The sequence below is a fragment of the Pseudomonas sp. EU05-FHT14B02 genome, assembly GCF_058791055.1.
The window spans coordinates 114,782-156,121 of sequence record NZ_JBYTDD010000013.1; the positions used below are offsets into that span (position 1 = coordinate 114,782).

At 60.9% G+C, this 41,340-nt stretch carries 38 protein-coding genes and 1 pseudogene (1 of these 39 running past the window's edge); 15 read left to right on the plus strand and 24 right to left on the minus strand.

Features of this window, described 5'->3' with window-relative positions; translation table 11 throughout:
• On the plus strand, positions 1 to 522 hold the 3' portion of the coding sequence (locus tag AC3WTM_RS14335) for a DUF4123 domain-containing protein (RefSeq protein WP_102669193.1). The gene continues 279 nt to the left of window position 1, outside the view; only the last 522 of its 801 coding nucleotides appear in the window; the start codon falls outside the window, past its left edge; the stop codon is at positions 520 to 522.
• A 28-nt stretch (positions 523 to 550) separates the two neighbouring features.
• Here AC3WTM_RS14335 and AC3WTM_RS14340 read toward each other — a convergent pair whose 3' ends face one another.
• Positions 551 to 1,900, minus strand: a complete 1,350-nt coding sequence (locus AC3WTM_RS14340; protein ID WP_102669192.1) for an MATE family efflux transporter — start codon at positions 1,898 to 1,900, stop codon at positions 551 to 553.
• Positions 1,901 to 1,974: 74 nt separating this feature from the next.
• The gene (locus AC3WTM_RS14345; RefSeq protein WP_102669191.1) at positions 1,975 to 2,268 is read right to left on the minus strand and encodes a hypothetical protein; all 294 of its coding nucleotides are present in this window, start codon (positions 2,266 to 2,268) and stop codon (positions 1,975 to 1,977) included.
• A gap of 156 nt (positions 2,269 to 2,424) precedes the next feature.
• On the opposite strand from AC3WTM_RS14345, the gene AC3WTM_RS14350 reads away from it, so the two are divergent.
• The 4 genes from AC3WTM_RS14350 to AC3WTM_RS14365 are packed head-to-tail and all read left to right on the plus strand — an operon-like array spanning position 2,425 to position 4,716.
• Positions 2,425 to 2,727 carry a MazG-like family protein gene (locus AC3WTM_RS14350; protein WP_102669190.1) on the plus strand — a complete coding sequence of 101 codons (303 nt, stop codon included), beginning with the start codon at positions 2,425 to 2,427 and terminating at the stop codon, positions 2,725 to 2,727.
• A complete protein-coding gene (locus AC3WTM_RS14355; RefSeq protein ID WP_102669189.1) occupies positions 2,727 to 3,476 on the plus strand; it encodes a methyltransferase in 750 nt (249 codons plus the stop codon). Before AC3WTM_RS14350 ends, AC3WTM_RS14355 begins: the two co-directional genes overlap by 1 nt.
• A gap of 12 nt (positions 3,477 to 3,488) precedes the next feature.
• Positions 3,489 to 4,097: a DUF4136 domain-containing protein gene (locus tag AC3WTM_RS14360; RefSeq protein ID WP_102669188.1), complete on the plus strand. Its 609-nt coding sequence runs from the start codon at positions 3,489 to 3,491 to the stop codon at positions 4,095 to 4,097.
• A gap of 55 nt (positions 4,098 to 4,152) precedes the next feature.
• Positions 4,153 to 4,716: a DUF4136 domain-containing protein gene (locus AC3WTM_RS14365; RefSeq protein WP_102669187.1), complete on the plus strand. Its 564-nt coding sequence runs from the start codon at positions 4,153 to 4,155 to the stop codon at positions 4,714 to 4,716.
• A 108-nt stretch (positions 4,717 to 4,824) separates the two neighbouring features.
• On the opposite strand, the gene AC3WTM_RS14370 is transcribed toward AC3WTM_RS14365, so the two are convergent.
• Positions 4,825 to 7,593, minus strand: coding sequence for an ATP-binding protein (locus AC3WTM_RS14370; RefSeq protein WP_102669186.1), 2,769 nt, complete (start codon positions 7,591 to 7,593; stop codon positions 4,825 to 4,827).
• Positions 7,590 to 7,718 (minus strand): hypothetical protein, encoded by a 129-nt coding sequence (locus tag AC3WTM_RS14375; protein ID WP_256586029.1) that lies wholly within the window; start codon positions 7,716 to 7,718, stop codon positions 7,590 to 7,592. The genes AC3WTM_RS14370 and AC3WTM_RS14375 overlap by 4 nt, the downstream gene beginning before the upstream one ends.
• 826 nt (positions 7,719 to 8,544) lie before the next feature.
• Between AC3WTM_RS14375 and AC3WTM_RS14380 the strand changes: the two genes are divergently transcribed.
• Complete coding sequence (locus AC3WTM_RS14380) at positions 8,545 to 8,901, plus strand: DUF6124 family protein (RefSeq protein ID WP_492587616.1); 357 nt, start codon at positions 8,545 to 8,547, stop codon at positions 8,899 to 8,901.
• Positions 8,902 to 8,959: 58 nt separating this feature from the next.
• Here AC3WTM_RS14380 and AC3WTM_RS14385 read toward each other — a convergent pair whose 3' ends face one another.
• Together AC3WTM_RS14385 and AC3WTM_RS14390 are read right to left on the minus strand one after the other, a co-directional pair.
• Positions 8,960 to 9,814 carry a MaoC family dehydratase gene (locus tag AC3WTM_RS14385; RefSeq protein WP_102672904.1) on the minus strand — a complete coding sequence of 285 codons (855 nt, stop codon included), beginning with the start codon at positions 9,812 to 9,814 and terminating at the stop codon, positions 8,960 to 8,962.
• A gap of 2 nt (positions 9,815 to 9,816) precedes the next feature.
• A complete protein-coding gene (locus AC3WTM_RS14390; RefSeq protein WP_102672905.1) occupies positions 9,817 to 11,169 on the minus strand; it encodes a 3-oxoacyl-ACP reductase in 1,353 nt (450 codons plus the stop codon).
• A gap of 219 nt (positions 11,170 to 11,388) precedes the next feature.
• Here AC3WTM_RS14390 and AC3WTM_RS14395 point away from each other — a divergent pair, with 219 nt between their 5' ends.
• A complete protein-coding gene (locus tag AC3WTM_RS14395) occupies positions 11,389 to 12,666 on the plus strand; it encodes an acetyl-CoA C-acetyltransferase (RefSeq protein WP_102695619.1) in 1,278 nt (425 codons plus the stop codon).
• Positions 12,667 to 12,724: 58 nt separating this feature from the next.
• Here AC3WTM_RS14395 and AC3WTM_RS14400 read toward each other — a convergent pair whose 3' ends face one another.
• Positions 12,725 to 13,492: a methyl-accepting chemotaxis protein gene (locus AC3WTM_RS14400; RefSeq protein WP_371319548.1), complete on the minus strand. Its 768-nt coding sequence runs from the start codon at positions 13,490 to 13,492 to the stop codon at positions 12,725 to 12,727.
• A gap of 90 nt (positions 13,493 to 13,582) precedes the next feature.
• Positions 13,583 to 15,013 (minus strand): annotated as a pseudogene (locus AC3WTM_RS14405) (cache domain-containing protein); the annotation flags it as partial.
• Between the two features lie 103 nt (positions 15,014 to 15,116).
• Between AC3WTM_RS14405 and AC3WTM_RS14410 the strand changes: the two are divergent.
• On the plus strand, positions 15,117 to 16,010 hold the full coding sequence (locus AC3WTM_RS14410; RefSeq protein WP_090452950.1) for a PA4780 family RIO1-like protein kinase: 894 nt from the start codon (positions 15,117 to 15,119) through the stop codon (positions 16,008 to 16,010).
• A gap of 166 nt (positions 16,011 to 16,176) precedes the next feature.
• Here the strand turns inward: AC3WTM_RS14410 and cueR are convergent, their stop codons facing one another.
• The 3 genes from cueR to AC3WTM_RS14425 form a co-directional block, all read right to left on the minus strand.
• The gene (gene cueR, locus AC3WTM_RS14415) at positions 16,177 to 16,590 is read right to left on the minus strand and encodes a Cu(I)-responsive transcriptional regulator (RefSeq protein WP_102672585.1); all 414 of its coding nucleotides are present in this window, start codon (positions 16,588 to 16,590) and stop codon (positions 16,177 to 16,179) included.
• A complete protein-coding gene (locus AC3WTM_RS14420) occupies positions 16,587 to 18,980 on the minus strand; it encodes a heavy metal translocating P-type ATPase (protein WP_102672584.1) in 2,394 nt (797 codons plus the stop codon). The genes cueR and AC3WTM_RS14420 overlap by 4 nt, the downstream gene beginning before the upstream one ends.
• A gap of 102 nt (positions 18,981 to 19,082) precedes the next feature.
• Positions 19,083 to 19,466 carry a hypothetical protein gene (locus AC3WTM_RS14425; protein WP_102672583.1) on the minus strand — a complete coding sequence of 128 codons (384 nt, stop codon included), beginning with the start codon at positions 19,464 to 19,466 and terminating at the stop codon, positions 19,083 to 19,085.
• Between the two features lie 149 nt (positions 19,467 to 19,615).
• On the opposite strand from AC3WTM_RS14425, the gene AC3WTM_RS14430 reads away from it, so the two are divergent.
• Both AC3WTM_RS14430 and AC3WTM_RS14435 read left to right on the plus strand, forming a co-directional pair.
• Entirely contained in the window at positions 19,616 to 19,813 is a 198-nt protein-coding gene (locus AC3WTM_RS14430; protein ID WP_102672582.1) for a heavy-metal-associated domain-containing protein, read from the plus strand.
• Between the two features lie 90 nt (positions 19,814 to 19,903).
• Entirely contained in the window at positions 19,904 to 21,100 is a 1,197-nt protein-coding gene (locus tag AC3WTM_RS14435; RefSeq protein ID WP_102672581.1) for a multidrug effflux MFS transporter, read from the plus strand.
• 418 nt (positions 21,101 to 21,518) lie between these two features.
• On the opposite strand, the gene AC3WTM_RS14440 is transcribed toward AC3WTM_RS14435, so the two are convergent.
• Entirely contained in the window at positions 21,519 to 22,532 is a 1,014-nt protein-coding gene (locus tag AC3WTM_RS14440; protein WP_057712133.1) for a zinc-binding alcohol dehydrogenase family protein, read from the minus strand.
• Between the two features lie 125 nt (positions 22,533 to 22,657).
• On the opposite strand from AC3WTM_RS14440, the gene vimR reads away from it, so the two are divergent.
• Together vimR and AC3WTM_RS14450 are read left to right on the plus strand one after the other, a co-directional pair.
• Complete coding sequence (gene vimR, locus AC3WTM_RS14445) at positions 22,658 to 23,587, plus strand: transcription regulator VimR (RefSeq protein ID WP_057716524.1); 930 nt, start codon at positions 22,658 to 22,660, stop codon at positions 23,585 to 23,587.
• A 315-nt stretch (positions 23,588 to 23,902) separates the two neighbouring features.
• Positions 23,903 to 24,637, plus strand: a complete 735-nt coding sequence (locus AC3WTM_RS14450) for a helix-turn-helix domain-containing protein (protein WP_057712132.1) — start codon at positions 23,903 to 23,905, stop codon at positions 24,635 to 24,637.
• 101 nt (positions 24,638 to 24,738) lie between these two features.
• Here AC3WTM_RS14450 and AC3WTM_RS14455 read toward each other — a convergent pair whose 3' ends face one another.
• From AC3WTM_RS14455 to AC3WTM_RS14480, 6 genes are all read right to left on the minus strand, one after another.
• Positions 24,739 to 25,692, minus strand: coding sequence for an adenosine deaminase (locus tag AC3WTM_RS14455; protein WP_102672580.1), 954 nt, complete (start codon positions 25,690 to 25,692; stop codon positions 24,739 to 24,741).
• An 82-nt stretch (positions 25,693 to 25,774) separates the two neighbouring features.
• Positions 25,775 to 26,740: an isopenicillin N synthase family dioxygenase gene (locus AC3WTM_RS14460; RefSeq protein WP_102672579.1), complete on the minus strand. Its 966-nt coding sequence runs from the start codon at positions 26,738 to 26,740 to the stop codon at positions 25,775 to 25,777.
• A gap of 144 nt (positions 26,741 to 26,884) precedes the next feature.
• Positions 26,885 to 27,967 carry a BMP family ABC transporter substrate-binding protein gene (locus AC3WTM_RS14465; RefSeq protein ID WP_102672578.1) on the minus strand — a complete coding sequence of 361 codons (1,083 nt, stop codon included), beginning with the start codon at positions 27,965 to 27,967 and terminating at the stop codon, positions 26,885 to 26,887.
• Positions 27,968 to 28,216: 249 nt separating this feature from the next.
• Entirely contained in the window at positions 28,217 to 29,575 is a 1,359-nt protein-coding gene (locus AC3WTM_RS14470) for an 8-oxoguanine deaminase (protein WP_008050330.1), read from the minus strand.
• 155 nt (positions 29,576 to 29,730) lie between these two features.
• Positions 29,731 to 30,420: an SDR family oxidoreductase gene (locus AC3WTM_RS14475; RefSeq protein WP_102672577.1), complete on the minus strand. Its 690-nt coding sequence runs from the start codon at positions 30,418 to 30,420 to the stop codon at positions 29,731 to 29,733.
• 19 nt (positions 30,421 to 30,439) lie between these two features.
• Positions 30,440 to 30,796: a MerR family transcriptional regulator gene (locus AC3WTM_RS14480; protein WP_102672588.1), complete on the minus strand. Its 357-nt coding sequence runs from the start codon at positions 30,794 to 30,796 to the stop codon at positions 30,440 to 30,442.
• A gap of 82 nt (positions 30,797 to 30,878) precedes the next feature.
• Here AC3WTM_RS14480 and AC3WTM_RS14485 point away from each other — a divergent pair, with 82 nt between their 5' ends.
• Positions 30,879 to 31,370: a hypothetical protein gene (locus tag AC3WTM_RS14485; protein WP_102672576.1), complete on the plus strand. Its 492-nt coding sequence runs from the start codon at positions 30,879 to 30,881 to the stop codon at positions 31,368 to 31,370.
• Here the strand turns inward: AC3WTM_RS14485 and AC3WTM_RS14490 are convergent.
• The 6 genes from AC3WTM_RS14490 to AC3WTM_RS14515 form a co-directional block, all read right to left on the minus strand.
• A complete protein-coding gene (locus AC3WTM_RS14490; RefSeq protein ID WP_102672575.1) occupies positions 31,367 to 32,293 on the minus strand; it encodes an ABC transporter permease in 927 nt (308 codons plus the stop codon). The genes AC3WTM_RS14485 and AC3WTM_RS14490 overlap by 4 nt on opposite strands.
• Positions 32,293 to 33,399, minus strand: coding sequence for an ABC transporter permease (locus AC3WTM_RS14495; RefSeq protein ID WP_102672574.1), 1,107 nt, complete (start codon positions 33,397 to 33,399; stop codon positions 32,293 to 32,295). Before AC3WTM_RS14495 ends, AC3WTM_RS14490 begins: the two co-directional genes overlap by 1 nt.
• A gap of 11 nt (positions 33,400 to 33,410) precedes the next feature.
• Positions 33,411 to 34,976 (minus strand): ABC transporter ATP-binding protein, encoded by a 1,566-nt coding sequence (locus AC3WTM_RS14500; protein ID WP_102672573.1) that lies wholly within the window; start codon positions 34,974 to 34,976, stop codon positions 33,411 to 33,413.
• 546 nt (positions 34,977 to 35,522) lie between these two features.
• Positions 35,523 to 36,104, minus strand: coding sequence for an IMPACT family protein (locus AC3WTM_RS14505; RefSeq protein ID WP_102672572.1), 582 nt, complete (start codon positions 36,102 to 36,104; stop codon positions 35,523 to 35,525).
• 6 nt (positions 36,105 to 36,110) lie between these two features.
• Entirely contained in the window at positions 36,111 to 36,761 is a 651-nt protein-coding gene (locus AC3WTM_RS14510; protein ID WP_102672587.1) for a TetR/AcrR family transcriptional regulator, read from the minus strand.
• Positions 36,762 to 36,850: 89 nt separating this feature from the next.
• On the minus strand, positions 36,851 to 37,771 hold the full coding sequence (locus AC3WTM_RS14515) for a LysR family transcriptional regulator (protein WP_102672571.1): 921 nt from the start codon (positions 37,769 to 37,771) through the stop codon (positions 36,851 to 36,853).
• A gap of 138 nt (positions 37,772 to 37,909) precedes the next feature.
• Between AC3WTM_RS14515 and aptA the strand changes: the two genes are divergently transcribed.
• Together aptA and AC3WTM_RS14525 are read left to right on the plus strand one after the other, a co-directional pair.
• Positions 37,910 to 39,259, plus strand: a complete 1,350-nt coding sequence (aptA, locus tag AC3WTM_RS14520; RefSeq protein WP_102672570.1) for an omega-aminotransferase AptA — start codon at positions 37,910 to 37,912, stop codon at positions 39,257 to 39,259.
• A 177-nt stretch (positions 39,260 to 39,436) separates the two neighbouring features.
• Positions 39,437 to 40,930: a CoA-acylating methylmalonate-semialdehyde dehydrogenase gene (locus AC3WTM_RS14525; RefSeq protein ID WP_090452969.1), complete on the plus strand. Its 1,494-nt coding sequence runs from the start codon at positions 39,437 to 39,439 to the stop codon at positions 40,928 to 40,930.
• Positions 40,931 to 41,340 lie beyond the last annotated feature (410 nt).

Sequence of the window (41,340 nt, forward strand, 5' to 3'; positions counted from 1 at the left end):
TTGCGGCGCATGCTCACGGTCACGCTTGGCCTGCACCGGGCCCTTTTGAGTTACTACAACCCAACCACGGCCAGTTATTTTTTCGATGCCTGCGATGCGGTTGAACTGAGTCGCTGGCTAGGGCCTGTCCACCAGTTACGCTGGTTCGGCGGTAGTTGGGCCGACCGCGCGATGGGGTGTGAGGGCTGGCAGCGCTTGTCCAACCCGGGGTTGGCGGTCAGCCCGTTGGCAGTCGAGGAAAGCCTCAGCGTTGGGCAGCAGGGAAAATTGCAAACCTGCCTGCTCGAACAGCATGCCTGGCGCTGGAACCGATCCACCGGTGTCGATTTCCTTCGTCTGTGGACCCATGTGGAGGAAGGGCTGGCGCTGGGTTTCAGCGAGCGCCCGGTGCTCGATGGCTGGATATGGCTACGCCTGCAGTATCCCGACGCGGCGCCAGTGCAGCCGTTGCCGGGCGGGACTCAACAGGAACGACTCGATAGCTTGCGCCGCCTGTGGCAAAACGATCGCCCATGGTCATGAGGTCGAATATTGTCGGCACCACGCCCGATCAGTGAATGCCGCCGGCGAACCAGCCATCGTTACGGCGCAGGCGCCAGGCGATCGCACCGAGGGTCAGACTGCGCAGCAGCATGAACAACAGGAAGGTTATCCACAGGCCATGGTTGCCCCCGCCTTGCAGTGCCCAGCCGAAAGGCAGCACCAGCGCCACGGTCAGCAGCATGCCGTTGCGCATTTCCCGGGCACGGGTGGCGCCGATGAACAGACCGTCAAGCAGGTAACTCCAGACGGCAATCAGCGGCAGTACGGCGAGGTAGGGCAGGTAGATGAACGCGGTGTCGCGCACACTTTGAATGTCGGTCTGCATCTCGATGAACAGATGCCCGGCGAACAGAAACAGCGCGGCAAAGCCCAGGCTTGCGAGCAACGACCAGCCACCGGCCACCACTAATGAACGGCGCAGGGCATCGCGGTCTCGGGCGCCAAGAGCATGTCCGCACAGGGCTTCGACAGCGTGGGCCAGGCCATCGAGGGCGTGGGCGGTCAGCAGCAGGCCATTGAGCAAGAGAGCGTTGGCCGCGACCGTGGCGTCGCCCAGCCGTGCGCCTTGCACCGTGATCAGGAAAAACACCGATTGCAGTGCCAGACTGCGGATGAAGATATCGCGGTTGACCGCCAGCAATGGCCGCCAACTCTGCCACATCGCCAATGTCGCCCAGACGATATGCCCGGGGTAGGCGCGCAGGGCTTTGCGGGTCATCAGCAAGCCGATCAGTGCGCCGGTCCATTCGGCAATTACCGAGGCCCGGGCAGCACCAACCACGCCCCATTCCAGGCCGAGGACGAACCACAGGTTCAGGGCAATGTTGACCAGGTTGGTGCTCAGCAAAATCGCCAGGGGGGCTCGGGCATTCTGGGTGCCGAGGAACCAGCCTACCAGTGCATAACTGGCGAGCGCCGCCGGCAGGCCGAACAGGCGGGTATGGAAGAACTCGCGGGTCAGCTGATCGAGCTCAGCTGACGGTTGCATGAAATGCAACGCGACCCCGCTCAAAGGCACGCCCACCGCACCCAGGACTACGGCCAGGCCGATGGCGAGCAGCAGGCCTTGCAACAGAATCTGCCGCAAGGCAGCACCATCCTCACGCCCCGCTGCCTGGGCGGCAAACCCGGTGGAGCCCATGCGCAGAAAGCCCATGGCCCAGGCAAGGAAGGTGTACAGACTGGCCCCGACCGCGACGGCGCCGAGTTGATGGGCGTGGGGCAGGTGACCGATGACGGTGCTGTCGACCAATGCCACCAGTGGAACGGAAATGTTCGAGAGAATCATCGGCGCGGCGAGTGCCCAGACCCGGTGATGGGTAGGGCGGTCGCGCCAGTCGGCGGTCAGGTTGGACATGCAGGCTCCTTGGAGGAGCGGGCATTGTAGCGGCACATCGAGGGCGAGCCGCTCCCATAGTGATTTGTGTGGTGTCAGTGGATGATCCAGCTGAGCAACCACAGCCCCAGCACCAACCAGATGAAACCCATGATGAACGACGCATTGAGAAAGGCACGTATCGCTGACCAGAGCAGGATCAGGCCGAGTATCAAGGTCACGATGCTGATGATCGAGGTATCCATGCCCAGCGCCTGGGACAGGCCTTCGATAAAATTGCTGCTGGCGTTGCTCAACAGATTGAACAGACCACTGAGACCATCAACGATGAAACGGATGATCGAGCCGAGTACCTGCCCGAGCCATTCGGAAAAACCTTCTACCTGCATGGAGTGAACGTCCTGATTAAAGAGAATTGAGTCTTGGGCTGTCGATCGTGCTGCCGAGTTCCCACAAGCATAGAGGGTTGCACAGAGAACATGCATCTTCTGCCCCTTGCCTTCACCTGTGATCCCCCCGAAGCTATACGCCTTCAGGAGAGCCCGATGAACCTTGTTGAACTGACCGAACGCCTGCACGCCATCCGTGACCGCAATGACTGGCGGCAATTTCACAGCCCGAAAAACCTGGCCATGGCCGCGAGCGTGGAAATGTCCGAGCTGGTGGAGATTTTCCAGTGGCTGACCGAAGACCAGTCACGCCAGTTGCCGGCGGACAAACTCGCCCACGCCGGGCAGGAAGTTGGTGACATCGTGCTTTATCTATTGCTGCTGTGCAGCGAACTGGGCCTGGACATGGACACCGTGGTGCGCAGCAAGCTGGCGGACAGCGAACGGAGGTTCAGCTGATGAGCGACCGTCATTTCGATCAACTGGCGACCCGTTTCGCCGAAAAAATCTACGGCGGTGCCAAAGGTGCGATCCGTCTGGCGGTGTTGCAGGCCGATCTGGCCGAAATCTTGCCCGACCGGCCGCTGCGCGTGCTGGACATCGGCGCTGGCCTTGGCCACATGTCGTTGTGGCTGGCCGAGCGTGGCCATCAGGTGACCCTCGCCGAGCCTGCCGAGCCAATGCTGGAAGGCGCCCGCCAGCGTTTTGCCGATGCAGGGCAGAGCGCCACGTTCATTCAGGCACCCTGGCAGGAGCTGCTCGGGCAGCTCACCGAACCCTACGACCTGGTACTGTGCCACGCCGTGCTGGAATGGCTGGCCGAACCCCACGCCATCCTGCCGGTGCTGCATCAGCTGACCAAGGCTGACGGCTGGCTGTCCCTGGCGTTCTACAACCGTGACGCGCTGATATATCGCAACTTGCTCAAGGGACATTTCCGCAAGATGCGCAAGAACGACATGGCCGGCGAAAAGCAGAGCCTGACCCCGCAACAGCCCCTTGATCCACGTGAGCTGGCCGCGCAACTTGAAGGTCTGTGGCAAGTCGAAACCATGAGTGGCGTGCGGGTTTTCCACGATTACATGCCGGTGGAATTCCAGGCCCGCGCCGAGCTGGTGGACCTGCTGGAAATGGAACTGGCCCACCGTCGCCATCCGAGCTTTGCCGGGCTTGGACGTTACTTGCACTGGATCTGTCGGCCTGTCTGATCGGAGTGCGTAATGAAAAGTCATTCAGGTGTGCTGGTGTTCTGCCTGGGGTTGGCTGCCTGTCAGGGCAGCAATCCCTATGTCGCCACGTCCAACCCATTGCCACCGGCGCCGCCCCAGGCCGCCAATACCTTTGACCGCAGTGCTTACCCGGCAGCCCCCCGTGACTATGGGCGCTACCGCAGTTGGGCCTGGCTCGACGGGCATCTGCCGCCAGGCACCGCCTGGGCCGACTCGGCACAGATCGCCGAAGCGGTCAGCAATGCGCTGGATCAACGCGGCTTGCGCCCGTTGCACGATAATCGCCCGGCCGACCTGTTTGTCAGCGCCGACCTGCGCCTGGAAACCCGTTTGCGCCAGGTACAGGACGACTATTACGGCGGCGGTTATGGTGGCTACAACGGCTACGGCCCTGGATATGGCGGGTACGCCACCGTACCTGTCGTTCGTACCTATCAGGAGCAAGTCGTGGTGGTTCAGGTGGATATGTTTGACGCCAGGAGCGGCCAGCCGGTGTGGAGCTCCAGCGCTGAAACCGGCACCCGGGGCAGCGAAAGCGAGCGGGCCGATGCCATACGGGAAGCTGTGAAAAAGGCAATGTCGGCGTATCCTCCTAGTTAGCTTCTTGTAGATAAGAAGCATTCCGCAGGGTCATGCCTTCAACCGGAGATTCATCATGTTCCGCCGTTTTGTTTTACTGGCAGTGGCCGCGCTGCTCAGTGCCTGCGCCGCCAACCAGGTCAATCATGACTTCGACGCCAGCCGCGACTTTGCTGCCTATCGCAGCTGGACCTGGAAAGAACCTGCCCTGCAATACCGTCCCGACGATCCACGGATCAAGAGCGACCTGACCGAGCAGCGCATCCGTCAGGCGGTTGCCGATCAACTGGATCAGCGCGGTCTGCGCCCGGCCACTGCAGGCGCCAAGGGCGATTTGAATGTACAGACCTACCTGATTGTCGAAGAGCGGCAACAACAGGTGACCACCAATTACGGTGGCGGCTGGGGTAACCCGTGGTATGGCTACTACGGCGCCCCTATGTATAACGAAACCCGCAACGTCAGCTACAAAGTGGCGACCATCCAGATCGACCTGCTCGATGGCAAGGACGGCAAACTGGTATGGCGTGGCAGTGACGAACAGATACTCAGCCGCACGCCGAACCCGACGGATCGTCGCGATGCCATCTGGGAAACGGTCACGCGGATATTGGCCAACTACCCACCGCATGCATCCTAGAGTCAGCCAGTCTCTCAACCCCTGTGCCCTACAGGGGTTTTTATGCTTGGCTCTGGCGCACCTGGGGATCGAGCTGAACAAAGTCGAGGTGGGTGCCAACCTCAGTTGTCACTCGGGACGCCCATCCCTGGTGATTTGATCCGGCAGCACAATCGGCAGTTCTATGCAGAAACGCGCACCCTCGGTGGAGTTCCTGACGCTCAGCTTGCCGCCCATGTTCTCGACCATGCCATAGCTCACCGAGAGCCCCAGACCGGTGCCGAAGCCCACCGGTTTGGTGGTGAAGAACGGCTCGAAAATTCGTTCCAGCAAACGCGGGTCAATACCGCCGCCGTTGTCCTCGACCCACAGGCGTACCGAGTGTGTATCCCGCTCGGTGTACAGTGAAATCCACGGCTTGAACCCGGGCAGGGTTTCACGCTTGCCGAGCAACGCATCCCGAGCGTTGATCATCAGGTTGATCAGTACCTGTTCAAGTTGATCGACATAGCCGCGCACCTGCACTTCAAAACCGGTCTCGCTGATGCGCAGGTCGACGCCTTTGTCGCGTAGGTCCTCGGACAACAGAGACAGCGTGCCTTCGATAGCCTGTACCGGGTTGAACGGTTGCTGCTCGGTTTCCGAGCGGCGGCCGAACACCCGCATGTGGTCCACCACCCGCGCGGCGCGCTGCACTTGCGTGTCGATGCGCGTGAGCTTGTCGATCAGGTAATCGACCTGTACATCGCCGTTGTTCAGGCGCTTGAGTACGTTGACGATAGCCATGCGCATCACGTTCAGCGGCTGGTTGATCTCATGGGCCAGGCCGGTGGCCATTTCTCCGAGGGTGGCCATTTTCGCGCTTTGTGTGAGCTGCTGCTGCGCGCGCCTCACCTCGGTGTTGTCGCGCCCCACGGCCTGGACCTCGAGCAACCGGCCCTGTTCATCGAACACCCCACGATCGGACCAGACCCACCAGGCGTGTTCGCAGCCGGGCAGTTGCAGGTTGATCTCGGCGGTGCTGACCGGAAACTCGGGGCTCAGTCGGTTCAGCCGCTGGATGAATGCAGTGCGCTGTTCCCCGGACATCCAGTCGCCCAGATTCACCCCCGGCAATTGCTCGGGTGCCAACTCCAGACAGGTGGCCAACGGGCGGTTGCCGAAGGTCAGGGTCAAGTCCGGCTGGTAGCGGCAGATCATCGCCGGCGAGTCTTCCACCAACATCCGGTAGCGTTCTTCACTCTGCCTGACCTGTTCGGTGGCCAGGGTCGCTTCGGTGATGTCCAGCCACAGACCCACGGCTTCCACCGGCAGGCCGAGGTCGTTGCGCAACAACTTCGCTTCATCCAGCAGCCAGTGATAGTCGCCGTGACTGTCACGCAACCGATAGCGGGCGCGCACCGAGCCTTCACGCAGCAACAGCCGCGTGCGCTCGAAATACTGCGGTCGGTCGTCGGGATGCACCCGCTCCACGAGCGCCCCGGGTGCGCAGTCGGCGAGGGTCCAGCCGAGCAGTGGCAACAGGCTGTCGCTGAAAAACACCGGGTGCAACGCACCGTCGACATAGCGCTGTACGTAAATCACCGCCGGAGAGCTGGCGATCAGATTGTCCAGGCGTGCATGGGCGGCGATGGCGCTCTGTTCCTGGTTCTTGATGTCGCTGATGTCGAGCATGAACCCCACCAGACGACGGTTTTTTCCCGCGCCAAGAGCCTGGCCTTGCAGGCGATACCAGGCGGGTGCGGGCGCACCGTAGGGGCGATACAGGCGCACGCACAGCAGCAGGGGAGTGCCAGTCTCCTGCAAGTCTTGCAGGCAGATGCGCAGCTCTTCGCGGTCGGCGGGATACACCTGATCGAGCCAGTCCTGTATGGATAAACGCGACATTCCAAGGTTCAGGATCGTGGCCAGCGGAGGTGCCAACTGGACCTCGTCGCTGTCGCTGAAAACTTCCCACCAGCCTGTTCCCAACAAGGCTTGCAGCGATTCCAGGCGTTCCAGTTGCAGGTGATGCCGGTACTCGCGCAGGCGCCCGAGCAAGGGACTTGCGAGCGCGGCGGTGATTTGTAGCCAGTCGCGTTCCGTGACATCGGGGGCGCGTTTTTGCGCCGTGAAGAAACCGCACAGCAACCAGGCGACCACCCCTTGCGCATCATGATAGGGCACGGCGAAGCCATCGGTATTGCCGAACGTGCCTTGCAGGCGCGGGTGTTCGCGCGGGGTCAGGTGCTGCGGTTCCGAGCCGCTCAAACTGTCCAGCCCCGTGCCCAGGCGTTGACCGTTTTGCCACAGTTGTGGTGCATCCAGGGCCGTGTAGTGCCGGTGAATCTGCCAACCATGTTCCTGCTCATCGAGCAAGGCGAGAGCAATGCAAGGGATCTCAAAACGCTGGGCCAGGCTTTGCAGTTGCTCGGTCAGCACCTCGGGCAGGCGCGTCAGGCTGCACAGGCGCAACTGTTCGGCGATTTGCTGTGCCAGCACCTGGCATTGTTCGCGGTTGCGCGATTGCAGGCGCTCAAGCAGCAGGTCGCCGATGTCCAGCATCTGCAACAACCAGGCATCGGCCAAGGGCTGTACCCAGCCGCGCAAATGCAGCGGGGGGCCGTTGAGGCTGTAGAAGTCCAGGTCCAGGGTTTGCCCCTGCCAGTCCGCTGGCGAGCCTTCGATGACAAGGCTGCTGTGGGGCAACAGGAAATCGAACAGATGCGGTGCCTGCTCGCTGGGAGGGTGCTGGGCCAGCAAGTGCCGCAGCGGACCGCTCAGTTGAACGACACGCCCCTCGGCATTGAGCTGTATCTGCAATCCGAAACTGTGCACCCGCGGTGCCTCTTGCGGCTCCGGCGGGGGCGGCGGATGGCGATGGAGCAGGCGCCCGAAGAGTTTGTCCCCGGCACTCAAAATTGCAGTCTCGCACTGGTCGTGAGGGGCGCCGACAGCTTCAGATGAATGGCGGCGGTCAGCAACCCCAGGGCGAACTCATTCGCGGCGGCACTTTTTTGTTTGTGGGGGAGGCTGGCTTTCATGAGTGCGTCTACCTTGACCATCACTGGGTAATGTCAGCATAGAATCATTCCGCCAAAACGGAGGTTTGGGGTGTGTACATATCCATTGCTGCGGTAACGGCGGCTGGCGGTTTCGCCCTTACGGCGAGTCCCTTTTGGCAAACGCCCGGAGTGCCGGCCCAGCCAAAAGGAACCAAAAGGTCTCGCCCCTTACGTACGGCCCCTCGCTTAGGCTCGGGGTTCCTTCGCTGCGGTATTCATCCGGGGGCATTGCCCTCCGGTCGGCTTCGCTTCGACCTAGATGCAATGAGTTCGACTGCGTCGAACGGCGCTGCGCGCCTGTCCCCGGATGAACACCTCCACTCAGCCTTCCGAGGGGGCGGGTGGATCAAGATCAAGAGCTGCAGGCGAGCTAACGCTCGGCCTGATGAGTGGTGAGAAGCGTCTGTGTACGCCGAACTGTTTTTGCTCTTCTGTGGGAGCGAGCTTGCTCGCGATGACGCCCTTTCAGCCAACACATTCCTGTGTAGTTTTCCTCAGATCCCGAGGAAATCTCCGACATGTTTTTCAGGTTGTCCGTCGGAAGCGCGATCTCTAGCCTTTGTCGGTCGCTGCAAATTCAGTGACCGGGCTGTCGCGGCCTTTCAGTCTACTTGGTGCATAATCCACCGGCTTTAACCGGAGCGCTTCGGTGCTTGTCTTTTGATGTAATGGTGGCTGTGCGCGGGATACCTTCGGGTATGCCGGGTTTCCAAGTAGCTCGGTCCGCGACCCCGCGTACAGCTGCCACCCTTGATTGCTGTCGCGGCAATCAGTGGCAGCTCCATTTCATACTTGGAGCTTCACCATGTTCAAACCCACCCCAAATCCCCCCGAAACCGACGACGTTTCCCCCTACCAATCCCCTCACTCAAATAAATTCCACGAAGCCGCCGACCGCGCCCTCGATCACTACCTCAATCCGCCCAAGCCACCTGCCGTTCACAAACCCAGCACCATGTTCGTCATCGCCCCGGACATCGATACCGAGACCCTGCTGGCCCACGCCTGTGAGTCGCTGGCGTCGGCGAGTGTGATGACGAGTGATTTCGCAGGTTTTCTGGAGGGCTCGCAGCGCAACACCCTGCTGGGGATTGCGCAGGTGATCATGCTGGGTGAGCTGGCGGTGAACCGGGCGTTGGATAATCTCGATCCGCAAAACTAACCGCGGAGCTTTTGTGGCGAGGAGCCAGCGCCCTCGCCACGTCGAGGTATCAGTTTTCTCAGGCAACCGGCCGCCAATGCCCGACCATATGCTCCAGCTCCCCGACACCCACCAACTGAAAATCCCCGCTCGGCCCTGGCCCACTGGCCATTAACGTCACCTCACTGGGCAACCGTACCGGTTTCTTGAACTGCACCGCGATCTCGACATTCGCTACAGGCAGATGTCCGGCCAGCGCAGCCAGCGTGCGTGCCTTGTTCCACAGGCCATGGGCGATGGCGGTCGGGAAGCCGAAGAGTCGGGCGCTGGCCGCGCTGAGGTGGATCGGGTTGTAGTCGCCGGACACCTTGGCGTATTGCCGGCCGATGTCCGAAGGCGCTTTCCAGTGCTCAATTTCGTTCAGGGCCAGGCTGGATACCAGGCTCTCTTCGAGCGGTTCACCTTCGAGTTTGACGCCGCGACAGAGCATCCGGCTTTCTGCTTCCCACAACGGCCCCAACTGATCGTCCAGTGTGGTCAGCAGATCGAACGTCGCGCCTTTGACGTGGGGTTGCAGGTTCTGCACTTGCACGCTGACACGCACCCGATTCACTCCACCCATGGGACGCAGTACACGAACGCGATTGCTCAGGTGAATCAGGCCCAGTAGTGGGAACGGGAAGTCCCGGGTCGTGAGCAGTTGCATTTGCAAGGCAAACCCGAGAATGTGCGGGTAGGTCGGTGGCAGCAGGCCGTTGTCGGCGAAACCACAGACCTTGCGATAAGCCGCCAGGCGCTTGGGATCGACTTCGACCCAGCAACGCAAACCCGAATCGGGTAGGGTGGTGCCCGTGATTTTTCGCCGTGTCGCCGCTCGTGCGTACAACCCCGGCAGGCTGGGTTCGCGGTTAAGTGTGTGCCAGTCGGTGATCATCCTTAAGCCCCCAGAGCGCTTTGCCCACATACGCGCAACGCTTGCCCGGTGAACGCGCCGGTGCCCGGTTGCGCGAGCCAGGCCACGGCCTCGGCGACGTCCTGCGGCAGGCCGCCCTGGCCCAGCGAACTCATGCGGCGTCCGGCTTCGCGCAGGCCGAAGGGAATGTGCGCGGTCATTTGCGTTTCGATGAAGCCCGGTGCCACAGCGTTGATGCTGATGCCGCGTTCGTGGAGTAGCGGCGCCCAGACTTGCGCCAACCCGATCAACCCGGCCTTGCTCGCCGCGTAATTGGTTTGCCCGCGATTGCCGGCAATGCCGCTGATGGACGCCAGCAGGATCACCCGGCCGTTGTCGTGCAGGGCGCCGCTGTCGAGCAGGGCTTTGGTCAGCACTTGCGGCGCATTGAGGTTGACCGCCAGCACCGCGTCCCAGTATTCCGGGGTCATGTTGGCCAGGGTTTTATCCCGGGTGATACCAGCGTTGTGCACCACGATGTCGAGGCCGTCGGGAAGTTGCTCGATCAACTGTGCGGCGGCGTCTTCGGCGCAGATGTCGAGGGTGATGGTGCGCCCGCCGAGGCGCGAGGCGAGGGCTTCGAGATCGTTTTTGGCCGGCGGCACGTCGAGCAGGATGACGTCGGCACCATCGCGAGCCAGGGTTTCTGCAATGGCGGCACCGATACCGCGCGCCGCACCGGTGACCAGTGCCTTGCGCCCGGCGAGCGGGCGCGTCCAGTCGGTGACATGCGTCAAACACGGATTCAAGCGAATGACCTGCCCGGACACGAAGGCGCTTTTCGGTGAGAGGAAAAACCGCAGTGGGCCTTCCAGTTGCCCCTCGGCACCTTCACCGACGTAGATCAATTGCAGGGTGCCACCGCTGCGTAATTCCTTGGCCAGTGAACGGCTGAAACCTTCCAGGGCACGCTGGGCACTGGCGGCGAACGGGTCGTGCAAGGTTTGGGGATCTCGCCCGAGAATCACCAGGTGCGCACAGTGGTCGAGGTTTTTCATCAGCGGCTGGAAAAACTCGCGAAGTTGCTTGAGCTGATCGGTATGCAGCAGGTCACTGGCGTCGAACACCACAGCCTTGAGTTTCGGTCCATGGCCGGGAATCCAGGCCGCGGCCATCGAAGGCTCGGTGCCGTAGCTGTAGATTGCGTCGGTCAGACGGTTGGCGAAAGCGCTGACGTGTTCGGCCAACGGCCCGCCTCCAATCAGCAGAGCGCCTTCTACAGGTCGCAACCGACCCGCTTGCCAGCGCTCCAGTCTGGTCGGTGTCGGCAACCCCAGGGCGCCGACCAGGCGATGGCCGATGGACGAATTGGCGAAGTCGATATAGCGGTCAGACATGGAACACGCTCCGAAAGCTGGGGATCAAAGTGTGGACCATGAATGGCGATCAGTCGTTCGATCCACGAGATAAGGCCTACGCTTGGTTACATTGTAGGAGCGAGCTTGCTCGCGATGGCGGTGTATCAGCCAACATCGATGTCGCATGTGCTGACCTCTTCGCGAGCAGGCTCGCACAGGGGTTAGTGTTTACATCAGGTCTTTTGTCAGGAGCTCTTCATGACCCAACTGCACCGCGTCGCGATCATCGGCGGTAACCGGATTCCCTTCGCCCGCTCCAACGGCCCCTATGCCACGGCCAGTAACCAGGTCATGCTCACCGCCGCCCTCGAAGGCCTGATCGAACGTTACAACCTGCACGGCCAGCGCATTGGTGAAGTGGTCGCCGGGGCGGTGCTCAAGTTGTCGCGAGACATGAACCTCACGCGCGAGTGCGTACTGGGTTCGCGACTGTCGCCCGCCACTGCGGCCTATGACATCCAGCAGGCGTGCGGCACCGGGCTGGAAGCTGCACTGCTGGTAGCGAACAAGATTGCCCTGGGCCAGATCGATTGCGGCATCGCCGGTGGCGTGGACACCACCTCGGATGCGCCGATCAGTGTCAGCGAAGGCCTGCGCAAAATCCTCCTGCAAGCCAACCGCGCGAAAACCACCGGCGACAAACTGAAAACCTTCCTGCAATTGCGTTCCAAACATCTGATCCCCGAATTCCCGCGCAACGGCGAGCCGCGTACCGGGTTGTCCATGGGCCAGCATTGCGAGCTGATGGCCCAGACCTGGAACATCCCTCGCCAGGCACAGGATCAATTGGCGCTTGAGAGCCATCAGAAACTGGCGGCGTCCTACGCCGAGGGCTGGCACAACGACCTGATGACACCGTTCCTGGGCCTGACCCGCGACAACAACCTGCGCCCGGACTCCACGCTGGAAAAGCTCGCCGCGCTCAAGCCGGCCTATGAGAAAAGCGCCAAGGGCACCCTGACCGCTGGCAACTCCACGCCACTGACCGATGGCGCGTCACTGGTGCTGCTGGGCAGCGAGGAATGGGCCAAGGCACGCGGGTTACCGATTCTGGCCTACTGGCGTGACGGTGAGGCGGCGGCGGTAGATTTCGTCAATGGTGCCGAAGGGTTGTTGATGGCGCCGGTCTACGCCGTACCGCGCTTGCTCGCGCGCAATGGCCTGACCTTGCAGGACTTCGACTACTACGAAATCCACGAAGCCTTCGCCGCGCAAGTGCTGTGCACCTTGAAGGCCTGGGAGGATCCGGAGTACTGCAAAACCCGTCTCGGGCTCGATACGCCGCTGGGCTCGATCGACCGCAGCAAGCTCAACGTCAAGGGCAGCTCACTGGCTGCGGGGCATCCGTTTGCCGCCACGGGCGGGCGCATCGTCGCCAACCTGGCGAAGTTGCTGGATGCGGCGGGCAAGGGGCGGGGGTTGATTTCGATTTGCGCGGCGGGCGGGCAGGGCGTGACCGCCATTATTGAACGTTGAACAGAAACAACTGTGGGAGCAAGCTCGCTCCCACAGGGTAATGGGGTGTGCCGGTTGATCAGGTACGGAACCTGCGCACCAACCCGTCCAGTTCATTGGACAACCCGGCAAGGCTCTGGGAGTCCAGGCGGGCCGAGTTGGCCAATTCCGCCACCAACTGCGCATCGCCATGGATCTGGCTGATGTGCCGGTTGATGTCTTCAGCCACCTGATGCTGTTGTTCCGCCGCCGTGGCGATCTGGGTGTTCATGTCGCGGATCACGTCCACCGATTCGCGGATCTGCCCGAAGCTGTTGCGGGCCTCGCCGATGCGCGTCACCGATTGCTGGGACACTTCCAGGCTGGCGTGCATCTGTTGGGTCACCTGGCTGGTGCGTTTGGCCAGGTTGCCCAGCAGCCCGTCGATTTCCGCCGTGGAGTCGGCCGTGCGCTTGGCCAGGGCCCGCACTTCGTCAGCCACCACGGCAAAGCCGCGTCCCTGTTCACCGGCCCGGGCCGCTTCGATCGCGGCGTTCAGCGCCAGCAGGTTGGTCTGTTCAGCGATCGAGCGGATGGTCCCCAGGATCGACTGGATGTCGTTGCTGTCGCGTTCGAGCTGTTGCATCGACTGGGCCGACTGTTCGATTTCCTGGCTCAGGCGATCCACACTGTTTACCGCCGCATCGATCTGTTGCTGACCTTCGCGCGCCTGGCGCTGGCCACTGTCGGCAGACTCCGCCGCCTGACTGCAAGAGCGCGCGACTTCGTTGGCGGTGGCGACCATTTCGTGGAACGCCGTGGAGACCATGTCCACCGCTTCACGCTGGCGTCCGGCGGCTTCGGCCATGTCGCTGGAGACCTGGGTCGAGCTCTTGGAGGTGTCGAGGATTTTGCCCGCCGCGCCACCGATGTTCTGGATCAGGTTGCGAATCGCAGTCAGGAACAGGTTGAACCAGTTGGCCAGTTGCGCGGTTTCATCGTTGCCGCGGATTTGCAGGTTCTGGGTCAGGTCGCCTTCGCCCTGGGCGATGCCTTCCAGGCCGCTGGCCACGCTGCGGATCGGGCGCACGATGAGGCTGGCAAAACTGGCGCCGACGATGGCGAAGATGACGGCCAGGACGGCGGCGATGATGGCGATCAACCAGGTCAACTGGGTCGCGGAGCTCATCACGTCGTCCTGTTTGATCAGGCCGATGAAGGTCCAGCCCAGTTGCTCGGACGGCCAGACGTTGGCCATGTAGTGCTCGCCGTTCAGCTCCACCTCCACCAGGCCCTTGCCGGCCTTGGCCAGTTGCGCGTAGCCGTCGCCAAGGGTGCTCAGCGGTTTGAAGTTGTGTTCCGGTTGTTTCGGGTCCACCAGGACCATGCCGGTGTTTTCCAGCAGCATCAGGTAGCCGGTTTCACCAAGCTTGATCTGTTTGACGATTTCGGTGAGCTGCTTGAGCGTCACGTCGATGCTGACCACGCCACCGTTGGTACCCAACTTGTTATCGATGGTGCGCACGGTGCTGACATAGGTCGCGTCATCCTGGGCCCAGTAGTAGGCCTCGGTGCGAAACGGTTTGCCCGGTTTGGCCTGGGCGGCCTTGTACCAGGGGCGCTGGCGCGGGTCGTAGTTATTCAGCTTAGGATCATCCGGCCACGACACATAGCCGCCCGCCGCCGTGCCGAGGATGGCATAGGCGTAGGCAGGGTGGCTGTTGCCCAGATCCTGGAGCAGGGCGAAGACTTTCTTGTCTGCCTCCCCCTGAGGGACGCTTTCGGCGTTGGCGGCCATGTAAGTCTTGAGGCTGTCGTCGGAGTTTCGGATCAGCGGCTGCTTGGCCAGGTAATCGACGTTCTGGCTGATGCCGTCAAAGAACAATTGCATGGCGTTGCTGACCTGACGAATCTCGCGGGCACTGCCGTCGACGAATTCGTCCCTGGCATCACTGCGCAGGTTCAGCACAACGAGGGTGGCGACCAGCACCACGGGCAGGCAGGCGATGATTGCAAACGCCCAGGTCAACTTCTGTTTGATGTTCATCCGCGCTCCAGATTTTCTTGTAGGCCCACGCAGTGCAGATGACTCGCGGTTTATTGGCAGCCGTAAACGTTCTTGGTCAACCCGGGTCCTTGAGTGCGGCATCGCTATTATTGGGGGAGCGATTGTCGGACAAATCACTTTGTCACTTAGGACTTCGGCTGTTATCGGAGGAAATTGAGGCCTGTTGGGAAAAATCCTACGGAAGGTATGAACTGTGGTGTCAGCTTCTGTCGCAATTGCCCTCAATGCCTCTGCACAACAAGTGAGGCAGGCTCGGCTATGATCTGGAACGACCATGGCGGTCGTCGGTTTTACCTGATGAGAACGGTACATTGTGTGCATCTGCAATGCTCATAAGTCGGCAACCCCTCCCCCCCGTGAGTGGATTGCCGTATAACGAATGACTTTCGCGTGTTTGGTAATAAAGGACCCACAATAAAAGCTGATGAAGACTCCAAAACGCATTGAACCCCTGATCGAGGACGGTCTGGTCGACGAGGTGCTGCGCCCACTCATGAGTGGTAAAGAAGCAGCTGTTTATGTGGTGCGCTGCGGCAACGAGTTGCGTTGCGCGAAGGTTTACAAGGAGGCGAATAAACGCAGTTTCCGTCAGGCGGCCGAGTACCAGGAAGGCCGCAAGGTGCGCAACAGCCGTCAGGCCCGTGCGATGGCCAAGGGCTCCAAGTTTGGCCGCAAGGAAACCGAGGACGCCTGGCAGAACGCCGAAGTGGCGGCGCTGTTCCGTCTGGCCAGTGCCGGTGTGCGGGTGCCCAAGCCATTCGACTTCCTCGAAGGCGTGCTGCTCATGGAGCTGGTGGCCGACGAGTACGGCGATGCCGCGCCGCGCCTGAACGATGTGGTGCTGGAACCGGACCAGGCGCGCGAGTATCACGCGTTCCTGATTTCGCAGATCGTGCTGATGTTGTGTACCGGTCTGGTGCATGGCGACCTGTCGGAGTTCAACGTGCTGCTGACGCCGACTGGCCCGGTGATTATCGACCTGCCGCAAGCGGTGGATGCGGCTGGCAACAACCACGCGTTCAGCATGCTGGAGCGGGACGTGGGCAACATGGCGTCCTACTTCGGGCGGTTTGCGCCGGAGTTGAAGAAGACCAAATACGCCAAGGAAATGTGGGCCTTGTACGAGGCTGGCACCTTGCACCCGGCCAGTGTCCTGACCGGCGAGTTCGCCGACACGGAAGAGCTGGCCGACGTGGGCGGAATCATGCGCGAGATCGAGGCCGCGCGCCTGGATGAAGAGCGCAGGCAAGCCGTACGCGCAGCGGACGATGCGCCGCCGGGCAAGACCGAAGAACCGCCTCCACCGTGGATGCAGTGATCGGTTAAAGAAAAACCCGGCTTCGGCCGGGTTTTTTGTGCGCCACCCAAATCACCAGTAGGAGCGAGCCTGCTCGCGATGACGTCGGCACATCCAACATTGATGTGTCAGATACACCGCTATCGCGAGCAAGCTCACTCCCACAGGTTTTTGCGGTGACCTGCAATCACGATGGGGCCGGGGTGACACAACACCCCGACTCCAGATTCTTGAGAATCGGGCAATCCGGCCGATGATCGCCCTGACAGTGCTCAACCAGGTCCTGCAAGGTGTCACGCAACTGGCCGAGTTCACGGATCTTCTGGTTCAACTCATCGATGTGCTGGCGGGCCAACGCTTTCACATCGGCGCTGGCGCGCTGGCGGTCTTGCCAGAGGGTCAGCAACTTGCCGACTTCTTCCAGGGAAAACCCCAGATCCCGCGAGCGTTTGATGAACGCCAGCGTGTGCAGGTCGTCTTCGCCGTATACCCGATAGCCGCTGTCGGTGCGATGGGCTGCCTTGAGCAGGCCGATGGATTCGTAATAACGGATCATCTTTGCGCTCAGGCCACTGTGGCGGGCCGCTTGGCCGATGTTCATCGGTTGTCCTCCAGGTCCTTGGGTTTCCAGGTTTTCAACAGTAGCGCATTGCTCACCACGCTGACGCTCGACAATGCCATGGCCGCACCGGCCAACACCGGGTTGAGCACGCCAAATACGGCCATCGGAATGCCGATCAGGTTATAGACGAAGGCCCAGAACAGGTTCTGCCGAATCTTGGCGTAGGTCTTGCGGCTGATCTCCAATGCGGCCGGCACCAGTCGTGGATCGCCGCGCATCAGGGTGATGCCGGCCGCGTGCATGGCGACGTCGGTACCGCCACCCATGGCGATGCCGATGTCGGCGGCGGCCAGTGCCGGGGCGTCGTTGATGCCGTCACCGACCATCGCCACCACTCCGGTCTGTTTCAGTGCGGCGACCGTGGCTGCTTTGTCCGCCGGCAGCACTTCGGCATGCACATCGTGGATGCCCAAGGCCTGGGCCACCACGTTGGCGCTGCCACGATTGTCGCCGGTCAGCAGATGGCTGCTGATGTTTCGTGCGCTCAGTTGTTGCACCGCTTGCAGCGCGCCGGGCTTGAGGGTGTCACCAAAGGCGAACAGGCCCAGCACGTGGGGTTCGGGGGATTGTTCGATCAGCCAGGACAAGGTACGGCCTTCTTTTTCCCACTTGATCGCCGAGTCGGCCAACGGCCCGGCACTCAAGCCGCTGTCTTCCAGCAGACGCCGATTGCCCAGCGCCAGGCGACGTCCTTCGAGGCTGCCGGCGATGCCGCGACCAGTCAGGGACTGGCTGTCGCTGACATCGGCCACCTTCAGTCCACGCTCGGCACAGGCATCCAGAACCGCCTTGGCCAACGGATGCTCACTGCCGCGTTGCAGGGCGCCGGCCAATTGCAACAGGCTCGCCTCATTACCGCCGATGGCACTCAGATGAGCAATGCGCGGGGCGCCGGAGGTCAGGGTGCCGGTCTTGTCGAACACCACCGCGCTGACTTCATGGGCTCGCTCCAGTGCTTCGGCGTCCTTGATCAGAATTCCGTAGCGCGCCGCCACGCCAGTGCCGGCCATGATCGCCGTCGGTGTGGCCAGGCCCAAGGCGCATGGGCAGGCGATCACCAGCACTGTCACGGCATTGATCAGCGCGGTTTCCATCGGCGCGCCATACAGCCACCAGCCGATCAGGGTGGCTAGGGCAATCAGCAGTACGGTGGGCACGAACACATGGCTGACTTTATCCACCAGTTTCTGGATCGGCGCTTTTGCGGCCTGGGCGTCTTCCACCAGCCGGATGATCCGCGCCAGCACGGTTTCCGCACCGAGGGCCTGGGTGCGCACCAGCAACCGGCCTTCACCGTTGATCGCGCCGCCGGTGACCTTGTCGCCGGGCTGCTTGGGCACTGGCAGACTCTCGCCGCTGATCAGGGCTTCGTCGGCGTGGCTCTGACCTTCAATCACTTCGCCATCCACCGGGTAGCGTTCGCCGGGTTTGACCATCACCAGGTCATTGAGGCGCAGGGCGCTGATGGCGACGTCTTGCTCGTGACCATCGGTCACCCGAATCGCCCGTTCCGGACGCAAGGCTTCGAGGGCTCGAATGGCGCTGGCAGTCTGGCGCTTGGCGCGGCTTTCCAGGTACTTGCCCAGCAGCACCAGGGCGATCACTACCGCCGAGGCTTCGAAATACAGATGTGGCATGCGCCCGGCGGCGGTGGCCCATTCGTACAGGCTCAAGCCATACCCGGCGCTGGTGCCCAGGGCGACCAGCAAATCCATGTTTCCGGCCCCCGCGCGCACGGCTTTCCAGGCGGCGACGTAAAACCGTGCGCCGAAGATGAATTGCACGGGCGTGGCCAAGGCGAACTGTGCCCAGGCCGGGAGCATCCAGTGCACGCCGAATGGCTGTAGCAGCATCGGCAATACCAGCGGCAAGGCGAGGGCAATGGCGATGATCAAGGCCAGGCGTTCGCGGTGCAGGCGCTGTTGCTGATTGTCGGTTGACGGGTGTTCGGCTTCCCAGACGCTGGCGCTGTAGCCAGCCTTTGTCACAGCGGCGATCAAGGTCTGCGGATCGATCTGACCAAGCAGTTCAAGGTGGGCGCGTTCGTTGGCCAGGTTGACGCTGACGCTTTTCACTCCGGCCACCTTGCCCAGCGCACGCTCTACGCGACCGATGCAGGATGCGCAGGTCATGCCGTCGATGCTCAACTCCAGGCTCTGTTGCGGCACGCTGTAGCCGGCCTTGGCCACGGCATCTATCAAGGCCGGCAAGCTGTCGCCGGGTGCCTGAACCCGCGCCTGCTCAGTGGCGAGGTTGACGCTGACAGCACTGGCGCCTATGACTTTGCTCAAGGCGCGCTCGACCCGCCCGGCGCAACTTGCGCAGGTCATGCCGGCAATCGGCAGGTCGAACGTGGTGGATTCGGACATCGGTCGCACTCCCTGTAGTAGATGACCACAGGATCAACCTTGCCATGCTGGCAAGGTCAAGTGCCAATCTGAAACTGTTGCAGATCCCCTGTGGTTTAGATGTCAGTAGCCGAGACCGGCGCGTTTCAGGTACATCCCTTCCTGCGTCATCGCGATCCGGTACTTGAGCACATCGCCAGCCTTGAGCTGGATATCTTGCGAACCCGGCGCGAGCATTCCCGGATTGCAACCCGGCATCTGGCCCGGCAGCAGTTTCAGGCGCAGCGAGACGATGCCCGGCGGCAGGTTGAACGAGGTGCTCTGTTCCTGAAACAGCCGCGCCGCCAGTTGATCCTGGATGTACACGCCGATTTCGCAACTGGTCGCGACTTCCAGGCGCTCGCGGGAAATGATCAGCACGCCATAATCCTGACTGGCAGCATTGGCCGAAGGCACGGCGGCGAAAAGGCTGAGAAAGCCCAACAGGCTGAAAACTGACCAGCGCATGGCTGAATCTCCTGAGTTCGAGTCATTGATGGACGCAGCTTGGCCGAGCGTCGCGTCGATTGCCAGCCCGGCAGCTCTCTTCAGAACTTGACCTTGCCATGGTGGCAAGCTCGAAACTGGATTCAACCCTAGGAAAAAGGAGTCATCCCATGCAAGTGTTCAACGTCGAAGGCATGTCTTGTGGTCACTGTGTCAAGGCCATCACCCAGGCGCTCCAGGCCAAAGACCCGGCAGCCAGTGTTCGGGTCGATCTGGCTGCCAGGGAGGTCGGTGTCGAAAGTGCGCTGACCGCCGAGCAGGTGATCGAGGCGATCAGAGAAGAGGGTTATGGTGTCAAACTGGCCTGAATTTGATAGTTAGCGAGCTACCGGAATGTTCAAGGCGTCCGTGCGCGGCTAGACTGTCGGGCTGCCGACTTCTGCCCCACTGGATGCCTGATGAACTTCCGTACCATTCTGATTCTCGGCGCCTTGAGCGCTTTCGGTCCGCTGGCGATCGATTTCTACCTGCCGGCCTTCCCGGCCATGGCCCGGGCTTTCGGCACGGACGAAAATCACGTCCAGATGACGTTGGCGGCCTACTTCCTCGGCTTGTCCATCGGTCAGTTGGCCTATGGTCCGGTGGCGGATCGTTTCGGGCGACGCATTCCGTTGCTCATCGGTGTCGGTCTGTTCACTGCTGCTTCCGTGGCGTGCGCCTATGCGCCGAATCTGGAATGGCTGATCGGTGCGCGCTTCATCCAGGCGTTGGGCGGTTGCGCGGGGATGGTGATTTCCCGGGCGGTGGTCAGCGACAAGTGTGATGCGGTGGGGTCGGCGAAAGTCTTTTCGCAACTGATGCTGGTGATGGGGCTTGCTCCCATCCTTGCGCCGTTGCTGGGTGGGTTGTTGGTCAACACCACCGGCTGGCAGTCGATCTTCCTGGCGCTGACCGGTTTCAGTGCGCTGGCGGGGCTGGCGGTTGCGACGGGCTTGCCGGAAAGCTTGCCGGCCCACATACCGCGTCAACCGCTGTCGGGTGCGCTGCGTCAGTACGGTCGGTTGCTGGCCGATCCCATATTTCTTGGCCATGCCTTGACCGGGGGCATCGCCATCGCCGGGATGTTTGCCTACATCGCCGGTTCGCCCTTCATCTTCATCAAGCTCTACGGCGTTGCGGCCGAGCATTTCGGCTGGCTGTTCGGCATCAATGCGGCGGGTTTCATTCTGGTGGCGCAGGTCAATGCGCGGTTACTGGCCAAACGTGGCCCGATGTTTTTGCTGGCGCGCGCGGTGTGGGTTTATCTGGCGGCCGGTTTGACCCTGCTCGCTGTCAGCTCTCTGCACACGGCACAATTGTGGCCGCTGCTGATTCCATTGTTTGTCTGTATCGCCAGCCTCGGTTGCATCAGCCCCAATGCGGCGGCTTGTGCGATGAGCGGGCAGGGCGCACGGGCCGGCAGCGCGTCGGCGCTGCTCGGTTGCCTGCAATTCAGCGTGGCTGCCGGCGCCTCTGCGCTGGTGGGCGTGTTGCACGACGGCAGCGCCGTGCCGATGGCTATGGTCATCAGCCTGTGTGGAATTCTGGTGGTGAGCGCGGCGGTGCTCACCCGGCGTTTGCAAAATGCCCGGGCGCTGGCGCAAGCCCGGGTTTGAGGCCGGAGTCAGCCGGCTGCGCGCTGCGTGAGGAGGACGGGTATCGGGTGGGGGGCCTGAATGCGGGCTTCAAGGGTACGTGTGAAAGCACGAGCTTCTGCTTCGCTGCGGAACGTCACAGCATGTTGGTCAAGACGGACTTGCCACTGGGATTTTGCCAGTTCTTTTATCAGGATCTTCACAGCTGATCACCTCTCGTAAAAGACGTTACGCAAAAGAATGCCTCGCAGGAGATTCGATTGTAGTCCCGTATACGGTCACCATTGTGACAAGCATCAACTGTCTGACTGACGGTTTGTAACTAAAAAAAACACGGCTTTTCGAGGGCGCCCACAGAGGTTGTCCGCGACCGGACCGTCCCGGTCACAGACGGAAAACAGCAGAAAGCGATGAAATCAGTGACGGTTTTTTCAGCGCTTCAGAACCCTTCCAATACAATCTTGCCCTTGGCTTTTCCGCTTTCCAGTAGGGCATGGGCACGGCGCAGATTGGCCGCGTTGATCGTGCCGAAGTGTTCCCCCATCGTGGTTTTCAGTGTCCCGGCATCGATCAGCCAGGCGACGCGATTGAGCAGGTTGTGCTGTTCGATCATGTCCGCGGTTTCAAACAGCGAACGGGTGTACATGAACTCCCAGTGCAGTGACAGGCTCTTGCGCTTGAGCTTGGTCACGTCCAGCGACTTGGGGTCATCGATCAGCGCCAGTTTGCCTTGGGGCGCCAATGCCTCTACCAATTGGTCCAGATGCTGGTCGGTCTGGGTCAGGCTGGCGACGTGGGTAACCTGATCCACACCGGCACGCTTGAGTGCTTCGCTCAGTGGCTGGCCATGGTCGATCACCAGGTCAGCGCCCAACTCCTTCACCCAGCTTTGGGTTTGCGCACGCGAAGCGGTGCCGATGACTTTCAGGGCTGTCAGTTGGTGAGCGAGCTGCGTAAGTATCGAGCCCACGCCACCTGCCGCGCCGACGATCAACAGGCTCTGGCCTTCATCGGTTTTGCCTTCGCGCACTTGCAGTCGCTCGAACAGCAGTTCCCAGGCCGTGATCGCGGTGAGCGGCAGGGCAGCGGCTTCGGCGAATCCGAGGGTCTTGGGCATGTGGCCGACGATGCGCTCGTCCACCACATGCAACTCGCTGTTGCCGCCCGCCCGCGCGATGGAGCCGGCGTAAAACACTTGGTCGCCGACCGAGAACAGCGTCACCTCACTGCCCACGGCCTTGACCACACCGGCCACGTCCCAACCCAGCACTTTGGCCGCGCCGCCTTCGGGCTGGACGTTCTGGCGCACCTTGGTGTCCACCGGATTGACCGAGATGGCTTTGACTTCCACGAGCAAGTCGCGGGGGCCGGCAACCGGCTCTGGCAGCTCGATGTCTTGCAGAGCCTTGTTGTCGCTGATCGGCAACGAGGCGTAGTAGGCAATGGCTTTCATGGGCGGCTCCTGAACACTAATAAAGAAAGGATTCGATGGGGCAGATGATTGGCTATTTCTCCTGAAGATAAAACCGGCTAAAAGAGCAGTCTCTTTCAATTTTTTTTTGATAATCGGTGTTCTTGATGCTGCGTTTCGATGACTTGCAGTTGTTTGTCCGGGCGGCGGACCTGGGCAGCCTGTCCGCCGCCGCGCGGGGCATGGACATGTCGGCGGCGGTAGCCAGTGCGGCGCTCAAGCGCATCGAACAGCAACTCGGCGCCCGTTTACTGGCCCGCTCTACCCGCAGCCTGCGCCTGACCGCCGAAGGCGAGGGCTTTCTTGAATACGCCCGCGCGGCCCTGAGCAATCTCGACGAGGGCCGGCGATTGCTGGCCAGTGGTCAGGATCAGGTCAGCGGGGTGCTGCAACTGTCAGCGCCATCGGACTTTGGCCGCAACCTGCTGCTGCCCTGGCTCGACGAGTTTCAACGCGAGCATCCGAAACTCACCGTGCGCCTGCTGCTGGGGGACCGCATCGCCGACCTGTTTCGCCAACCGGTAGACATTGCCCTGCGCTACGGTGAGCCGGAGGACTCCAGCCTGGTGGCGCTGCCCATCGCCCCGCAGAACCGACGGGTGCTGTGCGCCGCTCCCGGCTATCTGGCCCGCCATGGCGAGCCGCGTCAGCTGGAGCAACTGGCACAGCACAATTGCCTGTTGTACATGCTCGGCAGCCGGGTCCACGATCACTGGAGTTTTCACGACGGCAAACGCGAAGTCAGCCTGACCGTCAGCGGCGATCGTTTCAGCGACGATGCCGATGTCGTGCGCCTATGGGCCGTGGCAGGTGCCGGGATCGCTTACAAATCCTGGCTCGATGTGGCCGCCGATGTACTGGCTGGCCGCTTGAAGGTGCTGATGCCGGAGCTGCTCTGTGAGCGCGCACCGTTGAATCTGTTGTGCGCCCATCGCGCACAATTGAGTAAGCCGGTGAACCTGTTGCGTGAAATGCTTGCCAGACGATGCGCCCTTTTGAGTAGTCAATTTCCAGGCTTTTCGGAAATCGATCATTAGTCGCACGAAAAAAGAGAAATTTCCCTCAGGAACGATCACCACCTACGCCGGGTGGAGGAAAGGATCCGCCGACCAACCCGCATATACTAGCGCCCTCATCATGTAAGTAGCGTCGATCCCCAATGGTGGGTCCACGTTCGAGTCGGCCCGGCTGCACGGTCATCCTTCTGGCCTTCGCAGCATCGGCCGGGCAGCGCAAATGGTTGAGCAAGGCGTTGCCGGGCTTATGGCAGTTTCCACGGATTGGCCGACGACACATTACTGGTCAAGATTTCTCTGGGCAGTAGACGAAACGATTCAACAGGGAGTGAATACATGGAACATGCACCTTGCATCAGCCAGATTGCCACGTTGCTGGCTGACCCAAAGCGCAGCGCAATGATGTGGGCCTTGATGGATGGTTCGGCGCGAGCAACCGAAGAGTTGGCATTGTTGGCCGGCCTGTCATCGTCGTCGGCCAGTGCACACTTGGGCCGTTTGTCCGCCGGAGGTCTGCTGAAGGTTGAGAACCGTGGCCGCAAACGCTTCTTCCGCCTGGCCGCTCCCGAGGTCGGAGCGGCAATCGAAGCACTGGCCAGCGCGACCTTCGCCAGTGCACCCCAGGATATTCCAGACGTATTCAAGCGCAATGCACCTCTGGTCAAACCCCGGGTGGTGCGGTCGCCATTGTTGAGTGCCCGACTGTGCGACGATCACTTGGGGGGCACCCTGTCCGCCGATCTGTATCAGCGGCTGCTGGAGGCAGGCTGGATCGAACACTTTGATCAGCGAGTCACGGTCACGCTCAAGGGCGCGACAGAGTTGGCGGCACGGGGAGTGTTCATCCAGGCGCTGGCCCATCACAACGGCAGGGTTGCCTGCGCCTGCCCCGACTGGAGCGAAAGGCGCCCGCACATGGGCGGCTCGCTGGGCGCGGCCTTGTTGCAGCTGTTCATGCAGTCGGGGTGGTTGAGCCTGCCCAACGATTCCCGAACGTTGCAGGTGACGGCCTCCGGGCAACGGGAAATTCATCGCTTTGCCAGTGAGTCCGAACTGGAAATGGCGCTTTAGGAGTCAGCTTGCCGGCGATGGCTGCCTCTCATCCAGCATCAATACTGGACGTGATGGCCTTATCGCTGGCAAGCCAGTTCTTACATGGTTTGCATTTGCCTTTAGGGTTTTACCAACCGCGCATCGAGACTGTTCTGCGCCAGGCGCTTGGCCTGATCCTGGGTCATGCCCAGATGGGTGTACAACGCATGGAAGTTCTCGGTGACATAACCGCCGAAATACGCCGGGTCATCGGAGTTCACGGTCACTTTCACGCCGCGTTCCAGCATGTCGAGGATGTTGTGCTGCGACATGTGATCGAACACGCAAAGCTTGGTGTTCGACAACGGGCACACGGTCAGCGGGATCTGCTCGTCGATGATTCGCTGCATCAGGCGCTCGTCTTCGATGGCGCGCACGCCATGGTCGATGCGCTGGATTTTCAGCAGGTCGATGGCTTCCCAGATGTACTCGGGCGGGCCTTCTTCTCCGGCGTGGGCGACGGTCAGGAAGCCTTCGTGGCGGGCACGGTCGAACACGCGCTGGAACTTGCTTGGCGGGTGGCCCATCTCGGAGCTGTCCAGGCCCACGGCGACGAACGCATCGCGGAACGGCAGCGCCTGGTCGAGGGTTTTCTGGGCTTCGTCTTCGCTCAGATGGCGCAGGAAGCTCAGGATCAAACCACTGGTGATGCCCAGTTGCTGTTCACCATCCTTGAGCGCGGCGGCGATGCCGTTGAGCACCACTTCGAACGGGATGCCACGGTCAGTGTGGGTCTGCGGGTCGAAGAACGGTTCGGTGTGAATCACGTTCTGTTCTTTGCACCGCAGCAGGTACGCCCAGGTCAGGTCATAGAAGTCCTGGGAGGTGCGCAGCACATCGGCACCCCGGTAATACAGGTCGAGGAACTCCTGCAGGTTGTTGAAGGCATACGCCTTGCGCAAGGTTTCGACGTCGTTCCATGGCAAGGCAATCTTGTTGCGCTCGGCCAGGGCGAACAACAGCTCCGGCTCCAGCGAGCCTTCCAGGTGCAGGTGCAATTCTGCCTTGGGCAGGGCGTTCAGCCAGTCGTACATAATTCTTTTCTCATCAGGTGCAATGGTCGCCATTCTACAGAGGGTTGCCGCAACAATTGGTAAAACCTGACCAGGCGGTTGATCACACCGCTTCCGGTTCCCGTCGATAAGCGTAGGTATCGGCGAAGCGCGAGAGCAGGAACTCGGCGCAGGTGGTGGCCGGGTATTTCGCCGGGTGCAATGTGTCCTGACATCCGGGCAGGCATTCGATGCGGGTATCCGGGTGCGGCTCGGCGAAGAACGGCATCGAATAACGATCCACGCCCTGGGGGCTGATCACCCGGTGCGGCGTCGACAGGTAACGGTCGTTGCTCCAGCGCGCCATCATGTCGCCGAGGTTGACCACGAACGTACCTTCGATTGGCGGCGCGTCGATCCATTCGCCTTTGACGTTGCGTACTTGCAAGCCACCGGCGGCGTCCTGATAGAGCAGGGTGATGCAGCCGTAGTCGGTGTGCGCGCCGGCACCTTGTTGCTCTTCGGAACTGGCGGTGTGGCGGGGAGGGTAATGGATCATCCGCAGCACGCTGACCGGCTCATTGAAGCGCGCGTCGAAGAAATCACGCTCAATCCCCAGTGCGATGGTCATTGCCCGCAACAGCGTTTGCGCGAGGGCTTGCATGTCGACGTAGTGCTGCTCCATCAGCGCTTCCCAGCCGGGCATGGACGGATGGCGATTGGGGCCGCGCAACGGTTTTCCCGCCAGTACGTCAGGGTGCTCGGCCGGCAGGTGCAGGCCCATGTCGAAGGTTTCTTTGAGGTCGCTGGGTTTGCTCGGGTCCAATTGCTCGGTGGCAATGGCGCCGTAACCGCGATGGTGACGGGTCTGGGTGATGTCGATCTTGAGCTTTTCGGCGCTAGGTTGGCCGAAGAAGCGTTTGGCGCTGTCGAGTAGTTCGTCGATTCGCGCAGTGCTGATCGGATGGCCCTTGATGTAGAAGAAACCCCACTCGCGGCAGGCGAGGTCGATTTGTTCGGCCACCGCTGGCCAGGCGGATGGATCGTCGCTGTAGAGCGGGGTGATGTCGATGATGGGGAGTTGATTCATGCGCAGTCCTTAAGAACGCTGAAGATCCAATGTGGGAGCGGGCTTGCTCGCGAAAACGGTGTATCAGGCGACATATGTATCGACTGAGATGACGCCTTCGCGAGCAAGCCCGCTCCCACAGGTACCGTGTCCTGACCGGAAAAATTACTTCGGAATCTCGGCCTTCATGCCTTCCACGTAGTAATTCATCGACGCCAGTTCCGCCGTGGTCGCACTCTCGCCCGCCGGGATTTTCTCGACCCCGGCCTGATCCTTGATCGGCCCGGTGAACAATCGCAGCGCACCGCTCTTGATGTCGGCGATGAGCTGCTCGGCTTCGCTCTTCACCGTCGCCGGTACCAGGTCGCTGATCGGTAGTTCAACGGTGCCCTCCTTCAAACCGCCCCAGTAGTCCCGGGATTTCCAGTCATGGTCGAGCACGCTTTGGGTTGCTTGAATATAGTGCGGCCCCCAGTCATTGACGATGGAGGTCAGCACCGCTTTCGGCCCGAAGTGCGCCATGTCCGAAGCGTAGCCCACGGCATACACGCCGCGGCGTTCGGCGGCCTGGATCGGCGCGGGGCTGTCGGTGTGCTGGAACACCACGTCCACGCCCTGATCGATCAACGCGTTGGCGGCGTCCGCTTCCTTGCCCGGATCGAACCATGAGTTGACCCACACCACCTTGATCTCGGTGCCGGGATTGTATTTGTTCAGGGCCAACTGGATGGCGTTGATGTCGCGGATCACTTCCGGGATCGGGAAGGAAGCGACGTAGCCGACCTTCTTGGTCTTGGTCATCTTCGCCGCGAGGAAGCCTCCGACGTAGCGGCCCTCGTAAGTGCGCGCCAGGTAAGTGCCGAGGTTCTTGTCCTGCTTGTAGCCGGTGGCGTGTTCGAAGGTCACCTTGGGAAACTGTTTGGCAACTTTCACCGTCGGGTTCATGTAGCCGAATGAGGTGGTGAAGATCAGGTCGTATTTGTCCTTGGCCATGTTACGGATCACCCGCTCGGCGTCGGCGCCTTCGGCGACGTTTTCCACGTAGTTGGTGGTGATCTGCGAGCCGAATTTTTCCGCGAGTTCCTTGCGCCCCTGTTCATGCTGATATGTCCAGCCGTGGTCACCGATCGGACCGATATAGACGAAGCCGACTTTCAGCGGATCGGCGGCTACGGCGGTCAGGCTGGCGCTCAAACCGATGGCGGCCGCAACGGCGCAAAGCAGCTTCTTCAACGGACGGTTGTGCATGAATTGAAACTCCATTTTGTTGTGAGGTTGGCTGGGCTCTCGGGCTTGCATAGGGCAATGCAAGTTGCTGACCAACAAGACAACAAAATTGGAATCCACGGTGATGCCATCGCGATCAGGATCGAGACAGGTCCTTTAAGTCCGATAACAGTGCATGTCCTTGCACAGTTGCCACCCACTGGTGCGCCAATCCACAAAACCAATGTGGGAGCAGGCAAGCCCGCTCCCACATTTTTTACTCGGTGTTTGTCAGGTCCCTGCAATCAACTGCCGCGCCGCCTGGCTGTGATCAGCAATCAAGCCTTTCAGATCCAGTCCTTCGACTTGCCCGTCGATCACCCGCCACTTGCCGCCGACCATCACTCGATCCGCGCGATCAGCACCGCACAGCAGCAACGCCGAGACCGGATCATGGCTGCCGGAGAAGCGCAGCTCGTCGAGTTTGAACATCGCCAGGTCAGCCTGCTTGCCCACCGCCAACTCGCCGATATCGGTACGGCCCAGCAGGCTCGCCGAACCCTTGGTCGCCCAGCCCAACACGCGCTCCGGGGTGATCTTCTCGGCGCCGTAACGCAGGCGCTGGATGTACAGGGCCTGACGCGCTTCGAGCATCATGTTCGAGGCATCGTTGGATGCCGAACCGTCCACGCCCAAACCAAGCAAGGCACCGGCATCGGTCAACTCGATGCTCGGACAGATGCCCGAGGCCAGGCGCATGTTCGAACTCGGGCAATGGCAAATACCGGTGCCGGCGGCGCCGAGGCGGGCGATTTCATCCGGGTTGAAGTGGATGCCATGGGCCAGCCAGGTGCGCGGGCCGAGCCAGCCGACACTGTCCAGATAGTCCACGGTGCGCAGGCCGAAGCGTTGCAGGCAGAAGTCTTCTTCATCGAGGGTTTCTGCCAGGTGGGTGTGCAGGCGCACGTCGAGTTTGTTCGCCAGTTCGGCACTGGCCGACATGATTTCCGGCGTCACCGAGAACGGCGAGCAGGGTGCCAGGGCGATCTGGATTTGCGCGCCGTCACCACGTTCGTGGTATTCGGCGATCAGCCGCTGGCTGTCGGCGAGGATCACTTCGCCTTCCTGCACGGTCTGTTGCGGCGGCAGGCCACCGTCCTTTTCGCCGAGGCTCATGGAACCGCGGGTGAGCATGGCGCGCATGCCCAGTTCACGAACACTCTCGACCTGCACGTCGATCGCGTTTTCCAGACCTTCCGGGAACAGGTAGTGATGGTCGGCGGCGGTGGTGCAACCGGACAACAGCAATTCAGCCAACGCGACTTTGGTGGCGAGGGCGAGTTTTTCCGGGGTCAGTCGTGCCCAGACCGGGTACAGGGTTTTCAGCCACGGGAACAGCGGCTGATTGACCACCGGCGCCCAGGCGCGGGTCAGGGTTTGATAGAAGTGGTGATGAGTGTTGATCAGGCCCGGCAGGATCACATGTTCGCGGGCATCGAACACTTCATTGCACGGGGCGGACGGTTGTTGACCGGCGCCCAGTACTTCGACGATCAAACCGTCTTGCAGCACCAGGCCGCCACGGGCATCGAGACCATTGGACGTGAATATGGCGAGGGGATTTTTTAACCAGGTACGGGTCGCAGGCATGTTGGCCGGCTCCTCTGAAAGTTGGGTTCAGGGTTGCCAGCTCAGTGTTGCCCTGTCTGCTGATCCAGGTTCGCCGGGGAGGCGAGGTGCGAAGTGTCGATCAAAATGCTCTGGCGGGCAAGCCCAACCCGACAGGCAGATGCAACCCGGCGGTATTACCAGGGAATGGTTTCGCCCCGGTAATTGATGAAGTGATGCCCACCCTTGCCGACATACGCATTCACCTGATCGACCAGGCCACGGGTGCTGGTTTCCACGTCGATGTCCGCGCCTTCACCACCCATGTCGGTTTTCACCCAGCCCGGGTGCAGCAACAGCACGGTGAGCCTGGTTTCACCCAACTGAGTGACGAAGCTGTTGGTCATGGAGTTCAACGCCGCCTTGCTGGCCTTGTACAGGGCCAGTTCCGGCGCATCCGGCATGGTCACGCTGCCCAGCACCGAACTCATGAACGCCAGCACGCCGGTGTCCGGTCGCAGTTGCTCGATAAAACGCTGGGCCAGGTTGATCGGTGCCACGGCGTTGGTGAAAAACAGCTGACCGACTTCGGCCATTGTCGCGCCACCGTTCGGCGTCTGGACATCCGGCCCCTTGACCCCGGCATTGACGAACAACAGGTCAAACACTTCGCCCTTGAGTTGTTGGCTCAGGGAGGACACCGCTTGCTGATCGTCCATGTCGAGCTTTTCGATCCGCACCTTGCCCAGGGCCTGCAAGGATTCGGCTTTTTGCGGATCGCGCACGGTGGCGGTGACTTGCCAGCCATCGGCCAGCAGGGTTTTCACCAGCCCGAGGCCAAGCCCCCGGGAGGCGCCGATGATGAGTGCGGTTTTTGCCTTGGACATGAGTGGCTTCCTTGAAAATTCAGAATCGTGGATTCAATGGACACTGTTGCCCGAGCCGTTGTTGCAACTCTTCGCGCAGTGCGCCGAGTTCGGTCATGCGGGCTTCGATCAGTTTGAGTTTGTCTTGCAGCAGTTGCGTGACGGCGCTGTCCGGATCGGGCGATTGCCAGATTGTAGCGACGCTGTTGCCGATCTCGCCGAGGGTAAAGCCCAGTCGTTGAGCGGTCTTGATGTACTGCACCAATTGCACCATGTCTGGCGGATAGTCGCGATACCCGTTGGCGCTGCGTTGCGCCGCAATCAATCCGCGCTGCTCGTAAAAGCGCAGCGTGTCGCGGCTGACGGCGCTGGCCTGGGCTAATTCACCGATGCGCATCATGACGTCTCGAGGGGGCTTGACCCTGGAGCATACTCCAGGCTTTAGCCTTGTTGCTCCCTGAATTGATGGAGCAATGTCGATGTGGACTGCAACGCAATATCGCCGGCTGGTGCAAGGCAGTGCCTGGTATGACCTGATCGTGACGGTCGCGTTTGTCACACCGTGGAGTTTTGCGGCGTTGCATGGTGTTTTGACGTGGGTGAGTCAGGCGTTGAGTTTGCCAGGTGAGCTGCCACCGTTCGAGCCGGTGCACATGTTGATGGCGAATTTGTTGGGCTCGATTGTGTGCGTATGGGCGGTGTTGCGGATTCGTGATCCGCAGCAGGTTTATGGGCGGTATGACGCCGTGGCCAGATTCCTGTTCTCAGTCTGGCAGGCTTATGCCCTGATCCATGGCGCGAGTTCGCTGCTGGTGGTTTTTCTGGTGTTTGAATTGGCGTGGGGCATTGTTCAAGTGTTGCCTGTTCGGGCCCCTTCGCGGGTAAGCCCGCTCCCACATTTGACCGAGTTCACATCCATCCAATGTGGGAGCGAGCTTGCTCGCGATGAGGCCATACCAGACAACCACTAATGCCCGGCCTGCCAAGGCTGTCCCAGCGAAACCGGCGCATACAACCGTGTGCGCACCGCATCCCGGGACAGCAGCACCAGCACCCCAATGGTCGCGACATACGGCAACATCGCCAGCAGACTGGACGGAATCGCCAGCCCCAGTCCCTGCGCCACCAGGTGCAGGATGCTGGCGAGCCCGAACAGGTACGCGCCTAGCAGCAGGCGCCACACCCGCCAACTGGCGAACACCACCAGCGCCAGGGCAATCCAGCCGCGCCCGGCGCTCATGTTCTCCGCCCACATCGGCGTGTAAGCCAGGGACAGGTAAGCCCCGGCCAACCCGGCCATCGCACCGCCGAACAAAACCGCCAAGGTCCGCACGGCCAACACCGGCAAGCCCATGGCGCTAGCCGCATCCGGGTTTTCTCCGACCGCCTGAATGATCAGCCCGACGCGGCTTTTCAGAATCACCCAGGCCACTAATGCAAACAATGCGAACGACAGATACACCAGCAGATCCTGGGCAAACAGCATCCGCCCGATCAGTGGTATTTCACTCAGATAGGGAATCGCCATCGGCTCGAATCCCGCCAGCGGCTTGCCGACCCACGCCGCACCGACGAAGGTCGACAGGCCTACGCCGAAAATCGTCAGGGCCAGACCGGTAGCCACCTGATTGGCGTTGAACATCAGCGCCACCAGGGCAAACAGCGACGACAACAGCATCCCGGCGAGCATTGCCAGCAACACGCCGAGCCATAGGTGACCGGTATTGAACGCGACGATGAAACCGATCACCGCACCAAATAGCATCATGCCTTCCTGGCCCAGGTTGAGGACGCCGCTTTTCTCGCAGATCAGTTCCCCCAGCGCCACCAGCAACAACGGTGTACCGCAGCGGATCATGGCGTAGAAAATATTGCTCAGCAGATCGATATCCATCACATCGCTCCTGTTTGTACGACGGTGGATTGTGGACGGCGGGCCCAGCGCAGGTTCAAACGCGGCCGGTAGAGAATCAGCACATCACTGGCCAGCAGGAAAAACAGCATCATGCCCTGGAACAATTGGGTGATCGCTTGCGGCAGGTTCAGGCTCATTTGTGCGCTTTCGCCACCGATGTACAGCAGCGCCATCAACAGGCTGGAAAACAGGATGCCGACAGGATTCAGACGGCCGAGAAATGCCACGGTGATCGCCGCATAGCCGTAGCCCGGCGAGACCTGCGGCACCAGCTGGCCGATGGGGCCGGTGACTTCGCACACACCGGCAAGCCCCGCCAGGCCGCCGCTGATCGAGAGCGCGAGCCAGATCAGGCGCTTCTCGCGAAAGCCGACGAAGCTGGCGGCACGCTTGTCCAGCCCGAGCACTTTGATCTGGAAACCGACAAAGCTTTTCTGCAACAGCACCCACACCGCCACCAACGCGAGCAGGGCGAAGTAAACCCCGGCGTGGACCCGGCCATCGTCCATCAGCAGCGGCAGGCGGCTGGCGTCACCGAACATCGCCGACTCGGGGAAGTTGAACCCGGCGGGATCTTTCAAAGGGCCGTGAACGCAGAACAGCAGCAGATTCAGTGCAATGTAGTTGAGCATGATACTGGTCAGGATCTCATTGGCGTTGAAGCGCGTGCGCAGCCACGCCGTCAGCCCGGCCCACGCAGCGCCCGCCAGGGTGCCGGTAAGCAGGATCAACACCAGCGCCCAGCGGCTTTGCATATCGATGATGTTCACCGCCAGCGCACTGCCGGCCAACGCACCGAGCAGCAGTTGACCTTCGGCACCGATGTTCCAGATGCGCGCCTGATAGGCGACGGCCAGGCCCAATGCGCAGAGCAGAATCGGCAGGGCTTTGACCAGCAATTCGGAGACGCCGTACAAGTCGCTGACCGGTGCGATCAGCAAGGTGTGCAAGGTCAGCAACGGGTCATGCCCGAGCGCGATAAACAACAACGATCCACAGCCCAGGGTCAGTGCAGCCGCCAGCAAGGGCGAGCACCACAGCATCAGGCGCGATTGCTGGCCGCGAGGTTCAAGAGAAAGCAGCATGTGACACTCCGTTAACGCGTGGTGGATGCGAGTGATTGGGGGGCGCCGAACTGGCCGGCCATCCAGCTGCCGACATCGCTCAGGCGGGTGTCGACGGTGGCGTGGAGCGCCGACAGCCGACCGCCGCACAAGGCGCCGAGCCGGTCGCTGATCTGGAACAGTTCGTCCAGGTCTTCGGAGATCACCAGGATCGCCGCGCCGGCATCGCGCAAGGCAATCAAGGCGCGGTGAATGGTGGCGGCGGCACCGACGTCCACGCCCCAGGTCGGGTGTGCTGCGACCAGCAGTCTGGGTTGCTGAAGGATTTCCCGGCCGAGGATGAATTTCTGCAAGTTGCCGCCGGACAGGCTGCGGGCCGGCGCCTGGCTATCGGGTGTCTTGACCCCGAAACGACGGATGATTTCCTCGGCCAGTGCTTCGACTTTGCCACGCTGGATCAGGCCGTTACTCACCAACCCGTGCTGGAAAGCAGTCAGCAGCGCGTTGTCCGCCAGGCTCAGTTCCGGCACCGCACCATGACCCAGGCGTTCGGCGGGGACGAACGCCAAGCCGAGTTGGCGGCGAGCATCGGGACGCAAATGGGCGACTGGCTCCTTGTCAAAACGGATCGTCGCGCTGGCGTTGCGGGGCAGCAGTGCTTCGCCGCTGAGCAAGGCCAGTAACTCATCCTGGCCATTGCCGGCGACACCGGCGATGCCGACAATTTCACCGCGGCGCACTTCAAGGTCGATGTTGGCAAGCGAGCAACCGAATGGATCCGGGTTGTGCCAGGACAATCCACGGACATCAAGGCACGCATCACCTCCGGTAACCTTCGGATAGTCAGCGATCAACTCCGCCGCTTCACCGACCATCAAGCGCGCCAGTTGCTGGTTCGAACACTCGGCCGGCACGCAATGCCCGGCCACCCGACCGCCTCGTAAAACCGTTGCGCTGTGGCACAACGTACGCACTTCCCCGAGCTTGTGGCTGATGAACAAAATGCTGCAGCCTTCGGCGGCGAGTCGGCGCAGGGTAACGAACAAGTCATCGGCCTCTTGCGGCGTCAGCACCGAAGTCGGTTCATCGAGAATCAACAGGCGGATGTCCTGCATCAGGCAGCGAATGATTTCCACCCGCTGCCGTTCACCGATCGACAGGCTGTGGACAAGTCGCTCCGGTTCCAGCGTCATGCCGTAGCGCCGGGACACTTCGCGAATTTTCGGCTCAAGCTGTTTGGGTGTGCCTGCCGCCGCGCCCATGGCCAGGGCGATGTTCTGTGCCACGCTCAGGGTTTCGAACAGCGAAAAATGCTGGAATACCATGCCGATTCCCAAACCCCGGGCCTGGGCCGGGTTACGCAGGCTTACCCGCTGACCTTGCCAGATCACCTCGCCGGAGTCGGCGTGGGTAACGCCGTAGATGATCTTCATCAGCGTGCTTTTACCCGCACCGTTTTCGCCGAGCAGGGCATGGATCTCGCCAGGGGCAATGGTCAGGTCGATGGCATCGTTGGCCAGGCAGCCGGGGTAGCGTTTTGTGATTCTGCGCAGTTGCAGGCGCGGAACTGGATCAGGGATTGGAGCGTGATTGGGCATGACAGGCTCAGTGCTGTTGGACTTGTGCCTGTGGATAAAGCAATTTTCTGGCCACTAGGTCAGGAAAATCTCGAAGTCCTGCGACCAGAGGCGTTCAGTACGCAGCTTTCAAATGTGCCACGCACAACCCGGCACCACATGGGGGCAATGGCGCAAATCAAGCCCCGATTTTGCTCGTGCGGTTTTGCTCAAAAAATGAGCAATCGACCACAAGCCATACCGTACACGGCGCCGAGACGGCCATGAACGGGTTATCCACAGATTGCTCCACAGTATTTGTGCGCAAGCTCACAGCACGGGCATAAGTACTGAGTGGCTACTTCTAAAGGCGATAAACCGTTGTAACTATTTGTTTTTATTTGAATTTGACGTGCTTGATGGCAGATTGGACGAAAATTGAGCAAAGTCCGCAAAGCCGCATGACAAAAGGGTTACAGCGGTATGTGCTCAGGTTATCCACAGGCGGGTGCACAGCAGATGTGGGCAAATATGGAATAAGTGAAAAAGCGACGTGCCCCAAAAAATTGCAGCCGGTGCTGAAGCCTTTTAGCGCCGTAACAAAATTCGCCCGCGACTCAAATCGGCCAGTTGTGACTGCAAGGTGTCGATTTGCGCATCGCCTACGGCCAACTGCAACTCGACGCCATTGGCGGTGAAGCTTTCATCCACAACCAATCCACCTGCCTCCGCCACCCGCAGCTTGACCAGAGCCAACTCGGCAAATCCGCAAGCGCAATGCAGTGGCACCCGGCTGATCAGCTCGAGCTTTGGCGCCGCTTGCAGGCATTTGTTTGCACCTCCGCCATAGGCCCGGACCAGCCCACCGGTGCCCAGTTGGATGCCGCCATACCAGCGAATCACCAGCACCGCGACCTGATCGCAATCCTGTGCCTCGATCGCCGCCAGAATCGGCCGGCCGGCCGTACCGCCGGGCTCGCCATCATCGGTGCTGCGGTACTGATCACCGAGCTTCCAGGCCCAGCAGTTGTGCGAGGCGTTCAAGTCGCTGTGCTGTTCAATGAACGCCTGGGCCTCGGCCGGGCTGGAGATCGGCGCGGCGAAGGTAATGAAGCGGCTCTTGCGAATCTCTTCGCGGTATTCGCAAAAACCGCTGAGGGTAAATGGCATAAGTGCTTAGATGGCAGGTTTCAGGCCGCAGCCCTTGAGAATGATGCGGATCAGGTTATCCCCGGCGTCTTCCATGTCCTGTTTGGTCAACTTGGTACGCCCGGTGACGCGGCAGATCTGCGTGGCGAAGTCGGCGTAGTGCTGGGTGCTGCCCCACAACAGGAAGATCAGGTGCACCGGATCGACCGGGTCCATTTTACCGGCGTCGATCCAGGCCTGGAACACGCCCGCACGACCCTGGAACCAGGCGCGATAATCCTGGTTGAAATACTCGGTCAGGCATTCACCGCCGCTGATGACTTCCATGGCAAAAATCCGCGAGGCTTGGGGCTGGCGCCGGGAGAACTCCATTTTGGCGCGGATGTAGCGGGTCAAGGCTTCGGTCGGATCGTCCTCGGCGGTGAGGGTGTTGAACGTGCTGTCCCACAGTTCGATGATGTTGCTCAGCACCGCCACGTACAAGCCGAGCTTGTTGGTGAAGTAGTAATGCAGGTTTGCCTTGGGCAACCCGGCATTCTGGGCGATGGTGTTCATACTCGTGCCTTTGTACCCGTGACGGGCGAACTCGTCTTCGGCGGCCTTGATGATGGTCTCTTCGTTTTTCTGACGAATGCGGCTGACGGGTTTTGCGCCGTGGGCTGGGACTTCAAAGGTCATAAGCACTTCCGAACGAGTGGGTGGGACGGCCAGTGCGTTGATAACGTACCCACCGGTTTCAGACAAGTCCTTATGTGGCGCAATGATCATTAACGCGTCGCGGCCAGGCTCTCCAGGAAACTCTCCAGCACCAGATGTGGTCGGCGCCCCTTGCGTGTGACCGACGCCAGGCTGAGGTCATAGAAGCGTGTTTTTGCTTTCAGCGCTCGCAGCCGGCCTTGCTGCACCCAAAGACTCGCGTAGTGATCCGGCAGGTAACCGATATAGCGTCCGGTCAGGATCAGGAAGGCCATGCCTTCACGGTCCGAGGCGCTGGCGGTGCAATTGAGCGCCTGATAATGGGCCTGGATTTCCGCCGGCAAACGAAAGGTCGGGGCGATGGCGTCCTGGCTATTCAGACGCGAGTCGTCCAGTTGTTTGTCGTCGACATAAAACAGCGGGTGACCGACCGCGCAGTACAACAGCGATCGCTCGCTATACAGCGGTTGATACTCCAGCCCCGACAATGCGCTGGCCTGCGGTACCACGCCGACGTGCAGGCGACCGTCGAGCACGCCTTGTTCGACTTCATTGGGCGCGATCATGCGGATCTGGATCTGTACGTCCGGGCCGCGTTCTTTCAATTGCGCGAGGGCATGGGTGATGCGCATGTGGGGCAGGGTGACCAGGTTGTCCGTCAAACCGATGATCAATTCGCCGCGCAAGTGCTGGTGCAGGCCATTGACCTCGGTGCGGAAGCTTTCCAGCGCACTTAACAGCTGCAATGCCGATTGATAGACCTCGCGGCCCTCTTCGGTCAGGGAAAACCCGGCACGTCCCCGTTGGCACAGGCGCAGGCCGAGGCGTTGCTCCAGATCGCTCATCTGTTGGCTGATCGCCGAGCGACCGATGCCCAGCACGGTCTCCGCCGCGGAGAAGCCGCCGCATTCCACCACGCTGCGGAAAATCCTCAGCAGGCGAATATCAAAGTCGCTGACCTGGGCCAGCGGATCGGGACGGCGAGTACTCATGCGGGTTACTCAAAGTTTAGTAGTTGGCTGACTGAACATTAGAAAAGTTGGATTTCACCGACTTTATCCCCGTGGCAATTTAGCTGCAACAACGGTTTTCAATCCTTACGCCGCTTATTGCCTTGCGAGGTTACGCCCATGAACCAGCCTGAAAACGCACCGACTTCCCTGGCCAGCCAGCTCAAGCTCGATGCTCACTGGATGCCTTACACCGCCAACCGTAACTTCCAGCGCGATCCACGGCTGATCGTTGGCGCCGAAGGCAGTTGGCTGATCGACGACAAAGGCCGCAAGGTATATGACTCGCTGTCCGGTCTGTGGACCTGTGGCGCCGGGCACACTCGTAAGGAAATCCAGGAAGCGGTCACCAAGCAACTGGGGACCCTCGATTACTCGCCAGGCTTCCAGTACGGTCATCCGCTGTCCTTTCAGTTGGCTGAAAAAATCACCGACCTGACCCCGGGCAACCTCAACCACGTGTTCTTCACCGACTCGGGTTCCGAGTGCGCTGACACCGCTGTAAAAATGGTCCGTGCTTACTGGCGCCTGAAGGGCCAGTCGACCAAGACCAAAATGATCGGTCGTGCCCGTGGCTACCACGGTGTGAACATCGCCGGCACCAGCCTCGGTGGTGTGAACGGTAACCGTAAGCTGTTCGGTCAGGCGATGATGGACGTCGATCACCTGCCGCACACTTTGCTGGCAAGCAACGCTTACTCCCGTGGCATGCCGGAGCAGGGCGGTATCGCCCTGGCTGACGAACTGTTGAAGCTGATCGAACTGCACGATGCATCGAACATCGCGGCGGTATTCGTCGAGCCACTGGCCGGTTCCGCTGGCGTGCTGGTGCCACCACAGGGTTACCTCAAGCGTCTGCGTGAAATCTGCGACCAGCACAACATCCTGCTGGTGTTTGATGAAGTGATCACCGGTTTCGGCCGTACCGGCACCATGTTCGGTGCTACCACCTTCGGCGTGACACCGGACCTGATGTGCATCGCCAAGCAAGTTACCAACGGTGCGATCCCGATGGGCGCGGTGATTGCCAGCTCCGAGATCTACCAGACTTTCATGAATCAGCCGACGCCTGAATACGCGGTTGAATTCCCCCATGGCTACACCTATTCCGCGCACCCTGTGGCTTGCGCCGCTGGCCTGGCAGCACTCGACCTGCTGCAAAAGGAAAACCTGATACAGAGCGTGGCCGAAGTCGCACCGCATTTCGAAAATGCGCTGCACGGCCTCAAGGGCACCAAGAACATCATCGACATCCGCAACTACGGCCTGGCCGGCGCGATCCAGATCGCTCCACGTGACGGCGACGCGATCGTGCGTCCGTTCGAAGCCGGCATGGCGCTGTGGAAAGCCGGGTTCTATGTACGCTTCGGCGGCGACACCCTGCAGTTCGGCCCAACCTTCAACAGCAAGCCGCAGGACCTGGATCGTCTGTTCGACGCGGTCGGCGAAGTGCTGAGCAAGATCGACTGATTTGACAACACACCTATAGGAGCGAGCTTGCTCGCGATGGACGTAAACGATAATGCGGGCTGCCTGGATGAACGCGGCGCCCTCACTATCTTCGCGAGCAAGCTCGCTCCTACAAAAAACATCTATATAGCAGGCGCTCTTAAAAGGACGCCTGTGGACAACTTTTCAGGAGCTTCCATGAGCGTTATTCCGCATTTGATCAATGGCGAACTGGTGACCGAGAACGGTCGCGCGGTTGATGTGTTCAACCCGTCTACCGGCCAGGCAATTCACAAGTTGCCGCTGGCGACCCGCGAAACCATCCAGAGCGCCATCGACGCGGCCAAGGCTGCATTCCCTGCTTGGCGCAACACGCCGCCGGCCAAGCGTGCCCAAGTGATGTTCCGCTTCAAGCAACTGCTGGAGCAGAACGAAGCGCGTATCGCCCAACTGATCAGCGAAGAGCACGGCAAGACCCTGGAAGATGCTGCCGGTGAATTGAAGCGCGGCATCGAGAACGTCGAGTTCGCTTGCGCGGCTCCGGAAATCCTCAAGGGCGAGTACAGCCGAAACGTCGGACCGAACATCGACGCCTGGTCTGACTTCCAGCCGCTGGGCGTGGTGGCCGGTATCACTCCGTTCAACTTCCCGGCCATGGTGCCACTGTGGATGTACCCGCTGGCGATCGTCTGCGGCAACTGCTTCATCCTCAAACCGTCCGAGCGTGACCCGAGTTCGACGCTGCTGATTGCACAGCTTCTGCTGGAGGCTGGCTTGCCCAAAGGCGTGCTGAGCGTGGTACACGGTGACAAGACTGCGGTGGACGCGTTGATCGAAGCGCCGGAAGTCAAAGCGCTGAGCTTCGTGGGTTCGACGCCGATTGCCGAGTACATCTATTCCGAAGGCACCAAGCGTGGCAAACGCGTCCAGGCCCTGGGCGGTGCGAAGAACCACGCCGTGCTGATGCCGGATGCAGACCTGGACAACGCCGTCAGCGCACTGATGGGCGCGGCTTACGGTTCTTGCGGCGAGCGTTGCATGGCAATCTCGGTAGCGGTGTGCGTGGGTGACCAGGTGGCCGATGCACTGGTGGCCAAACTGGTTCCGCAAATCAAGGCGCTGAAAATCGGTGCCGGTACCAACTGCGGCCTGGACATGGGCCCACTGGTGACTGGCCAGGCGCGCGACAAGGTCAGCGGTTATGTAGAAGACGGCGTAGCTGCCGGCGCGACACTGGTGGTGGACGGCCGAGGCCTGACCGTCGCTGGTCACGAGGAAGGCTTCTTCCTGGGTGGTTGCCTGTTCGACAACGTCACGCCAGAAATGCGCATCTATAAAGAAGAGATCTTCGGGCCGGTGCTGTGCGTTGTTCGGGTCAACAGCCTGGAAGAAGCCATGCAACTGATCAACGATCACGAATATGGCAACGGCACCTGCATCTTCACCCGTGACGGCGAAGCCGCGCGGTTGTTCTGCGACGAAATCGAAGTCGGCATGGTCGGTGTCAACGTACCGCTGCCGGTGCCGGTGGCTTATCACAGCTTTGGCGGCTGGAAGCGTTCGCTGTTCGGCGACCTGCATGCCTACGGCCCGGATGGTGTGCGTTTCTATACCCGCCGTAAAGCCATCACTCAGCGCTGGCCGCAGCGTGCGAGCCATGAAGCTTCGCAGTTCGCCTTCCCTAGCTTGTAAGTAGAAGGGCGTAGAAGGCCGACCCATTGGGTCGGCCTTTTTGTTTTCGGGGCTTTTTTGCCCTATATGACAGAATTGTGAAAATAGCTGTTGACGGCAGATTACAGGTGTCTATAATTCGCCCCACTTCCGGCGCAGTCGAAACGGAAAACTCCTTGGTAAACAAAGAGTTACGCAGTTTTCGACAGCGGGTTGCTTCAGTTCATCGAAGCCGAAAGGGAGTTGAAAGAGAGGTGTTGACAGCAGCGTGTAACGCTGTAGAATTCGCCTCCCGCTGATGAGAGATCTGAAGCGCAAGTGGTTGAAGTTACAAAGGAAACTTTGAAAGCTTCTGAAAATAATCACTTGACAGCAAATGAGGCTGCTGTAGAATGCGCGCCTCGGTTGAGACGAAAGATCTTAACCAACCG

What these genes read in the sequence shown, in the direction of transcription:
- aptA (WP_102672570.1), top strand. Translation starts at nt 37,910, where the DNA reads ATGAACCAGCCTGAAAACGCACCGACTTCCCTGGCCAGCCAGCTCAAG.
- AC3WTM_RS14475 (WP_102672577.1), bottom strand. Translation starts at nt 30,420, where the DNA reads ATGTCCAAGGCAAAAACCGCACTCATCATCGGCGCCTCCCGGGGGCTT.
- AC3WTM_RS14500 (WP_102672573.1), bottom strand. Translation starts at nt 34,976, where the DNA reads ATGCCCAATCACGCTCCAATCCCTGATCCAGTTCCGCGCCTGCAACTG.
- AC3WTM_RS14505 (WP_102672572.1), bottom strand. Translation starts at nt 36,104, where the DNA reads ATGCCATTTACCCTCAGCGGTTTTTGCGAATACCGCGAAGAGATTCGC.
- cueR (WP_102672585.1), bottom strand. Translation starts at nt 16,590, where the DNA reads ATGAACATCGGCCAAGCGGCCCGCCACAGTGGCCTGAGCGCAAAGATG.
- AC3WTM_RS14465 (WP_102672578.1), bottom strand. Translation starts at nt 27,967, where the DNA reads ATGCACAACCGTCCGTTGAAGAAGCTGCTTTGCGCCGTTGCGGCCGCC.
- AC3WTM_RS14485 (WP_102672576.1), top strand. Translation starts at nt 30,879, where the DNA reads ATGTGGACTGCAACGCAATATCGCCGGCTGGTGCAAGGCAGTGCCTGG.
- AC3WTM_RS14365 (WP_102669187.1), top strand. Translation starts at nt 4,153, where the DNA reads ATGTTCCGCCGTTTTGTTTTACTGGCAGTGGCCGCGCTGCTCAGTGCC.
- AC3WTM_RS14390 (WP_102672905.1), bottom strand. Translation starts at nt 11,169, where the DNA reads ATGTCTGACCGCTATATCGACTTCGCCAATTCGTCCATCGGCCATCGC.
- AC3WTM_RS14420 (WP_102672584.1), bottom strand. Translation starts at nt 18,980, where the DNA reads ATGTCCGAATCCACCACGTTCGACCTGCCGATTGCCGGCATGACCTGC.
- AC3WTM_RS14510 (WP_102672587.1), bottom strand. Translation starts at nt 36,761, where the DNA reads ATGACCTTTGAAGTCCCAGCCCACGGCGCAAAACCCGTCAGCCGCATT.
- AC3WTM_RS14425 (WP_102672583.1), bottom strand. Translation starts at nt 19,466, where the DNA reads ATGCGCTGGTCAGTTTTCAGCCTGTTGGGCTTTCTCAGCCTTTTCGCC.
- AC3WTM_RS14395 (WP_102695619.1), top strand. Translation starts at nt 11,389, where the DNA reads ATGACCCAACTGCACCGCGTCGCGATCATCGGCGGTAACCGGATTCCC.
- AC3WTM_RS14410 (WP_090452950.1), top strand. Translation starts at nt 15,117, where the DNA reads ATGAAGACTCCAAAACGCATTGAACCCCTGATCGAGGACGGTCTGGTC.
- AC3WTM_RS14470 (WP_008050330.1), bottom strand. Translation starts at nt 29,575, where the DNA reads ATGCCTGCGACCCGTACCTGGTTAAAAAATCCCCTCGCCATATTCACG.
- AC3WTM_RS14480 (WP_102672588.1), bottom strand. Translation starts at nt 30,796, where the DNA reads ATGCGCATCGGTGAATTAGCCCAGGCCAGCGCCGTCAGCCGCGACACG.
- AC3WTM_RS14495 (WP_102672574.1), bottom strand. Translation starts at nt 33,399, where the DNA reads ATGCTGCTTTCTCTTGAACCTCGCGGCCAGCAATCGCGCCTGATGCTG.
- AC3WTM_RS14525 (WP_090452969.1), top strand. Translation starts at nt 39,437, where the DNA reads ATGAGCGTTATTCCGCATTTGATCAATGGCGAACTGGTGACCGAGAAC.
- AC3WTM_RS14345 (WP_102669191.1), bottom strand. Translation starts at nt 2,268, where the DNA reads ATGCAGGTAGAAGGTTTTTCCGAATGGCTCGGGCAGGTACTCGGCTCG.
- AC3WTM_RS14375 (WP_256586029.1), bottom strand. Translation starts at nt 7,718, where the DNA reads ATGAAAGCCAGCCTCCCCCACAAACAAAAAAGTGCCGCCGCGAATGAG.
- AC3WTM_RS14350 (WP_102669190.1), top strand. Translation starts at nt 2,425, where the DNA reads ATGAACCTTGTTGAACTGACCGAACGCCTGCACGCCATCCGTGACCGC.
- AC3WTM_RS14455 (WP_102672580.1), bottom strand. Translation starts at nt 25,692, where the DNA reads ATGTACGACTGGCTGAACGCCCTGCCCAAGGCAGAATTGCACCTGCAC.
- AC3WTM_RS14380 (WP_492587616.1), top strand. Translation starts at nt 8,545, where the DNA reads ATGTTCAAACCCACCCCAAATCCCCCCGAAACCGACGACGTTTCCCCC.
- vimR (WP_057716524.1), top strand. Translation starts at nt 22,658, where the DNA reads ATGCTGCGTTTCGATGACTTGCAGTTGTTTGTCCGGGCGGCGGACCTG.
- AC3WTM_RS14435 (WP_102672581.1), top strand. Translation starts at nt 19,904, where the DNA reads ATGAACTTCCGTACCATTCTGATTCTCGGCGCCTTGAGCGCTTTCGGT.
- AC3WTM_RS14360 (WP_102669188.1), top strand. Translation starts at nt 3,489, where the DNA reads ATGAAAAGTCATTCAGGTGTGCTGGTGTTCTGCCTGGGGTTGGCTGCC.
- AC3WTM_RS14430 (WP_102672582.1), top strand. Translation starts at nt 19,616, where the DNA reads ATGCAAGTGTTCAACGTCGAAGGCATGTCTTGTGGTCACTGTGTCAAG.
- AC3WTM_RS14515 (WP_102672571.1), bottom strand. Translation starts at nt 37,771, where the DNA reads ATGAGTACTCGCCGTCCCGATCCGCTGGCCCAGGTCAGCGACTTTGAT.
- AC3WTM_RS14340 (WP_102669192.1), bottom strand. Translation starts at nt 1,900, where the DNA reads ATGTCCAACCTGACCGCCGACTGGCGCGACCGCCCTACCCATCACCGG.
- AC3WTM_RS14450 (WP_057712132.1), top strand. Translation starts at nt 23,903, where the DNA reads ATGGAACATGCACCTTGCATCAGCCAGATTGCCACGTTGCTGGCTGAC.
- AC3WTM_RS14490 (WP_102672575.1), bottom strand. Translation starts at nt 32,293, where the DNA reads ATGGATATCGATCTGCTGAGCAATATTTTCTACGCCATGATCCGCTGC.
- AC3WTM_RS14400 (WP_371319548.1), bottom strand. Translation starts at nt 13,492, where the DNA reads ATGGCCGAAGCCGCCGGACGCCAGCGTGAAGCGGTGGACATGGTCTCC.
- AC3WTM_RS14440 (WP_057712133.1), bottom strand. Translation starts at nt 22,532, where the DNA reads ATGAAAGCCATTGCCTACTACGCCTCGTTGCCGATCAGCGACAACAAG.
- AC3WTM_RS14385 (WP_102672904.1), bottom strand. Translation starts at nt 9,814, where the DNA reads ATGATCACCGACTGGCACACACTTAACCGCGAACCCAGCCTGCCGGGG.
- AC3WTM_RS14355 (WP_102669189.1), top strand. Translation starts at nt 2,727, where the DNA reads ATGAGCGACCGTCATTTCGATCAACTGGCGACCCGTTTCGCCGAAAAA.
- AC3WTM_RS14460 (WP_102672579.1), bottom strand. Translation starts at nt 26,740, where the DNA reads ATGAATCAACTCCCCATCATCGACATCACCCCGCTCTACAGCGACGAT.